At 61.3% G+C, this 47764-nt stretch carries 45 protein-coding genes; 15 read left to right on the top strand and 30 right to left on the bottom strand.

Going from position 1 to position 47764, the window contains the following annotated elements; translation table 11 throughout:
- From HV675_RS26575 to HV675_RS26565, 3 genes are all read right to left on the bottom strand, one after another.
- Window positions 1-357: ATP-binding cassette domain-containing protein (locus tag HV675_RS26575; RefSeq protein WP_175114440.1), on the bottom strand; the 357-nt coding region annotated here is incomplete at its 3' end.
- A gap of 104 nt (window positions 358-461) precedes the next feature.
- The gene (locus tag HV675_RS26570; protein WP_175114433.1) at window positions 462-2210 is read right to left on the bottom strand and encodes an ABC transporter permease; all 1749 of its coding nucleotides are present in this window, start codon (window positions 2208-2210) and stop codon (window positions 462-464) included.
- A 197-nt stretch (window positions 2211-2407) separates the two neighbouring features.
- Window positions 2408-2548, bottom strand: a complete 141-nt coding sequence (locus tag HV675_RS26565) for a hypothetical protein (protein ID WP_175114432.1) — start codon at window positions 2546-2548, stop codon at window positions 2408-2410.
- Between the two features lie 1121 nt (window positions 2549-3669).
- Between HV675_RS26565 and HV675_RS26560 the strand changes: the two genes are divergently transcribed.
- A complete protein-coding gene (locus HV675_RS26560) occupies window positions 3670-5136 on the top strand; it encodes a carbohydrate porin (protein ID WP_175114439.1) in 1467 nt (488 codons plus the stop codon).
- Between the two features lie 244 nt (window positions 5137-5380).
- On the top strand, window positions 5381-6517 hold the full coding sequence (locus HV675_RS26555) for a peptidyl-alpha-hydroxyglycine alpha-amidating lyase family protein (protein ID WP_175114431.1): 1137 nt from the start codon (window positions 5381-5383) through the stop codon (window positions 6515-6517).
- A gap of 107 nt (window positions 6518-6624) precedes the next feature.
- Here the strand turns inward: HV675_RS26555 and HV675_RS26550 are convergent, their stop codons facing one another.
- From HV675_RS26550 to HV675_RS26525, 6 genes are all read right to left on the bottom strand, one after another.
- Window positions 6625-7329, bottom strand: coding sequence for a hypothetical protein (locus HV675_RS26550; protein WP_175114430.1), 705 nt, complete (start codon window positions 7327-7329; stop codon window positions 6625-6627).
- Between the two features lie 150 nt (window positions 7330-7479).
- Entirely contained in the window at window positions 7480-8253 is a 774-nt protein-coding gene (locus tag HV675_RS26545) for an ATP-binding cassette domain-containing protein (protein WP_175114429.1), read from the bottom strand.
- Window positions 8253-9254, bottom strand: a complete 1002-nt coding sequence (locus HV675_RS26540) for an ABC transporter permease (protein ID WP_175114428.1) — start codon at window positions 9252-9254, stop codon at window positions 8253-8255. The genes HV675_RS26545 and HV675_RS26540 overlap by 1 nt, the downstream gene beginning before the upstream one ends.
- Window positions 9251-10333, bottom strand: coding sequence for a sugar ABC transporter substrate-binding protein (locus HV675_RS26535; protein ID WP_175114427.1), 1083 nt, complete (start codon window positions 10331-10333; stop codon window positions 9251-9253). Before HV675_RS26535 ends, HV675_RS26540 begins: the two co-directional genes overlap by 4 nt.
- Before the next feature lie 1080 nt (window positions 10334-11413).
- Window positions 11414-12283 carry a DMT family transporter gene (locus tag HV675_RS26530; RefSeq protein ID WP_175114426.1) on the bottom strand — a complete coding sequence of 290 codons (870 nt, stop codon included), beginning with the start codon at window positions 12281-12283 and terminating at the stop codon, window positions 11414-11416.
- A 460-nt stretch (window positions 12284-12743) separates the two neighbouring features.
- A complete protein-coding gene (locus HV675_RS26525) occupies window positions 12744-13391 on the bottom strand; it encodes a DsbA family oxidoreductase (RefSeq protein ID WP_175114425.1) in 648 nt (215 codons plus the stop codon).
- Between the two features lie 609 nt (window positions 13392-14000).
- Between HV675_RS26525 and HV675_RS26520 the strand changes: the two genes are divergently transcribed.
- From HV675_RS26520 to HV675_RS26505, 4 genes are all read left to right on the top strand, one after another.
- Window positions 14001-14870 carry a DUF427 domain-containing protein gene (locus HV675_RS26520; RefSeq protein ID WP_175114424.1) on the top strand — a complete coding sequence of 290 codons (870 nt, stop codon included), beginning with the start codon at window positions 14001-14003 and terminating at the stop codon, window positions 14868-14870.
- Window positions 14871-14967: 97 nt separating this feature from the next.
- Complete coding sequence (locus HV675_RS26515; protein ID WP_175114423.1) at window positions 14968-16731, top strand: MOSC and FAD-binding oxidoreductase domain-containing protein; 1764 nt, start codon at window positions 14968-14970, stop codon at window positions 16729-16731.
- A gap of 142 nt (window positions 16732-16873) precedes the next feature.
- Window positions 16874-17431, top strand: a complete 558-nt coding sequence (locus HV675_RS26510; protein WP_175114422.1) for a hypothetical protein — start codon at window positions 16874-16876, stop codon at window positions 17429-17431.
- A 579-nt stretch (window positions 17432-18010) separates the two neighbouring features.
- On the top strand, window positions 18011-18655 hold the full coding sequence (locus tag HV675_RS26505) for a chalcone isomerase family protein (RefSeq protein ID WP_246270558.1): 645 nt from the start codon (window positions 18011-18013) through the stop codon (window positions 18653-18655).
- Window positions 18656-18918: 263 nt separating this feature from the next.
- Here HV675_RS26505 and HV675_RS26500 read toward each other — a convergent pair whose 3' ends face one another.
- Together HV675_RS26500 and HV675_RS26495 are read right to left on the bottom strand one after the other, a co-directional pair.
- On the bottom strand, window positions 18919-19248 hold the full coding sequence (locus HV675_RS26500) for an H-NS family nucleoid-associated regulatory protein (protein WP_175114420.1): 330 nt from the start codon (window positions 19246-19248) through the stop codon (window positions 18919-18921).
- Window positions 19249-19445: 197 nt separating this feature from the next.
- Entirely contained in the window at window positions 19446-19613 is a 168-nt protein-coding gene (locus tag HV675_RS26495; protein ID WP_175114419.1) for a hypothetical protein, read from the bottom strand.
- 317 nt (window positions 19614-19930) lie between these two features.
- Here HV675_RS26495 and HV675_RS26490 point away from each other — a divergent pair, with 317 nt between their 5' ends.
- A complete protein-coding gene (locus HV675_RS26490; protein ID WP_246270557.1) occupies window positions 19931-21760 on the top strand; it encodes a CPBP family intramembrane glutamic endopeptidase in 1830 nt (609 codons plus the stop codon).
- A gap of 36 nt (window positions 21761-21796) precedes the next feature.
- Here the strand turns inward: HV675_RS26490 and HV675_RS26485 are convergent, their stop codons facing one another.
- The gene (locus HV675_RS26485) at window positions 21797-22375 is read right to left on the bottom strand and encodes an NnrU family protein (RefSeq protein WP_175114418.1); all 579 of its coding nucleotides are present in this window, start codon (window positions 22373-22375) and stop codon (window positions 21797-21799) included.
- Window positions 22376-22618: 243 nt separating this feature from the next.
- Between HV675_RS26485 and HV675_RS26480 the strand changes: the two genes are divergently transcribed.
- Window positions 22619-23170 (top strand): methylated-DNA--[protein]-cysteine S-methyltransferase, encoded by a 552-nt coding sequence (locus tag HV675_RS26480; protein ID WP_175114417.1) that lies wholly within the window; start codon window positions 22619-22621, stop codon window positions 23168-23170.
- 53 nt (window positions 23171-23223) lie between these two features.
- Here the strand turns inward: HV675_RS26480 and HV675_RS26475 are convergent, their stop codons facing one another.
- A complete protein-coding gene (locus HV675_RS26475) occupies window positions 23224-24831 on the bottom strand; it encodes a methyl-accepting chemotaxis protein (protein WP_175114416.1) in 1608 nt (535 codons plus the stop codon).
- Window positions 24832-25088: 257 nt separating this feature from the next.
- On the opposite strand from HV675_RS26475, the gene HV675_RS26470 reads away from it, so the two are divergent.
- Window positions 25089-25598 (top strand): hypothetical protein, encoded by a 510-nt coding sequence (locus tag HV675_RS26470; protein ID WP_175114415.1) that lies wholly within the window; start codon window positions 25089-25091, stop codon window positions 25596-25598.
- A 9-nt stretch (window positions 25599-25607) separates the two neighbouring features.
- On the opposite strand, the gene solA is transcribed toward HV675_RS26470, so the two are convergent.
- Window positions 25608-26771 carry an N-methyl-L-tryptophan oxidase gene (gene solA / locus HV675_RS26465; protein WP_175114414.1) on the bottom strand — a complete coding sequence of 388 codons (1164 nt, stop codon included), beginning with the start codon at window positions 26769-26771 and terminating at the stop codon, window positions 25608-25610.
- Window positions 26772-26909: 138 nt separating this feature from the next.
- On the opposite strand from solA, the gene HV675_RS26460 reads away from it, so the two are divergent.
- A complete protein-coding gene (locus HV675_RS26460) occupies window positions 26910-27311 on the top strand; it encodes a hypothetical protein (RefSeq protein WP_175114413.1) in 402 nt (133 codons plus the stop codon).
- 15 nt (window positions 27312-27326) lie between these two features.
- Here HV675_RS26460 and HV675_RS26455 read toward each other — a convergent pair whose 3' ends face one another.
- Window positions 27327-27917, bottom strand: a complete 591-nt coding sequence (locus tag HV675_RS26455; RefSeq protein ID WP_175114412.1) for a TetR/AcrR family transcriptional regulator — start codon at window positions 27915-27917, stop codon at window positions 27327-27329.
- 231 nt (window positions 27918-28148) lie between these two features.
- On the opposite strand from HV675_RS26455, the gene HV675_RS26450 reads away from it, so the two are divergent.
- Window positions 28149-29027, top strand: coding sequence for an SDR family oxidoreductase (locus tag HV675_RS26450; RefSeq protein WP_175114411.1), 879 nt, complete (start codon window positions 28149-28151; stop codon window positions 29025-29027).
- 124 nt (window positions 29028-29151) lie between these two features.
- Here HV675_RS26450 and HV675_RS26445 read toward each other — a convergent pair whose 3' ends face one another.
- The 5 genes from HV675_RS26445 to HV675_RS26425 all read right to left on the bottom strand — a co-directional run bounded on the left by HV675_RS26445 (window position 29152) and on the right by HV675_RS26425 (window position 35163).
- Window positions 29152-30477, bottom strand: coding sequence for an epoxide hydrolase family protein (locus tag HV675_RS26445; RefSeq protein WP_175114410.1), 1326 nt, complete (start codon window positions 30475-30477; stop codon window positions 29152-29154).
- A gap of 307 nt (window positions 30478-30784) precedes the next feature.
- Entirely contained in the window at window positions 30785-32161 is a 1377-nt protein-coding gene (locus HV675_RS26440) for an NAD-dependent succinate-semialdehyde dehydrogenase (RefSeq protein ID WP_175114409.1), read from the bottom strand.
- A gap of 139 nt (window positions 32162-32300) precedes the next feature.
- Window positions 32301-33590 carry an AMP-binding protein gene (locus HV675_RS26435; RefSeq protein ID WP_175114408.1) on the bottom strand — a complete coding sequence of 430 codons (1290 nt, stop codon included), beginning with the start codon at window positions 33588-33590 and terminating at the stop codon, window positions 32301-32303.
- A gap of 154 nt (window positions 33591-33744) precedes the next feature.
- On the bottom strand, window positions 33745-34383 hold the full coding sequence (locus tag HV675_RS26430; RefSeq protein ID WP_175114437.1) for a flavin reductase family protein: 639 nt from the start codon (window positions 34381-34383) through the stop codon (window positions 33745-33747).
- Window positions 34384-34743: 360 nt separating this feature from the next.
- Window positions 34744-35163, bottom strand: a complete 420-nt coding sequence (locus HV675_RS26425) for a rhodanese-like domain-containing protein (RefSeq protein WP_175114407.1) — start codon at window positions 35161-35163, stop codon at window positions 34744-34746.
- 130 nt (window positions 35164-35293) lie between these two features.
- On the opposite strand from HV675_RS26425, the gene ftrA reads away from it, so the two are divergent.
- On the top strand, window positions 35294-36280 hold the full coding sequence (gene ftrA / locus HV675_RS26420) for a transcriptional regulator FtrA (RefSeq protein WP_175114406.1): 987 nt from the start codon (window positions 35294-35296) through the stop codon (window positions 36278-36280).
- Here the strand turns inward: ftrA and hutG are convergent.
- The 10 genes from hutG to HV675_RS26370 form a co-directional block, all read right to left on the bottom strand.
- Window positions 36258-37067 (bottom strand): N-formylglutamate deformylase, encoded by an 810-nt coding sequence (hutG, locus tag HV675_RS26415; RefSeq protein ID WP_175114405.1) that lies wholly within the window; start codon window positions 37065-37067, stop codon window positions 36258-36260. The genes ftrA and hutG overlap by 23 nt on opposite strands.
- Window positions 37068-37099: 32 nt before the next feature.
- Window positions 37100-38500: a formimidoylglutamate deiminase gene (locus HV675_RS26410; protein WP_175114404.1), complete on the bottom strand. Its 1401-nt coding sequence runs from the start codon at window positions 38498-38500 to the stop codon at window positions 37100-37102.
- Window positions 38501-38567: 67 nt separating this feature from the next.
- Window positions 38568-39335, bottom strand: a complete 768-nt coding sequence (locus HV675_RS26405; protein ID WP_281364144.1) for an amino acid ABC transporter ATP-binding protein — start codon at window positions 39333-39335, stop codon at window positions 38568-38570.
- Window positions 39332-40000 carry an amino acid ABC transporter permease gene (locus tag HV675_RS26400; RefSeq protein ID WP_175114403.1) on the bottom strand — a complete coding sequence of 223 codons (669 nt, stop codon included), beginning with the start codon at window positions 39998-40000 and terminating at the stop codon, window positions 39332-39334. Before HV675_RS26400 ends, HV675_RS26405 begins: the two co-directional genes overlap by 4 nt.
- Before the next feature lie 17 nt (window positions 40001-40017).
- Entirely contained in the window at window positions 40018-40776 is a 759-nt protein-coding gene (locus tag HV675_RS26395; protein WP_175114402.1) for a transporter substrate-binding domain-containing protein, read from the bottom strand.
- 31 nt (window positions 40777-40807) lie between these two features.
- A complete protein-coding gene (locus HV675_RS26390) occupies window positions 40808-41578 on the bottom strand; it encodes an IclR family transcriptional regulator (RefSeq protein ID WP_175114435.1) in 771 nt (256 codons plus the stop codon).
- A 225-nt stretch (window positions 41579-41803) separates the two neighbouring features.
- Window positions 41804-42505, bottom strand: a complete 702-nt coding sequence (locus HV675_RS26385) for a Rossmann-like fold-containing protein (protein WP_175114401.1) — start codon at window positions 42503-42505, stop codon at window positions 41804-41806.
- A gap of 386 nt (window positions 42506-42891) precedes the next feature.
- The gene (locus tag HV675_RS26380; RefSeq protein WP_175114400.1) at window positions 42892-43542 is read right to left on the bottom strand and encodes a hypothetical protein; all 651 of its coding nucleotides are present in this window, start codon (window positions 43540-43542) and stop codon (window positions 42892-42894) included.
- Between the two features lie 521 nt (window positions 43543-44063).
- Window positions 44064-44681 carry a type VI secretion system amidase effector protein Tae4 gene (locus HV675_RS26375; protein ID WP_175114399.1) on the bottom strand — a complete coding sequence of 206 codons (618 nt, stop codon included), beginning with the start codon at window positions 44679-44681 and terminating at the stop codon, window positions 44064-44066.
- A gap of 3 nt (window positions 44682-44684) precedes the next feature.
- Window positions 44685-45098, bottom strand: coding sequence for a hypothetical protein (locus HV675_RS26370; protein WP_175114398.1), 414 nt, complete (start codon window positions 45096-45098; stop codon window positions 44685-44687).
- Between the two features lie 490 nt (window positions 45099-45588).
- Between HV675_RS26370 and HV675_RS26365 the strand changes: the two genes are divergently transcribed.
- From HV675_RS26365 to HV675_RS26355, 3 genes are all read left to right on the top strand, one after another.
- Window positions 45589-45969, top strand: a complete 381-nt coding sequence (locus tag HV675_RS26365) for a restriction endonuclease (protein WP_175114397.1) — start codon at window positions 45589-45591, stop codon at window positions 45967-45969.
- Between the two features lie 208 nt (window positions 45970-46177).
- Window positions 46178-46945, top strand: coding sequence for a Smr/MutS family protein (locus HV675_RS26360; protein ID WP_175114434.1), 768 nt, complete (start codon window positions 46178-46180; stop codon window positions 46943-46945).
- A gap of 21 nt (window positions 46946-46966) precedes the next feature.
- Complete coding sequence (locus HV675_RS26355) at window positions 46967-47587, top strand: trimeric intracellular cation channel family protein (protein ID WP_175114396.1); 621 nt, start codon at window positions 46967-46969, stop codon at window positions 47585-47587.
- The last annotated feature ends 177 nt before the right edge of the window (window positions 47588-47764 follow it).

The following is a 47764-nucleotide window of genomic DNA, read 5'->3' as shown; positions in this document are numbered from 1 at the left end:
CTCGCGGGCCGGCACGCCCTGCGCCTCGAGTCCGGCTTCGACGTTCTGCAGCACCGTGAGCCACGGAAACAGCGCGAACGTCTGGAACACCATCGCGACGCCTTCGGCCGGCCCCGCAAGCGGCTTGCCCATATACGTGACTTCGCCGTCGGTCGGCTCGATCAGCCCGGCGATGATGCGCAACAGCGTCGACTTGCCCGAGCCCGAGCGGCCCAGCAGGCCGACGATCTCGCCTTCGCGCAGCGACAGGTTCACACCGTCGAGCACCAGTTGTTCGCCCTGTGCCTTGTTGAAACCGTGGCGGACGTCTTGCACGCACAACACCTCGTCGCCGGCGTGCCGCATGTTGCCAGTCATGCCGATATTGCCGGCATGGTCGGCATTGCCGATGTTGTCGGCCCGCGGCACGTCGCGGATCGGGTCTTTCGATAGCACTTCAGGATTCGACATGGGAACCTCCGTCAATCGAGCCGCAGTCGCGACTCGGCATAGGCATACAGCGGGCGCCACAGCGCGCGGTTGAATAGCGTGACGTACAACGACATAACGGCAATACCAAGCACGATCTTTGGAAAATCGCCGGCGGCGGTGGTCTGCGCGATATACGCACCAAGACCGTGCGCGGCGACTGTCGTATCGCCCCACTGCACGAACTCGGCGACGATGCTCGCATTCCACGCGCCACCCGATGCGGTAATCGCGCCGGTCACGTAGTACGGAAAAACACCCGGCAGCATCACCCGGCGCCACCATTGCCAGCCGCGAATGCGGAAATTCCTGGCCGCTTCGCGATAGTCGTTCGGATAGGCGCTGGCGCCCGCGATCACGTTAAACAGGATGTACCACTGCGTGCCGAGCACCAGCAGCGGCGACAGCCAGATATCCGCGTTCAGATGAAAGCGCACGATGACGATCACGAATACCGGGAACAGCAGGTTCGCGGGGAACGCGGCAAGAAACTGCGCGAGCGGCTGGATCTTTTCCGCCAGCGCGGGCCGCAGTCCGATCAGCACGCCGAGCGGCACCCAGATCAGCGATGAGATCGCGATCAGCACGATCACGCGGAACAACGTGATCGAGCCAAGCGTGAACACGTGGCCGACGTCGCCCAGCGTGACGCCGGTGCGCACATAGGCGACCACGCGAAACATCGCGTACACCGCGACGACGCACACCGCGACCGACCAGACGAGATCGCCGGCGCGCTTCGTGTCGCGGCGCGCGGCGCTCGCGCCGGCCGGGCGCAACGGCGGCATGCGCAGCGGCCAGCGCGCGGTATGGGCAAACACCGCGCCGGCCGGCACGAGCCAGCGGTGAATCAGCCGCGTGCTGCGAATCATGTCGAGCAGCCACGACTGCGGCTGCCGGCCCGCGCTTGTTGTCTCCATGCGGAACTTGTCGGCCCATGCGACGAGCGGACGGAACAGCAACTGGTCGTATGCGAGTATCACGACCGTCATCGCGAGAATGGCCCAGCCGACCGCCGCGAGGTTCTTGTACGCGATGGCCTGCGCGAGATACGCGCCGACGCCGGGCAGCACGATCGTGTTGTTGCCGACCGTAATCGCTTCGGACGCGACGACGAAGAACCAGCCGCCGGACATCGACATCATCATGTTCCAGATAAGGCCCGGCATCGAGAACGGCACTTCGAGCTTCCAGAACCGCTGCCAGCCGGTCAGATGAAAGCCGCGCGAAACTTCGGAGAGGTCGCGCGGCACCGTGCGCAGCGACTGGTAGAAGCTGAACGTCATGTTCCAGGCCTGGCTCGTGAAGATCGCGAAGATCGTCGCGAGCTCCGCGCCGAGCACGCGCCCTGGGAACAGCGCAAGAAAGAAGGTGACCGTAAAGGAGATATAGCCGAGTACCGGCACCGACTGCAGGATGTCGAGGATCGGCACCAGCACCTGTCCCGCGCGCCGGCTTTTTGCGGCGAGCGTGCCATACGTCAGCGTAAAGACAAGCGATGCGGCCATCGCCGCGAGCATGCGCAGCGTGGTGCGCAGCGCGTAGTCAGGCAGATTCGCCGGGTCGAGCGAAATGGCGTGGTCCTGCAGCGTCGACATCGGCGCGAGCGTCTGATGCAGGCCGCTTGCCGCCATCGCAATCGCGCAGAAGATCAGCGGGAAAGCGACGAAGTCCCAGCGGTTCGGCATCACGCGCGAGACCGATGCATGGACAGTCGGGTTCGATTGGAATTTGAAGTTCATCGTGCACGTCACCGGACACTGTTTTTTTCATCGGGCCAATCGGTGTTCCGCCGCATCAGGCGCGGCCGCTCACGGGCCGCCTGCAAAATGTTTTTGCGGAACAAGGAAAAGCGTTCGGGGCGCGCCGCCGCCTCGAGGCGGCGGCACAGCCGCGCGCGCGACGCGCCGCGCGCGGCATGACGGACAAGCCGCCGCTATCAGCGATCGCCGGCTTTCAGGCGCCGCCAGAACGCGATCAGCCGATGCAGCAAGCTCGGCCGCGACGCGGGCATCGCGTCGAAATGGTCGTGCGACGCGAGGATGTGGGACAGTTGAGGCAACAGAAGAGCGAAGTTCATGAGGCTTCTCCAGGCGTCCATTGGACGCGACATGCCGAAGCACGCTAGCGGAGGGACGTCACCTCACTTCGCTGAGGTGGACGTCTACCGGATCGCTTCGGCCAGACACAAACGGAAAGTGAATGGGCGTATCGGGTAACTGTCACTATCGGGCATTTCGATATCCTTACTGTTGAAAACAGGATGATGGCCGGATCAGGCGCGGCATCGCAATGGCAAGCGATGCGCGCATGAAGCGGATGCGAATACGCAGCGCCGCGAACGCGAATTCGCAACGCCAGTCATCCGGACGCGCGGATGCGGCGGCGGCCGGATCGACTCACGAGGTGCACGGGATATTGCTTAGACGCGCACCGCCTGCCTGACGGCAGAACGGCGGCTGGAAGGGAAGCGCGGACGTCCTGTCGTTCAGACAGAGAAACTGTACGGAGATCGACTACTGCTGGAGTCCAATGACGGCCCCTTTTGTGAAGACTCGCGGATTTTAATCAGCGACGCATTATCGAGTCAACCTCATTCGCAAATCAGTGTCTGCCACGCCACTCAACTTTTCAAAGCTTTCGATTGCGCAGCGCCGCCGCGCTTGTGCAGCGGCCCTTAAGGCCTCTTAGGGCGTGTTCTTAAGGCCCGTCCGCAGCGTGGCGGCCGGCAAACACATTAACGAATTTTTTGCTTGCGGCATTCCGGAAACCGTGAATAAAATCCGCCCGTCTCAACGAAAGGAGTCCCTCGGTGGACACTTGCTCCCATTGTGGAAGTCCGATGCCGGCTAAAGCTGGCAATATCACTGCGAGCTAGCCGCAACAGGTCATACCTTAGCCGCTGGCCCGCGTTTCGGGGTTAGCGCGCTTCTCACGGACCGACCATGCCGGTCCGCGTTCCGCCCGCTCACTTTGTCTGGCGGTTTGCACATGAGGCATGCGCAAACTGTCGCGTCTCGATACGTCGCCTGTGCATCGCGCGCAAGCAGGACAGAGGTGTTTATGCTGGTTCGTCCCATCCTCACGCGCTGCGCGAATGCGCTGCGCTCCGCCCACCCGCCGGATACGGCTGCACATACGGCCGTGAAAACGACTGGCGTGCCGCGGCCGCACGCGCGAGCGAAACCGCGCGGGCCGGCGATGCAGCCGCCAAAGGTCGCGCGTATGGCCGACATGGCGATGCCATTGGCCTGTTCGGCCATTCTGGTTTTTTCGGCCTTTAGCACCGCGCAAGCGATCGCGCAAACGAACGACCAAGGTCCGATAACGCAAGCGGCGCCCGACTCCGGCCAGGCATCATCCCAGGCGCCGGCCGGACTGTGGAATCGCGCGACGCTATTCGGCGATATCGGCGGCCTGCGTCCGTGGCTCGACCGCTACGGCGTGACATTCGGCCTGCAGGAAACCAGCGAGTATCTGAACAACCTGTCCGGCGGCACCGCACGCGGCGGTGCGTACGGCGGGCTCACCGAGTTCAGCGTCGGTGTCGATACGCAAAAGGCGTTCGGTCTCGCGGGCGGCACGTTCAACGTGTCCGGTTTGCAGATCCACGGCACCAGTCTGAGCACACGCAATCTGCAAACGTTGCAGTTCGCGAGCGGGATCGAGGCCGACGCGACGACGCGGCTATGGGAACTCTGGTATCAGCAAGCGCTGGCGGGCGGTCGTGTCGATATCAAGGTCGGCGAGCAAAGCGTCGATCAGGAATTCATGACGAGCGAGTACGCAAGCACCTTCATGAACGCGACGTTCGGCTGGTCCGCGCTGCCGTCGACCGATTTGCCGGCAGGCGGCCCGTCGTACCCGCTCGCGTCGCCGGGCGTGCGCATACGGGCGACACCGTCGCCCGCGGTCACGGTGCTCGCGGGCGTATTCGGCGGCAATCCGGCCGGCAATGGCAGCGGCGACCCGCAGCAGCTCAACGCACACGGCACGAACTTCAGCCTGCGCGACGGCGCGCTTTTTATCGGCGAGTTGCAGTACGCATTCAATCCGCCGCCGGCGAATCCGGACGACGCGCAAAGCGCGGGCTTGCCCGGTACCTGGAAGCTCGGCTTCTGGTACGACACGCAGTCGTTCGACGATCAGGGGCTGGCGAGCAACGGCGTGTCGCTGGCGAGCCCCGCGAGCAGCGGCACGCCGCAAAGTCACCACGGCAACTGGAGCGTCTATGCGATCGCCGATCAGATGGTCTGGCGAGAAGGCGGCGGCGGTCCGCGATCGGTCGGCGTGTTCGTCCAACTGATGGGCGCGCCGGGCGACCGCAATCTGATCGACGTCGGCGCGAACGCCGGGGTGACGCTCAAGGCGCCATTCAGCGGACGCGACAACGATGTCGCGGGCCTCGCGGTTGGCTATGCGCGTATCGGTTCGCATGCGCGCGATCTCGCCAGCGCGACCGCGCAAACCACACCGGGCTTTCCGTCGCGCAGTGCGGAGACGGTAATCGAAGCGACTTACCAGTATCAGATCGCGCCATGGTGGCAATTGCAGGGCGATGCGCAGTATTTCTTCCGGCCATCGGGCGGCATACCCGATCCGGAGAATCCGGCTCAACGCATCGGCAACGAGTTTGTGATCGGCGTGAAAACGACGGTGACGTTCTAGTTTCCGTCTACCCCGTCAGCTTGCGCGCATGAGATTGAACCTGCTCAAAGAAACCGCTTCGCGACCGGTGTGGTAATCGGCTGCGACACGGCTTGGCGTCTACTTCGACAACACTGTCACGCATGGCCTATGCATGCCGCGTAAAACGCGGGACGTCCTGCTTAAGTTCTCGTTTAACAGGATTGACCAGGACAACGAAAGTTGCAACTATCGGGCGGCCATTCCTTGACGAGGGGAACGTTCGATGCGACCGCAACACACGCTGTTCTGTCCATGCTGTTCCGATCCTTCTCAACGCGGCTTCACGCGCCGGCAATTCCTGACCGCGGCGGCCGCGCTCGCCGCCGCGCCGGGATTCGCGAACGCGCAAACCGCCCCGTCGATTGCTTACGATTCAATTGCCGATCCGCTCAGGCTGCCGGAGAACGTCTACTTCGGCGAATGTTCGGGTGTCGCGGTCAATTCGCATGGTCACGTGTTCGTACTGTCGCGCGGCAATTCCATTGGGCCCGCGTATGGCGCAGCGGCCGCGCAACTGCTCGAATTCGCACCGAACGGCAAGTTCGTGCGCGAGATCGGCCACAACCTGTATGCGTGGTCGTTTGCGCATACGGTCAAGATCGACCGGCACGACAATATCTGGGTGACCGACAAGGGCTCGGATATGGTGATCAAGTTCACCCCTGAAGGGCGCGTCGCGATGGTGTTCGGACGCAAGCAGGAAGCGTCCGATGAAGATACCGCGCCGCTCAAGCATCCGAATCCGCCGCTGCCTTCGGAACCGGGGCGGTTCCGCCAGGTGACGGATGTTGCATGGGACACGTCCGATAACACGTACATCAGCGACGGCTATATCAACTCACGCGTCGCGAAGGTGGACCGCAACGGCAACTGGTTGAAGTCATGGGGCGATCGCGGCGCCGGGCCGGGCCAGTTTCATACGCCGCACAGCATCGCGGTCGACGCGAACAACCGCATCTATGTCGCGGACCGCAGCAACCGGCGCATCCAGGTGTTTGACACCGATGGCAACTTTTTGCGTCAAATCACGATTGATGTGCCGGTGCCGTCCGGTGCGCGCCCCGCGATCGGTAATATCCCAGGCGAAGCGGAAATTGCGGCCGGCACGTTTGCACCCGGGTCGCCCTGGGCCATCTGCATTTCTCCCGGCCCGAACCAGGTGCTCTACAGCGCCGACGCGTTTCCGGGACGTATCTACAAACTGACGCTCGACGGCCAGTTGCTCGGCGTGCTCGGCGAGTCAGGCAAACAGCTGAAACAGTTCGGCTGGATTCACGAGATGGCGTGTCCGTCGGAGAACGTGCTTTATGTCGCGGAGCTGCTGAACTGGCGCGTGCAGAAGCTCGCGCTGCATGCGTGAACGCATGGGCGCGCGAACAGGTGATCCGATGGTCGCGTCGGTGCCGCGCGCAATGGCGCTCATCGATGAATGAAATGTGACAACCGGCGCTTTACAGAAGACCGTGTCTATTGAGCGCCCGGTTGTCCCGGCGTGTGAGCCGGCGAGTTGATTCTGCTGGATTCGCGAACCAGCTGTTCGGTCATCGCCGCCGCAACGGGGTTCGAACCGCCGCGCGATGCGGTATCCGACACGTCGTGCATCGATACGGACTTCGACATATCGGGAGGCGGCAGCGAAGGATCGAGCTGGGCAGACTGCCTGACGAGCGCTTCCGTCATCGCCGCCGCGACCGGATTCGAACCGGCGCTCGAACGTCCGTCGTCACCCGTGCGGTCGCCACGCGCAGATCGACTGGTGTTCGTGCTGACTGGCTTCGGATTATTCGCGACGTCGACGGTACGGACCGGTTGCGGACGCACCGTCACGGTTTTCTGCTCTTTAGCCGCACTCGCCGCAGCCGCCGCGGCGGGAGCCTGCGCGAGCACATTGGGCACCGCAACCGGCCGCGGCGGCGCGGCATCGATACTGCCGGTGCTGGTTGCGGACGGCAGCGTGGATGAACCCGGCATGTCGCTCGCCACCGTTCCCGCGGCAACCTGCGGATCGCTACCCTTGCCTGTATAAAGCGGCGCCATCATTTTTACCGAGCCATCCGATGCGGCGTCACTTTTTCCTGCTGAATGGTCGCCTTGCGGGGACATGATGTAAAAAACAAACCCTAAGTCCGCCACGACCAGCGCTGCGATGAGCGTCTTTCCTACTTTCGTCATATCTGAACCTGTGGCCACAGCCATTGCCATCGATTCATTCATGATAGCCGACGTGTCCGCCCATCAAGCGCGAAATGCGGCTCGAAAAAAAACGGCAAGGGATGCCGACGATTCAGAAAACGAATGAAGGGAGCAAACGCCGCGGCGCGCTCAGGACGCCGTGCGCATCGCGCGATATTCGCGTCGCACGATATCCATCAGCTCTGCGACCGAGGTGCTCGCGGCTTCGCGTTGATAGGTCACGCGGCCGCGTTGCATCAGCATCACGCGGTCGGCAATATCGAGCGTCTGCGCATAGTTGTGCATGATCATGATGATCGACAGATCGCCCTTCGCTTTCAGGCGCAAGATCAGATCGATGATCAAGCCGGCCTCGCGCGCACCCATCGCCGCGAGCGGTTCGTCGAGCAGCAGGATTTTCGCATTCGAATGCACCGCGCGCGCCACCGCGATCGCCTGTCTTTGACCACCCGACAATTGCTCGACCGGCAGATCGACCGACGGCACATGCACGCCGATCTCGTCGAGCACCTGCGCCGCGCGCGTGCGCATTGCACGGTTGTTCAGAAACGGGAACGGACGGCGAATGATTTCCCGGTTCAGGAACATGTTGTGATAGATGCTCAGCGAATTCGCGAGTGCGAGGTCCTGATACACGCACTCGACGCCCAGCGCGCGTGCGTGATCGACCGAGCGGAGCATCGTTTCGACGCCGTCGATAAACAGCTTGCCGCTCGTCTGCTGATGAAACCCGGTGAGAATCTTGATCAGCGTCGACTTGCCCGCGCCGTTATCGCCGAGAATGCCGAGAATCTCGCCCTTCCTCAGCGTGAGCGACACGCCATCGAGCGCGGTCACCGCGCCGAAGCGTTTGACGATATCGTCGCCGCGCAGCGCGAGCGTTTCCACCGGCACGTCGGACATCACGACTCTCCTTTGCGTGCCAGCCGCGCGATATGAATATTGAAGATCATCGCGGCGAGAATCGCGGCGCCGAGAATCATATTGAACGTGAACGCGTTGATGCCGATCAGCGTGAACCCGTCGCTCAGAATGCCCAGCACAGCGGCGCCGATCAACCCGCCGATGATCGTGCCCGAGCCGCCGGCAAGCGGTGTGCCGCCGATCACGCCCGCGGCGACCGCGAGAAACATGATCTGATTGCCGCCCGCTTGCGGATCGATCGACGCAATGCGAAAGCCTTCGAGAATGCCGGTCAGGCCCGCGAGCACTGCGGCAAGAATGAAGTTGCCGAGCTTCAGACGCTTGATGCGAATCCCCGCCTCGCTCGCGCCCAGCGGATTCGCGCCCGACGCGACGGTATGCAGGCCCCAACGCGTATGCCGCAGCACCACATGCATGATGAGCGCGAGCGCCACTGCCCAGATGATTTCGCTGTAGCCCCACCCGCCCATGAATTCCGCGAAGAGCGTGTTCTCAGGCGCCGGAACCGGCGTGCCCTGCGAAATGGTCAACGTGAAGCCGTTGACGAAGAACAGCGTGCCGAGCGTCGTGACAAAGGACGGAATGCGCAGATACACCGTCACGGCGCCGTTGATAAAACCGACCACGCCCGCCGCCGCGAGTCCGGCCAGAATCGCGAGGCCGATCGGAAAACCCGCTTCGAGCGCGAAATGCATGATGAACGGCGCAAACGCAAACACCATCCCGGCGGAGAGATCGATCTCGCCGCCGATCATCAGCATGATTTCGCCGAACGCGATAATCGCGGCCGGCGCGATGAATTGCGACAGATTCTGCAGACTCGCGCTCGTCAGCAGAAAGTCGTGGTTGGCGATCTCGAAGTATGCACACAGAATGAGCGCCACGAGCAGAATGCGCAGTTCGCTCGAACGCACGAACGACCACGACTGCCGCCGTGGCCGCTCGCGAGACTTTTGCTGATCCGTCACAGAAGACGTCACCCTTTGATCGCTCCGGTGCGCGGCACGATTTGCGGCTTCGTGCTCTTGCCTTCATAACGCGTCGACGTCGTGAGGTACGGGTCGACCGATCCCTTGGTGACGAACTTCAGGCCGGAGTTGATATTGGCCGGCCCGACGAGTCCGCCGGACGCGAGGAAGACAAACGCCTCGACCACGGTATAGAAGCCTTGCACGTAAGGCTGCTGATCGATCGTGAAATCGAGGAAGCCGTCGTGAATCAGTTGCACCGTGCGCGGCAGCAGGTCGAAGCCGCCGCCGTGCACACCCTTGGCCGGCAGGCTGTTCTCCTTCATCACTTCGGCCACGCCCTGCGTGCTGCCGGCGTCGACCGCGAACATGCCTTTGAGATCCTGGTGGCCGAGGTAGAACGACTTGATCTTCGACAGTTCTTCGTTGACCGTCGCACCGGTGGCGATCGTCTGCACATCGATCTTTTTGCCGGACTTCTTGATCGCCGCCGCCGCGCCATCGAGCCGCGGCTGAATATTCAGCTGACCCGGCGTGGCGATAAAGAGCGCGACCAGACCGCTGTCGATCAGGCTCGCAATGCGCTCGCCCATCTGATAGCCGGACAGGTACAGGTCCTGGCCGATATACGCGAGGCGCGGATTGCTCGAACCCTGCGGCGCATCCGCGTTATACGCAAACACGGGAATACCGGCGTCGAGCGCCGCCTGAATCGGCTTTTCGAATGCTTTCGGATCGACGATCGGCACCGCGATCGCGTCGGCCTTGCCGGCCACCGCGGCGTTCACCGCGTTCACCATTTCACCGATATCGGCGTTGGCGGAACCGGTCCACTGATAGTCCATGCCGAGCAAAGCGGTGGAATCCTGAATGCCGTATTGCGTCGGCACGAAGAACGGGTTCGTCGTGACGTGGTTCACGAATACGATTTTCCAGCGCTTGTGATTCGGAAACGGCGCCCCTTCCGCGGCCTGGGCCGGCGTGATTGCGCCGCCTAGCAGCGCCAGCGCGGCGCCGAGCCCCGCGCCTTGCAATAATCCACGGCGCATTTCCTGCACGTCTTCCCCATCGCGTTCCGGCTTATCGGCCATGTCATCCTCCAGTCTCTTCGTTATTGAATTGCTGTGTATGACGGCGCAGGCCAGGAAAGAGCCGGAGCCGAATATCAATACGCCTTACAAACCACGTGCATGCGTGTGCTCCTGGACAACTGCGGAAGATGCTATATCACCGACTTTGGTCGATTAATCAATGTATACCCTAAAGTAGTCCGACTATTGGGACTCCACCGTGCGGCAACGCAGAATGCGGCGCGGCGGCAATCATTCCAGCGAGGTTGGGCAGCCACCGCCGCCCGACCTGGGTGAGTCCGGCTGACCCCTCGCCGACGGCGCATGGTTGTGTGCGCGCGCACTATCGCGAGGTTCAACTGCCCCGATAGATATCGCACGACAACCCGACGACACAACGGCCGCCGTCTCTGCCTCGCCCGCTTCCACTCGATCCACCCGGCTGGGTTCCAGTCGCATCGTAGTCGTAGCGGTTCATCGAAGGCTCGGTCATTGCCGGCGGCGACGCGCTCGTACTTTGCGACATTTGCGGATCGGCATTGGGCGGCGACTGCGATGTCTGCGAAGAGGCAACACCCGGCATAACGGAGAGCGTGGCGACCACCAACACTGGAGCAAAAGAAACTTTCATTTTGTTCACCTGCATTCGAAATGCAATCCACCCGAACCCAATAAGGAATTCGAAGCAAATCGCGTGAGTGGAAAGAACAGATACCGAAAGCCGTTCGTATCGACTTTAGCTACCGCTGGCCGATTGCAGGAAAAGAGCCCGTCACGGCGAGGCTCGAAAGGCGCTCCGCAGGCGGCGGAGCGCGAAAGCGCGATGAAAGACGGCGCGTGCGTGATGACTGAGCCGATTGCAATTATTGACGCACGTGCCAGACGCCGATATTGAAGTCTTATTGGGAAGCCGGTTTGTTCTTTTTCTCAAGTTATAGGCGCGGCCGCTTTGAAAATCCAGCGGCCTGTCAACTAACCGCCCTATTCGCGGTAATCGTTTAGCGTGCGAAGCACGGGCACCAGGTTGGCGCACGCAGACGGCTTTGCGAAGCCGGTCTGCGCACACCCCTTAGCTGCCGAATGAACGCCTGCTGCACCGCTTCATGCGACCTGCTTACCGGACGCCGCGAAAACGGTGGCGAGCCCGACAAGAATCGCCGCCATTCCCGCGATGCCTGGCCACGACAGCGCATGCCCGAGAAACATATAGTCCATCCCGGCGGTGACGACCGGCACCAGATAGAACAGGCTCGTGATATTGACGAGGTTGCCATGCCGGATCAGCCTGTACAACAGCAGTTGCGCGACAACTGAAATGCCCAGCGCGAGCCACAGAAGCGGCAACAGATAAGCGGCGCGCCATTCGAACGTGAAGGGTTCGAACGGCGCGCACGCGACGCACATCAGCAGTGCGATGCCGTATTGCAGCGGCAGCACATCGGCCGGCGCCTGCTGTATCCGCTTCTGCAGGATTGCGCCGAACGTGATGCAAAGCAGTGCGCCGACCGCGAATGCGGTACCGGCTGTCATCACGCCGGCGCCGGCTATGCTTCCATATAACACCAGCACCAGCCCGCACAACGCGGCCGTGAGGCCGAGTGCACGACGCAGCGAAAAACGCCGCTCGAGCATGAGCAGCGTGAGGATCGGCTGCACGCCGAGCACGACGCCCATCACGCCCGGATTGACGCCATGCGCGAGCGCCATGAAATAGCTGATCGAATAGCCGCCGACCATCAGCACACCTGCAACGCCAGCCTGAACGCGTGTGCCGCGCGCCGGCAACCACTGCCGCCGCCATGCGCCGATGCCCAGCATGACCAGCGACGCAAGCGCGAAGCGCATCACGAGAAACGCCAGCGCCGATGCATGAGCCAGCCCCGCTGACGTGAAGATTGCGCCGCTACTCCAGAGCAATACGAAAAGCGTCGTCGAGCCGTACGCGGCCCAGCTCGTTCTGGATAAAGACATGATGTTGATAACCTGTCGAAAAAAGCGAACAGGTTTCCGCGCGGATGCAAACGCATCCGTGACAATCAAAATCATTGAATGAAACGCGGAAACCGCCGGGTGGACCGAATCAGTCCTGGACGAATGCGACCGGCGGCGGAGGGCACGCAGCCGACACCGCCCCCCCGGTCATCACGACCGGGGGCGCCATCGGCGGAGCAAGCTGGATAAGCAGCGCGCGCGTGCGACCGGCAGCCTGCAAGGCTGCGGTGGTTTCGATCGACGTGCGCGTGGCCTGGAACATGGTTGAATGAGCGGATTCGATTAAGCCGGATCAACTATAACGGGGACATTGGACGGCACTTTGACATGGTGCTTTAGCGGCGTCAATCACGCGTCAACATGAAATGAAATTCGCGGTATCGGCGTGCCAGCCATACCGTCACTGCAACGGCGCGCGCGGCGTTTTGCATTTCGTGTTTTACGCTTCAGGCGCTTCGGCAAGAATCTGCCGGATCGCATCTTCGAACGCTTCGGCGGGCTGTCCGCCGCTCACGAGATAACGCTGGTTGAAGATGATCGCCGGCACCGAGTGAATGCCCAAAGCCGCGGTTTCGCGTTCGTCTGCTCGAACCTCGTCCGCATAGTCATTACCTTGCAGCACCTGGCGGGCTTCGTGCGCATCCAGTCCGACGGATTGCGCGGCTTCGATCAATACGTCGTGAGCACTGACGTCCTCGCCTTCGCCGTGATACGCGCGCATCAACGCCATCTCGAGCGGCAATTGCTGGCCCTTCGCGCCGGCCCATTGCAGCAGGCGGTGCGCATCGAAGGTGTTATAGACAAACTTGCGTTCGCCGAACGCAAAGCCGACGCTCGCACCGCGCTCGCGGATCAACGCCTGCGTCTGTGCGATCTGCCCGGGTGTGCGCCCATACTTTTTCCCGAGGTAATCGACAATCGCCTCGCCTTGCGGGCCCATTTGCGGATTCAGTTCGAATGGATGCATCACCCATTCGGCATCCACTTCGTCGCCAAGACGGGACAGCGCAAGTTGCAGCGATGCAAGGCCGACCGCGCACCATGGGCATGCGATATCGGAGATAAAGTCGATTCTTAGCGGGGTCATTGTGGTCCTGAACTGAATGAATAGGCGCCTGTTTTGCGAGCGAGCAGCGCGCCGGCCTTCGGCACAACGCATACACGACCGACATTCAGATTAACGCGAATTGATGAGGTTTGTCACATAGGCACGGTTTGGACTCACCGGTCGTGCTCTGCTTTTTTGGCTACGGCGATGGTATTGCTCGCAGGTCAAGCGTTCGTTCCGCGATGCATGTTGATCGCGAGTGACAAGCATGCACCGGTCGTTGCCGGTCCATGTCAGTCGCTTTCTTTGCTGTCCTTTGGTCTGCCGGAATCGCCGCATCGACATCGAATGTCGCGATTCGCACGAGAACGGATAAACGTCCCCCACGCATTTCGCGACGCGTCCATGCATACACACAATGCATGAACGTCAGGATTCGGCGACACTTGATCTCATTCGTTTGCCAGCGCGGCGCGCACCATTGTCTGCCGAAATCGCCGCGCGCGGCCCGGTCGCTCATACGACCCATGACGCCCGCGCATCGCTCTTAACGCCAGGCACCGCATCGCACCGCGCGAGCGGCAGTCCGGCACACATGGCACGGGCATAGCAGGCAAACACCATCGATCAACTCCAAGGAGAAATGTAATGGGACTCTCATGGCAACAAGGCCCGCTGTCGGCCGGCGCGATCGGCCGTTTTCTGCTTCCGGACCCATTGCCCAAGCGCCTGCTCTATGCCGAGCCGCTGCGCCGGCGCATGCGGGTGCACTTCGGTGGACAGTGGATTGCCGATAGCGAGAACGTCGTCCTGCTTTTCGAACCGGCCCGTTATCCGGTCGCCTACTTCCCGCAAACCGATATTGCTGCCGGTGTGCTGGAACGCCTCGAGCATACAACCCGCCATCAGGATCTCGGCGCGACCGGCTGGTTCGCGGTGCGCGCAGGCGAGCATGTCGCGCAACGCGGCGCGTGGCAGCATACCGACCTGCCCGCGCACGCGAACGAACTGAAAGATCGCATCGCGTTTGCGTGGCGAGCGATGGATGCATTCTATGAGGAAGACGAACGGATTGTCGGCCACGCGGCGGACCCGTATCACCGCATCGATATTCGTCAGACGTCGCGCCGCCTGGTGGTGCGTCATCGCGATCGTGTGATCGCCGAGACCACGCGGCCGCTCGCGCTTTACGAGTCCGGCTTCGCGCCGCGCTGGTACGTGCCGCGCACGGACGTCGACGCTGCCGCCCTCACGCCCGTCGAACACCGGACCTTCTGTCCGTACAAAGGCATCTGCCATTACTACGATATCGATGACGCGCGGCTTGCCGCGTGGAGCTATCCGGAGACCTATCCCGAAGTCAGTCGCGTCGCGAACTTCGTGTCGTTCGAGCCGGATATCGTCGCGGTCCATCTCGATGACAGGCCGTTGCATCTCGAACCCGGGCAGACGGTCATTCCGCATGGCGTCGATCGTGAACTCACGGTTCATGAAGCGCAGGACCGTAACCGGCCGTGAGCGGCCGTGAGCGGCCTTCGGCAGTAACGAGCCGCGCCGGCGACGGCACGCGGCGCGACATCGACAGTGCAGACGCGCAGTTGAGGAGAGACGAAGCATGGCTCGACTACTATCGGTGAATGTCGGCTTGCCGCGCGACATCGAGTGGCGCGGTCGCACCGTGTACACCGCGATCTGGAAACGTCCGGTGCGCGGCCGCTGCTGGGCCGGCCGCCTGAATCTCGCGGGTGACGGCCAGGGCGATCTCGGCGGCCACGGCGGCGAACAGCGCGCGGTGTTTGTCTATCAGATCGAATCGTATCGGCACTGGCAGGCGCAACTGAAGCGCGACGACTTCGAGCACGGACACTTCGGCGAAAACTTCACGATCGAAGGTTTGCCCGATTCCGACGTCTGCATCGGCGACCGCTATCGAATCGGCGACGCGGTATTCGAAGTGACGCAGCCGCGGGTGACCTGCTATCGCGTCGGCATCCGGACCAACGAACCGCGCATGCCCGCGCTGCTCACGTCGAGCGGGCGGCCGGGGTTCTATCTTCGCGTGCTCCAGGAAGGCGACGTCGGCGCCGGCGATGAAATCGTCAAGGTCGGCGAGGCCGAGGAGCGAATGAGCGTCGCCGAAATCAACGCGCTTCTGTATTCCTCGCATCATCCGCGCGACCGGCTGGAATGTGCGCTGCGCATCGGCGCGCTGTCGCCCGGATGGCGCTGGTCTTTCGAAGCGTTGCTGCGCGACGAGGCCAGCGGTGCGACGAGCGGCAACGCGGGACTCGCGCCCTCAGTCGCCGCACACCCGGTTGCGCCGGGCTTCCGCTCGCTCAGGATCGCAGCGCTCGATCGGGAGTCCGCAGACGTGTTGTCGTTGACGCTCGAAAGCGCCGACGGCGAGCCGTTGCCGATGGCGCTGCCCGGTCAGTATGTGGCGCTGCGTTTGCCTCGCGCTGACGGCGGATCGCCGTTCTTTCGCAGCTACTCGCTCTCCGGTGCGCTGTCGACGGAGCGTTACCGGATCAGCGTCAAGCTCGAACCGGACGGCGCGGCGGGCACCTGGCTGCACAAGCGGATTCGGGTCGGCGATACGCTCGATGTGAGCGCACCACGCGGCAGCTTCGTGCTGCAACCGGGTCATGCGCCGGTGGTGCTGGTAAGTGCGGGGATCGGCGCTACGCCTGTGCTGGCGATGCTGCACGCGCTGTCGGCGGCGCGCTCGGCGCGCAACATCTGGTGGCTCCATGGCGCGCGCGACAGGGCGCACCATGCGTTCGCCGACGAAGCACGGCGTCTCATGCTCGCGCTGGCGCACGGCCGCAGCTGTGTCTGTTACAGCAAGCCGGGCGCGAACGATCGCAGCGGCGCGGATTTCGACGCGGTGGGCCGTTTGTCGCGCGCGGTCCTCGATCAAGCCGGCGTACCTCGCGATGCGGATTTCTATCTATGCGGACCCAACCGCTTCATGGCGGAGATGAAAGAGACGCTCGCCGCATTCGGCGTCGCAGCCGGACGGATTCACGCGGAAATTTTCAACGGCGGCGAATCGATGACGCCAGGCATCGCCAATGTCGCGGCGCGCGCACCGCATCCGCCGGCAGACGACGCAAAGACGGGCCCGCTGGTCTCGTTCGCGCGCAGCGGCATTAGCGCGCATTGGAATGCGGCGGTCTATCCGAGCATTCTCGAACTCGCCGAAGCGTGCGATGTGCCGGTTCGCTGGTCGTGCCGCACGGGCGTCTGCCACAACTGCGAAAGCGGGCTGGTGTCGGGGCAGGTCGCGTACGGACCGGAACCGCTCGATCAACCGGCTGAAGGAAACCTGCTGGTGTGCTGCTCGCAGCCAGCCGGCGATATCGTCATCGATCTGTAGCGCGGGTTTTCTGCGTATCAGAAACCGTCAGCGAACAACTTCCCTGCGGCCATAGGATGAAAAAGCCCCGCCCATCGCCCGATGGTGCGGGTTCATCCATTACGGCCGCGCCGCGGCCGTGCCCGACACAGGGAGTCCTATCATGCCGCTCTACCCGAAGCTGCCGGCTCGCGTGAAGCCCAGCGAGCTGACGATGATCAACCCGGTCTGGATCGACATCGAGAACGATCCGCAGGAATTCGTCCCGCACCGGAGCGTGACGTTTCTGTGGGTCATGCGCGATGACGGCCACATCATCATTGGCGTCGAGGAACCGTGGAAGTACCCGGAGGCGTTCGACCCGAGCGTGAAGAAGATGCTCGACGAGATGAAAGCGCACTACGAAGCCGAGGCAAAATACTATGCGGAAGTCGGCAGCATTCGCGACGGCAGCGGCGGCCACCCGACGCTGGCAGCCTGGTTCTCGCAAACGGGCCAGGCATCGGGTCACGCAGGCTTCGCGTACATTGGCGGCGAGCTCAGATACGTAGGCGATCACTGGGTGCTGACCAATCAGTCCGGACGCTTCGGCCGCGGCGACGAACTGAAGTCGGGTGAAGTCACCGAGGAAGACGTGCGCAAGGCGATGGATGATGCAGCCGAGCGCATTCGCCAGAAGACGGGCCTCGTCGCCACCGTTGAGGTGGTGAAGAAGGGGTAGGGCCCGCGCAGGTCGCAGTAGCGCGTCAAGCAGCTGACGCCCATATTGCTTCACGCGCTGCATGTTCACGTGAGACGCTTGTCCGGCGTTCTCAGGCGAAGCTCTTTGTCGCGTCAATGCTTACGGCTTCGCACGAAAAAGACATGAATTCGAAAAGCCGGACAGCGTCTGTTTCGCGCGCAACATGTTGCAATTTCCATACATCCGGCGACGGTCCGCGCGGGTGAATCTGGCCCGCGCATGCCGGCTGCTTCGCGCCGAAAAACCGGCTGCGGCACCGTTCAAGGTCGCGCAGCGTGGCTGGGGCCGCCTCATTGACATCGTGTGCTGGCGCACATGCACAGCGCGCCATCCGTGATTTTCCCCTACAGCAGCTTACGCGCAACCGTTAAAATCCTGCATTTAGCTCTCGGCCTCGTTTGTTCGCATGGGCTCCGCCCGTCGAACGGAATGCTTCTGCCAGCCTGCCTCCGCCGCTGCGATTGCCTGTTGCGCGCGATGGACCCGAACACGGCCATCGTGTCCGCACTGGGGCGTATCGAGCGAGCCGTTCAGGCGATGACACGGAATCTCCGAATAGTGAAACCGATTTACCGCTATACCGCCGACACTTCTCTCGCCTCCAGCAGCGAACAGAAAGCCGTCGCGACCACGTCCGACCTGCCGCGGCGTGATTCATTCAGGCTCTTCACCCGGCGTGTTGCGCTCGCGACCGGATTCGCGGTCGCGTTGTGTGCGCTGTCTCCGCGTTCCGCGCTAGCCGCACAGGATTGCCACGCCGAAGTCCCGGCCGCTCAACTGTCGGGCTCGGGCGAGTATCGCTTCCTCGGCCTTCACCTCTACGATGCCCAATTGTGGAGCACGCATCTGCCGGTCAATTACGATGCGCGCTTCGCGCTGCAACTGACGTACGCGACCTCCGCCACGCGAGAGCGCCTCACGACGCTCGGCCTGAATGAAATGAAGCGTCTCGCGCCGACGCCCTTACCGGACGCACTCGTTGCGCGCTGGCGCGACGACATGCTGCGCGCTTTCGTCGATGTCGAGCCTGGGGACTGGCTATGCGGCGTGTTTTTGCCCGGAACGGGCGTGCGTTTCTATGCAAACGGTGAAGCGACCGCGACGATCGCGGACCTCGACTTTGCACGAGCGTTCTTCGGCATCTGGTTCGATCCGGAAACGCGCGCGAAGACGCTTAGATCGAAGCTGCTCGGTGGCGGCTGACCGGATGCTGGCTCGCTCGGGGTGACTTCGGGAAGGAACGGGATGGGACGGGTGACGGGGCCTCGGCCCGCCCGACCGGGTGTCATGCGCACCGTCATGCGGCAATGACGGAAGCAAAAGACTGGCGGCGCCCGTGCGGCATCGTGCAGATGGCCAACCGTAAGTGCGCGTGAGCGCCCACGATGCACGCCGATTCCGACACAACATACGACGATAAAGCTGGCGGCGCCTAACCCGCGCTTTATTAGCGCATTACTTGCGCATTAAGCGCGTGAACCGCTCGCCAACCGCGAGCCGGCAAACGGGTCCTGACTCCAGTCGACGGCCGGGCGGCGTTGCGTAGCCGGCTTCTTTGCCGCAGCCGCGACCGCGAAATGCTCCAACGTTTGTCCGGCGCTCGTGGCCTGCACGAGCCACTGCGGCATCGCGCCTTTGCCGTCCCACGTGTCGCCAAACGCGTTGCGATAGCGGACCAACTTCTGCCCCATGCGGTCTTCCGCGAGTGCGGCCGCAACGTCGGCCATCTTGATACCCACTTTCGCCATGCGGCGACGCAGATAAGCGATCATGCTTTCGCGCTTACGTTCGTCCATTTTGCAAACCCTCCAGAATCTTTGTGAATTCCGCATGTTGCGCCATCATGGAGCGGCGCTCGCTGCGATGGACAAAGTATCCGCACCGGACAGGCCGGCGTCGAGTTGCAAACATTGAAAACACTATTGCTTCCGCCATACCAGTCACGACCCTGCGCGCGATGAATGTCAAAGCCGCGACACACCGCGGCTTTACGTTAATGAATATGAAAGTTCCCGCCTATGCCGATGCTTACCGGCGGCCCGTAGTAGTAGCCCGGTGCGTAGTAGGCAGGCGCGGGGCCGTAGCCGTAGCCGTACGGCTGGGCGACCACGCAGCCGCACAGGCCGCTGATCAGTGCGAGGGAGAGGAGTAGTCGTGTCATCGGCTTGTCCCGCCAACTGGAAGAGGTGATTCAAGTCTAGTGCTCGGGCTGCACTGCCAGGTTTCGTATGCATTTACACGTGTTACCTGTTGTGACTGTTGAAACGATTCAGCCCAAGCCGTGCCCCATACGGCCGAGGCGGCGGCATCACGCTACTCGAGGCCGTCCGCGTATTACGCCCGTTATCGCATCGCATTCGACAGTGCTCATCCCGGACAGACAGGCAAAACCCTGTCTGCTCGCGCCTCAAGTTTCGTCGCCCGACTGCCGTAAAAACGATGTGCATATCCAGAACAACATCGTGAAGAGACCCAATCGTGTTCACATCCCACCGGCGGACGCACCGTCAAGCGTGGTTCGTTGCGGCACTGACCGCCTTGGCCGCATGGACCTTCTCCCAGACTTCCGCTGCCGACGACAACGCGCCCACGTACGACATCCTGATCTCCGCTGAGCGTGCATCCGGGCTGGTCTCCAACGATCAAAAAGCCGCATATGAAAAGATGCTCGGCGCATACAGCGCGGCACAGCAGCAGCGGCCCGATGATGTGACGCTGGCACTCGCGCGCTGCAATTTCATCCAGCGATTCACATGGTCGGAAGATCTCGCATGGATCGACGATGCGTCGCACGATCTCGACGCGTGTCGGGCTCAGTTGGAAAAGCAGTTCCCGTCGAACGCCGAAGCCTTGCTCTTCAACCTCGACCATCGATACGGCAAGGACGCGACAAGCTACGGCGAGCCGCTCGTCGCGCAATCGGCGGGTTGGACAAGCGCGCAGCGGGCCCGGCTGCATGCGGCGCTCTCGCGTGCGTATGCGCTGCAAAAGAACGACACACGCGCTGGCGAAGAAGCCGTGCTCGCCATCCATCTCGACCCCGCAAGCGACCGGCTGGTCGACGCGGTGCGCTATCTCGCGAAGAAGGGGAAAACACCGGAAGCGACCGCATTGCTCGCGGCGTCGCCGCTACCCAAGAACGCGTGGCAAGAGGTCGCGCGAATCAACATCGCGGTCGATGCGCTATCGCCCGCCGCCGCACGCGCCGAATTGCGTCGGGCGGAGCAGGCCAATCTGAAGATCGCCGCTTATACGCGCGCCCGCGTGCTGCAGCGCATGGGAGACTCGCTCGCCGCGCAAGCAGCTCTGTCGACCGACAAAACGCCGCTCAACAGCCAGAGCCCGGCGCTGCGGCAGTTGCGTCTCGACGTGGCGCTCGATGCGCGCGATGCAAAGGCCGCGGCCGACGTCATCGCCGACCAGTATTCGCGCACACACAACTCGATGCAACTGACCTCGGCCTATGCGCATCTGCTGTTTCTCAGTCCGCGTATGGCGCTGCGGCCCGATCTGCTACCCGTCGCGATCGGCTTTCTTCTCTATGCAGGTCTGATCGTGGGTTCGCCGGGCATGCTGATGTTCGTCGTGCATTACCGCGGTGTGGTGCGCGCGCGCAAAGGCAAACCGTCGACGCCGCTCTTCGCGCAGATCGGGCTCAGGCACGCGTGGTATGCACTCGGGTTGTTCACCGCGGTGCTCACGCTCGTCATGGCGTTTCGTTCCGGCACGGCCGTCCTCGAGCCCACGGTCGATCGGGTCGGGCAAACCGGCTGGGAACGCCGTTTCCTGATCACCTACCTTTGGAGCCTGTTCTTTTCCGCCGTCGGACTCGTGTGGGTCGCGAAGCGCATCACATGGCGCGGCTGGTGGGGACGTGGCCCGTGGAAGCGGGCCTGGCTGCTGCCGCCAGCCGCGATGCTGGGCGTCGGTATCCTGCGGCTGGCGGCGTTGATGCATGCGAACGCGTCACCGCACGTGGGCGTGTCGCTGGTGGATTCGCTCGAACACGGCGCGAAATCGATCGGCGGGCTGCCGCTTGCGATCGCGATTTTCTGCCTGATCGTGCCGGTGCTCGAAGAGCTTGTGTTTCGCGGTTGCCTGCTCGGCGGCCTATCGCGGCATCTGAGCTTCGGCTGGTCCAACCTGATCCAGGCCGGCATCTTCGCGTCCATGCATCACGACAACAGCAAGTTCGTCTATCTGTTCTTTCTGGCGCTGGTGGCGGGATGGCTGGTCAGGAAAACCAGAGGGCTCGCGATGCCCATATTGCTGCATGCGCTCAATAACGCGCTTTTCATCGCGATCTGATTTTAAGGGCCGCCGGATTGCGAGCGCGTGCGTCTTTTAGCCGAGCGGCTTCACCCCGATCAACCATCCGTGTAGAAAGAACGCGAACACGAACCACGCGATGGCGCCGGCCACTATCGCCATCACGTCGCGCGACAGCGTGCCGTCGGGATAGACAATCTGCTGGGCACGATCGCGCCGTCGCGCGGCCGCGTAATCGACGATCGCCCAGACGAGGAACGCGCCGAACAGCACCACGGCGTTCAACGTTCCGTTGGCGACCAGATGCGCGAACGCCCATAGCGCGACACCGATCACCATCGGATGCTTGAGCAGAGACTTGAAGTGATTGCCCCGCATATGCGCGGCCGGAAACAGGATAAATGCCAGCAGCGTGAAAAGCGCCGCGAGATGCGGCGCCCATACCGGCGGCGACCAGAGCACGACGGGCTCGCGCCGCGCCATCGCGTATCCCCAGATAATCAGCACCAGCCCGATGACGGACACGATCGAATACGTGCCCTTCCAGCGTTTTTCGCCGATGCGTGCGATACGGGCCTCGCGCCAGTCTTCCGCGAAGATCCGGATTGAATGCAAGCCGAGGAATATCACTAACCCCAAGATCAACACCATCATGGCAGGCCCCTTGCGTCAGTTGTCGATAAACCGACGCGATTGTCTCGCATGACGCCGGTTGTGCCAATACGGTCGTTGACTTCAGGTTCGTGGCTGATTGCGCAATGGTCCCATCGAATGACAGAGCAAGAGTCGGCGTGCTTCGCGCCGGCCGCGCAACTACAGTGTGCGGACACGGCAAGCGTTCAATAAGTGCCTCCATTGAAGCCTTCCGGATCGCCTCAACCCATGCGGATCGAGATCATGCCACTGTTTCTAAGCCATCTAACGTCACCGCTCGGCGAGATTCTGCTCGTCACCGACACGCGGCACAACATCCGCGCGCTCGATTTCGCCGATCATCGCGCGCGTCAGCGTCGCGGCCTGCGCGAGCATGACGTCAGCGTCGAATTGACTGAAGCCCCCGCGCCTGCCTCGATCGCCGACGCGATAAGCCGATATTTCGCGGGCGACCTGAATGCGCTCGATCATCTGCCGACGGCGGCCGCCGGTTCCGAACTGCAACGCCGGGTCTGGGCCGCGCTGCGCGCTATTCCGGCCGGCACCACGACCACGTACGGCAAGCTCGCGAGGGAACTGGGCCTTGACGATCCGCGTGCGGCGATCGACATCGGCGCGGCCAACGGTGCGAATCCGATTGCGATCGTTGTGCCGTGTCATCGTGTGATCGCCAGCAACGGCGAGCTCAAGGGTTATGCATGGGGACTGCATAGAAAGCGCTGGCTGCTCGAACATGAGCATGCGATGCCGCCGCAGTCCGGCGATGCGCGTACTGCGACGCTTCCGGGGTTCTGATTTCCTTGCGCCAAGGCGCGGCACGACTGTCAGCTCGCACGGTGTCGCGCCACTCAATGCGGCGCATCGCTTGCCAGCCGAAACACCCGCACCGCATCTTCCAGCCCACGCGCCTGTTCGCGCATGCTCGCCGCCGCGGCTGCGGCCTCTTCGACCAGCGCGACGTTTTGCTGGGTCATTTGATCCATCTGCCCGATCGCACGATTGACTTCGCTGATGCCGGTACTTTGCTCCTGGCTCGCGCGGGTGATCTCACTCATCAACGTCACCACGTTGGCCACCGCCGTGACGATTTCATTCATGTTCCGGCCGGCTTCGTCGACAAGTGCGCCGCCCGCGTCGACATTGCCGACCGAGTCCGCGATCAGCGCCTTGATCTCCTTCGCGGCGGTCGCGCTGCGTTGCGCGAGGCTGCGCACTTCGGCCGCCACGACCGCGAAGCCGCGCCCTTGCTCACCGGCGCGCGCGGCTTCGACGGCCGCATTCAACGCAAGGATATTGGTCTGAAACGCGATGCCGTCGATCACCCCGATGATGTCGACAATTCTTTGCGAACTGCTGCGGATCAGCGACATCGTCGCAACGACATTGTCGACCACGGTGCCGCCCTTGACCGCGAGATTCGAAGCCGATGCGACGTGATCGTTCGCACTCGCCGCGTGTTCTGCGTTGCCGCGCACGATCGACGTCAATTGATCCATCGCCGATGCCGTCTGCTCGAGCGAGCCCGCCTGCGCTTCGGTGCGCGCGGACAGGTCCGCGTTGCCCGCCGCGATTTCGCGCGCACCCAGCGCGATCGTATCGGACGCACGCCGCACGTTGCCGACCACCGACGCCAGCCCGACGCTGATGCCGTTGATCGCCTGCATCAATTGCCCGAGGTCATCGCGACGGCTCACCGGCACCTGCGCGGTCAGATCGCCGGCAGCCAGCTTCTCCGCGGCGGCCTTCGCTTCGCGCAGCGGAATGCCGAGGCTGCGCCGCGTCATCATCCATACCAGCGCGCTGACCAGCAGCGCACCTGGCAGCCCGAGGACGATCATTTCCGATTGCTGCAATGACGTGGGCGCGCTTGCCACACTTGCCGCGCTTGCCCGATCGGCGAACATCATCGACTGCAGAAGCCATCCATAGCCCGGCAGAATCACCGCCGCGGCGGCGAAGGCCAGCAGCGCGAGCTTGGTGCCGATCGACAACGTCCATACGTCGCTGACATCGAGGCCGACGTACAACGCGCCGATAATCTTGCCCGCGCTATCGCGAATCGGCTCATAGTGCGTCATGTATTGCTTGCCGAACAGCGTCGCGTAACCCGTATACGGCTGTCCGCCGCGCAACAGGCGATACGCGGGATGCGAGCGGTCGAGCAGCGTGCCCACCGCCCGCTCGCCGTTCTGCTGCTTCACCGACGTGGCGACGCGCACGAAGTCTTCGCCCCTTGCGACGAACAATGTGCCTGTCGAACGCGTCTGCGACGTAAAGCGATCGACTTCGCCGTAATTGCCGTTCAGCGGCGTGTTGCCGTTCAGCAGCCTCGGGGTCATGGTGCCGCGCATATCGACACTGTTCGATTCGTCGCGCGTAAACGGAGCGGGGAAGTATCCGGCGAGCGTGCGCGCGTGACGGCCCACCTGGACTTTAAGCGGCAACAGAGGGTTCATGGCGTGGGGTGGAGGACTGTTGTTGTTTGGGTAGTCAGCCAAATTTATTCAGACTCCTTCGCGCCACGCATTTAACAGAAGAATTCATCAATTGGCAATTGTGGTTTAAATCTACATTCGACATGCCAAATGATTGCTTTAAAAGCGTGCTGCCCAGCCGGTCGGCCTGATGCAAAGCACATCGGGATCGATCGGCAATGCGCCGGCGCGACTCAAGTAAAATAGCGCTCCGCCCTTCCCCCTCACCGGCTCACCGCATGCACACACCGATCGACTCCTCTTCCGGCGTCAACGACGCGCCCGATTCCGACGTCATCCATGAAGACCGCCTCTGGCACGACAATGGATGGACGTGCCGCGTCATCAAGAACGAAGACGACGAAGGCTGGGCCGTCGCGATGACGAAGGACGGCGAAGCGGAACCCGCGCTGGTCGGTCCATGGACGATGGGTCGGGACAAGAAAAACCCGAAACCGCTCGACGTCTCCGCATTCAATACGCTGGTGAAAACGGCTTCGGAAGTGCTGCGTCGTCACGAGCAGCAGTTGCATGCGCAACTTCACAAGCAGGTGTGGATCGACACGGCCAACGACCGCATCAGCGTGACGCTCGATATCGTCCCTGACGAAGACGACCCACATGCGGTGCTCGCGGCCGAAAACGCGGCCGGCGACTCGCTTGCCAAGGTGCGCGTTGCGCCGACATTCAAGCTGTCGGTCCGCAGCGCATCGGACTGGATCGAAAGCGGCTACGCCAAGCCGCGGTAAGGGCGTCGCTCACGCGCTTGAGCCGCGAAAGCGATCGCATCTGAAGATCGAGAGATCCACGCTGCTGGCGCCTTGCGTAACCCGCTGCGCCAACGCCTCGCCAATCGCGCTCGCGAATTTGAAGCCGTGCCCCGAGAAGCCCGTTGCGAACTGAACGTTCGGATGGGCAGGCAGCCGGTCGATGATGAAATCCGAGTCGGGCGTCATGTCGTATTCACAGACCCTGCCCGTTCGCAGATTGCCCACTGCCGGAAGATACCGTTGCAAGAAGCGCCGCAAGTCGGATAGATCGTCTGGCTCGTCGCCGAATGCGGCAGGGTTCGCATCGACAGCGACCGGCTGACCTCCATCATGGCGACCGATCTTGAAACCGCCGCCGTCGAGATCGGGAAATCCATAGAACTGGCCGACCTCCGATTCCATGATGAAGCCCGGAAAGACGTCGGGCGCAAACGCGTTGGCCGGCGATTCAAACCACGCGAAGGTCTTGCGCACGCGGGCGACCGGAACGTCCAGCCCCAAACCGGCGAGCAAAGAACGCGTCCATTTGCCTGCGCATACGATCAGATCACGGCCCGCAAACCGCTCCCCGTTGTCGGTCACGACGCTGACGCTGTGATCGCCGTGCAATTCGACGCGTGTGACTGACGTATTCGTGCGCAGCGTTGCGCCATGCGCAATCGCAAGCTTCCGATAGCCGCTAATGGCGCGTTCGCAATACAGCACGCCCGCATCGGGCTCGTAGCTGATGACATGCCCGGCGGAAAGCTGCCACGCCGGCCACCGTTTGCTGGCCTCGGGACCGTTTAGCGTTTCCAGCCGCAAACCGTGCTGGGCCGCGCTACGCTGTACTTCCTGCAGAAAGGGATCGCCAGCCAACCCGATGTTGGTGACACCGGTGCCCGCGAAAACGTTCATGCCTGTGTCCCGCTCCAGTTGCAGCCAAAGCTGCTGGGCCCGCATGGCAAGCGGCACATAGCCCGCGCCCTCGCCATACGCATGACGGATGAGACGCGTACTGCCGTGATGCGCACCGATATCGTGAGGCGGATCACCGGCGTCGAGCAGCAGCACCTTCCTGCCCGCCTGGCTCAGATAGTAACCGGCCGCCATACCCATCGAACCTGCGCCGATAATCAGCGTGTCGAAAGCGCGAACGTTCAGATTTTCCATATCGCCCTCGTGGTGCGGAGCATCCCGTCTTGCCAGCATGCGCGTACGCACATGGCCGCGGTTGTGCGCTTTTCAGACCCGTCGCTCAATATGCCACTACAATCCAGAGCACTTCAATCCGAAAAGCGTCATTGCACCATGAAACATCTCCTTGCATCGACACTCGCGGCGCTCATCGCAGCGGTAAGCACGGCGGCGATGGCTCAGACGTCCGCCAACGACGCAACGGCCGGGCAACACTGCGACATTGCGTATGTGACGGGTGTCGGCGGGTCGCCGGAGACCGTTCGGGAGTATCTGTCCACCCCCTCCCGAGACCAATATCGTTTCCTGAAAGACAACGAGATTCAGTGCCAGGTTTCCGATGAAGGTCGCGCGTCCGGCTGTACCGGCATTACCAGCCTTCGGCATGAAAAGGTCAGCGTGTACGACGACAGCGACCGCACGACCACGACCGTGGTCGCGCGCGTGGAGCTCGACCATGGAACCTATCCGGTGATGATCGTGGTGCCCAAACAGGACGTGCAGTGCGAGCAGTGAACGCCCGCACGTGAATCAGCGGATCAGCCGCGGCAATACCACCTTCTCGAAACGCTCATAGGCCTTGCCGCCCTGCTCGACCTTGCCGCGCATCACCGCGCCTTCGTAGGCCTCGATCAGGATCGCCGCCAGTTCGTCAACCTTTTGCTTGCGATCGAGCTCATTGCGCTCCTGCGCCTCGCGCAGGCACGCGGCCAACGACTTTTCCCAGCGGGCCATCAGCGCGGCAAGCTTTGTGCGCGTGTCCTCACTGCCGTTCGACAGTTCCAGCGACAGATTGCCAATCAGACACCCCAGAGCAAAGTCATGCTTGCGGTGATCGTCCGTCAACGCCCGGAAGAACTTCGCGATACGCGCAAGCGGCTTGATCCGCGCGTCGTGCAGGATCGGACCGTGACGGTCTTCGATGGACTGCCAGTAGTCTTCGAGGATTTCGGCCGCAAACACCTCTTTGCTGTCGAAGTAGTTATAGAACGACCCCTTCGGCACGCCGGCCGCGGCCGTGATGTCCTGCACGCCGGCACCATTGAAGCCGCGGTCGTGCACGACGTCACGCCCGACCGACAGCAGTCGCGAACGCACTTCGGGATTGGCTGGGCGCGGCATCTTCGTTTATCTCGCTCTGAATTCAACGATAACAAGATATCCGGTCATCTATTTATTGTCAAATGACCGGTCCCTCTGCCCCCTACCCGCGTATAGGTCAGGCAAACCGATTGCGTTTGACTTTAGATTTCATATGCAATCTAATAGGATGTCGGTCACCTTCTAAACGCAGATGACGTCGTTGCGGATCCGCTCTCTTCCCGACTCCTTACCCAGTGAAAGGAACACACCATGTCCAGGACCATCCTGATTACCGGCGCCAGCAGTGGCTTCGGCCGCGATACAGCGGAGACGCTTGCCGGTGCGGGGCACCGTGTATTTGCCACCATGCGCGATATCGCAGGACGTAACCGGCTTCCCGCGGAAGACTTGCGTGCAAAGCGCATCGAAGTCATCGAGCTGGACGTGACCAGCGATACATCCGTTGAGCACGGCGTGGCGTCGGTGCTTGAGCAGGCGGGACGGCTCGACGTGCTGGTCAACAATGCGGGGCTCGGTTCGGCCGGCATCTCCGAGTCTTTTACGGCGGACCAGCTGCGCGCGCTCTTCGACGTGAACGTATTCGGCATGCAACGGACCCTGCGTGCTGCATTGCCGGCCTTCCGGCGCCAGGGTGAAGGGTTGGTGGTCAATATCGGCTCATTCATGGGCCGCGTGACGTTTCCGTTTTTTGGTCATTACGGCGCGTCGAAATTCGCTGTCGAAGCATTGACGGACAGTTACCGTTACGAGCTATCGCAGCTGGGCGTCGACGTGGTCCTGGTGCAGCCGGGCAGCTATCCGACCAACATGTTCGCAAGCGCCCAGTTGCCCGAGGACGTCGCGCGAGCGAATGGCTATGGCGAGATCGCCGCGATCCCCGGCAAGATGGTGGAGAGATTGATGGACCTGTTTCGAAGCGAAAATGCGCCCAACCCGCATGACGTGGCTGAGGCGATTGTCCGGATCGTGGAGCAGCCGGCCGGCACGCGCGCCGCACGCGTGGTGGTGGGCGATCCGTTCGGCGCTGACGTACTCAATGAGCAGGCCGCAACGGTTCAGACGCATTTGATGGAAGGGCTCGGGTTGGCGCAACTCGCCGCTGTGCGAAAGGCTGAGGCCAACGCCTGATTGGCACTGGAGGTGCGGTCACGTTCGTGAGCCAGCCGGCAACCGAAAAGTTGTATGGAGGTACGCGTCTCGCGGCCAACGCGGACGCGAACGACACTCACCGGCGTCGTTCGCGTCGTTGACTTCAGCGCAACGACTGGAAGCTCGCGCGCACCTCATCGGTGAAGGCTTGCGGCTGTTCCCACGCCGCAAAGTGGCCGCCCTTCGGGAGGCGGTTGTAGTGGATCAGTTTCGGATACGCCTGCTCCGTCCAGCTGCGCGGTGCGGCGTAAATCTCATCCGGAAACACACTGACCGCCACCGGAATTGCGACATGCTTCGGCGCGAAGAAGTTGAGCTTGTTTTCCCAGTACAGCCGCGCCGACGACACGCCCGTATTGGTCAGCCAGTACAGCGTGATGTTGTCGAGGATGTCGTCGCGCGTCAGGCCCTCTGACCCGCCCGCGAACACGCGCGCGATCAGCGCCTGGCTCGCCGCATCGTGGTCGATCATCCATGCGGCAAGGCCGATCGGCGAATCTTCGATGCCGTACAGCGTCTGCGGGCGGTTTGCCATTTCCTGCGCATAGCCGAGGCCGTGCTTGTAGAAATAGTCGAGCTGGTCGAACGCATGCCGTTCTTCGGGTGACAGATTCGCCGGCGGCGGATTGCCGTACTTCAGCGCGTCCGCAATGTTGTCCGGCACGGTGGCCGGCATATTGGTGTGAATCGCCAGCAGTCCCGGCGGCGTAAGCAGCGCCATCTGCTCGGTGACCGCATTGCCCCAGTCGCCGCCTTGCGCCACATACCGCTTGTAGCCGAGGCGCTGCATCAGCACGACCCACGCGCGCGCAATGCGCTGCGGATCCCAGCCGGTGGCGGTCGGCTTGCCCGAAAAACCATAGCCGGGCAGCGACGGAATCACGACATCAAACGCATCCGCTGCAGTGCCGCCATGCGCCGTCGGGTTGGTCAGTGGATCGATGATCTTCAGCTGCTCGATGATCGAGCCGGGCCAGCCATGCGTGACGATGATCGGCAACGCGTTGTCATGCTTCGAGCGGACATGGATGAAATGGATGTCGAGTCCGTCGATTTCCGTTACGAACTGCGGCAACGCGTTCAGTCTCGCTTCGACCTTGCGCCAGTTGTATTCGGTGCTCCAGTAACGCGCGAGGTTCTGCATGGTCGCGAGTTGCACGCCTTGTGACGCGTCCGTGACCGTTTCTCGTTCGGGCCAGCGGGTTGCCTTGACGCGCCGGCGCAATTCGGTCAGTTGCGACTCGGGCACGTGCACGCGAAGTCGGCGAATCGCGGCTTTGTCACCGCCGGTTGACTGGGTAACTTCAGTAATCGATTGCGGGGTCTCTGCAAAAGCGAGTTTGCTTAACGCGCCGGCTGCAACCGCCGCCGCGGCTACACCGATGAAACGACGGCGTGACGGCACATCGAGAGGGGTATCGTTAGACATATTCGGCTCCTGTTAGTGGTCTTTAACTGCGAATGCTAGTTCGCAGTACGTGACACCGATTGTCTGTACGCTCATATTTGGCGTAAACACCGACAGAAGCACAACAGTTGTGAGCTGCAAGAATAACGCTGCTCGCGCGGGCATCTTTCAGGCAGAAGCACCGCCTCAGGACTCACCAGCGCACATCGTCCCGTCGACGATTCAGTTTATCGACATGTGTTTTTCATGAAACAGCCAGGAGCAGGCATGGCCTCCCCTGGCTGCAAAGACTTGCACGCGATTGCATCAAGCCGCCTCCGCGCCGATTTCAAGCGGCGTTGGCGACGCGTACCAGCTTGCGATTAAGGAACTCGCCGATACCCAACTCCGACATTTCACGCCCGAATCCGGAGTTTTTGACGCCGCCAAAAGGCAAGCCCGGCGAGTCTGCGAAGCACGAGTTGATGTACACCATGCCGACATCGAGACGGGACGCGACCTGTTTCGCGTGCTCGATATCGGTGTCGAAGATAAAGGCGCCGAGGCCATACTTGCTGTCGTTGGCCAGCTTGATCGCCTCCTCCTCGCTGTTCACCACATAGAACGACAGCACCGGCCCGAACGCCTCCTGATGGTAAAAAGGATTGTTCCGGTCGATGTCCGTGATGATCGTCGGTTCGAGATAGAAGCCTGAGCGGTCGACGCGCTTGCCGCCATGGACAATGGTTGCCCCGCCGGCCTTAGCCTCGTCGATCTGCTTGAGCAGCACGTCCAGTGCGCGTTCGCTGGATACCGGGCCGAGCACGGTCGCCTCATCGTGCGGGTCGCCCACCTTCAGCGCCGCGAATCGCGCCTTCAGCGCGGCCAGCATCTTCTCGCCGCGCTCCTTGCCCACCACGATCACGCGCTTGACGTTGACGCAGCCCTGTCCCGAATTGAATGTGCGGCCCATCACGGTTTGCTCGATCGCGAGATCGAGCGATGCGCCTTCGAGAATCAGCGCCGGGTCGCTGCCGCCGAGCTCGAGAATCACCTTCTTGAGATTGCGGCCCGCGCGTTCGGCGACGGACGTGCCTGCCCGTTCGCTGCCGGTAAGCGCCACGCCGCGCACGCGGAAGTCTTCGATCAGCTTGCCGACCTGCTCGACGCTGCAAAAGAGATTGGTATAAACACCTTCCGGCGCGCCCGCCTCCTCGAACAGGCGTGCAAACGCGAGTGCGCATTGCGGTACATTTTCCGCATGCTTCATCATCACCACGTTGCCCGCGATGATTTGCGGTGCGGCGACACGGGCCAGTTGGTAGTACGGAAAGTTCCACGGCTCGATGGCGAGAAGGACGCCAACCGGCTCAGCAACGAGGGTGGCGCCCGGCTCGCCGGGCAACGGCTGGGGTGCGAGAAATTGCTCCGCGTTCTTCGCGTAGTAGTCGAGAATCTCAGCGACGAGATCGACTTCCGCGTAACTCTGCCAAACGACCTTACCCATTTCCAGCGTCGGGTAGGTCGCGTATTCATCGCGCTTCTCACGCAGGATCTGCGCAGCGCGCGCGACGATACGCGCCCGCTCGGCTACCGATCTGTATTTCCAATCCTCGCGATAGCGCGTGTCCGCGGTCGTCAACGCGGCGAATATCTGTTCATCCGATTGCAGCGGAAATTCTTTGACTACCTTGCCGGTAGCTGGATTGATAGTGCTAAAGCTCATGATCTGCTCCTTGAAGCAACTGAACTGCTCCGTGTTCACGATAGTTTCGCGATCGATCGAAATCGATTTCGATCAAATATAGAGGCGAATTTACGAAAGTGCAAGGTGCATATTCGAGAAGCTTTCCGAAACCGTTTTTTTACAGGATCGGGCTCGACGCCGTGCGCTCGGGCGTTATATCGGAGAAGCCCCGGTCCCCGCGAAGTTGAGCGGGTGACCCAGGCACTTGCAACGTGTCACTTGTTGCTGCCGGGTAGCAGAGAGTGTTGCCGTTGGTATGGGCAAATTTGCCGGTTCTAAACCAGCCACCCATGGAGAAGCGCTCCGATGTCGCCTTGGGGTTGTGCAAATAGCCCGCCATCACGTTATAGCCGCGCACCTGCAATTCACCTCGTTGCCCATCGGGCAGTACCGCCCCGCTTTCCGGATCGACGATGCGAAACACAATGCCTTGCGAGATCAACGCGCTACCCGGCACACTGCGCGGGTGGCGGCCTTGATTCATGTCGTGCATTTCTGCCATCGCGAAACATTCGGGCGTGCCGTACATGACGGTCAGGCGCAGTTGCAACGCATCCCACGCGTGTGCGATCACACGCTTTGCGAGCCGCACCCCCTCGGGAAATCCACCGCGGCGCCAGGTTGCCAGCGAATGATTTCGCTCATTCAGCACCTCGTCGATCAACACGTCCGGACCGAACAGATGCGTCACACGATATCGCTCGATGGCTGCTGCGAAGGCATTCGCGTTAAAGGCCGGCAACAGCACGCAAGCAGCGCCCGATGCGAGCGCCGCAATTGGCGGCATAAAACCCAGCACGTCATCCAGCGCAAGCGCACATAGCATCACGTCCGTAGCACGGATGTCGTGAGCGCGTCCGAGATTGCGCGCGTGCGTGGCTATACCGCCCGCTGTGTGGACGGCGAGCTTTGGCTCATCGGTTGTGCCAGATGTCGCGAACGTGCAGAGCAAATCGGTATCGCAACCTTCCCAACGCATATACGGTTTGAGCGCATTCCATTCGAAGCCGTCGAATCGCGTCACTTCGACGATGTGCTGCAGGGTGATGGTCGCGGCCTTGATTTCTCTGGCTGCGCCGACGTGATCGAAGTCGGGAGATTTCTTTGGCACCACAAGTACGCGCGCTTTCGCGGTCTTCACGATATGCAGCGCTTCTGGCAGCTTGAATCGCACACTGACGGGAACCATCACTGCCCCCAACTGCGCCGCCGCGAAGAACAGTTGCAGCCATACAGTACTGGCAGGCAGCCATACTGCGATGATGTCGCCGCGTCCGACTCCTAGGTTGCGCATTAAAGCGGCCGCGCGTCGAGATGCAGTCCGGAGTTCGCCGCGGGTCAAGGTTTGCGTGCCGAGATGCAGGGCGGCACGATCGGCACCGCCCGCTTCAAGCAGATCGAAAACCACGGCGGCCTCCGGTCACGGCGAATACCCCTCGCGCGATAATCGCAGATGACGCCGTCTTGGCATCCGCGATGGCGTAATCGGTGGCGTCGCTATCGCCTGAGGTCATGTCGCCTTCGTCTGCGAGGTAAATGCTTCTGCCGCGTTCATTCGTCATTCAGGACATCGGGCGAAAGAGCTGGAACATTTCGCCGATCTGCACGTAGTCGGCTCGATAGCCGGCGCGCATGACCGGTTGCGCCGCTAGTATGTCGAACCGTCCATCTTTCAGGTACGCCTTATGGATATGCACGCCGACCACTTGCCCCAACACGAGCCAGTTGTCCGTCGGGCTTCCGTTCAGGTCGCGCAGATGTTCGATTTGCAGCAGCTTGCATTCGAGCGCCGCCGGAGAATCACCAACACGTGGCACTGACACATTGCGCCCTGCGATAGGCGTCAAACCCGCCAGCGCGAACTCGTCGACATCGGGCGCGACCGGCGCTGACGTACGGTTCATCTGTCCGGCAAGCGCACGCGTCGTCAGATTCCACACGAATTCACGTGTCTCTTCGATATTGCGGAGACTGTCTTTACGGCCTTCGCTGCAAAAACCGATGATCGACGGCGACGCGGCGAATGCGCCGAAAAAGCTATAGGGCGCGAGGTTTAGCTGTCCGTTCGACGCACGCGTCGATACCCAGCCGATCAGGCGCGGTGCGACGATCGCCTTGAACGGGTCGTGCGGTAAGCCGTGCCCTCGGGCGGGGTCGTAAAAGATTGCATGAGAATCGTCGGGGCCTGGTTCGATGTTCATGAGCGTTTCCAATGCTTCAATCTGTGTGGTGCGAAAACCCGACGTCGTTGCGTTGGCAACCAGTCGCTGTCGCGTGATGCCCAGGCCATGTGCGGCGTGGACTCGACTGCTCCGGCGAATTCCGTTTACGATCTCACTCGACATTGATTTGCCGAAAACGTTTTCGTTGAAACGATAACAGCATGGCCCGTCGAGTTCAAGTTCCGGTGAGATTTGTTGCGAATTCTGTGATGGCACTTTATTCTGGTCTTTTAACGATTGTTGGACAATTCGCGCAGAGACAGTCGGCGTAAAATCGAACAATCAATCGCCGCGGATTAGGCTCGATTATCATTGAATATCGAAATCGTTTTCGATCATTTATTCGGCGTTGACCGCATCAAGCTTAAAGCCCTCGTCGAGCCACCCCGTGACGCCACCCATCATGACCTTCACCGGCCGTCCCAGCTCGGACAGCCGTATCGCACCGCGCGCCGCGCCATTGCAATGCGGCCCCGCACAATACGTGACAAAGAGCGTATCGCGTGGGTAATCGACGAGCTTGGACGCGACGATCTTTCCATGCGGAAGATTGATCGCGCCCGGCACATGGCCCCTCGCAAACAGCGTCGAACTGCGAACATCGAGCAGCACGAATCCGGGCGTACCGCTGGCGAGCGCACTCGCCACATCCGAACAATCGGTTTCAAATTGCAATGACGCGTGAAAGTGCGCCCGTGCGGTGGCGCTGTCGGCGGCGGGAATGGCGGTGACGGCGTTGATCACGTTGATGGTAGACATGAGCGAAGTATCGGTAAGTGTTGGAAGAGTGACGGCCTGGCCCGTGGATCCGATTCAGGAGACCTCATTCTGGAATTGAGCGGCGCACCGGATAAGTGGCGTAATGGACAATCTCCGGTAACATCGCGCCATGGACAAACATCTCGTCGTCGCGTTGGCCTACGACCGGCTCTGTACTTTCGAATTCGGCTGCGTGACTGAACTGTTCGCGCTCGAGCGTCCGGAACTCGGTGTCGACTGGTATCGATTCGCGGTATGCGCGAGCGAGCGAGGCCCGCTTCGCGCAGCAGGCGGCGTGACGGTTTCGGCGCCGTATACGCTGACGCTGCTCGATCGCGCGAACACGATTGTCGTGCCCGGATGGCGCGATGCGGACGAATTGCCGCCTGAGCCGTTGCTAAAGAAAATTCGTGCGGCCTATGCTCGTGGCGTGCGACTCTGTTCGATCTGCTCTGGCGTGTTCGTGCTGGCAGCGGCCGGTGTGCTCGACGGCAAGACCGTCACGACTCATTGGCGCTATGCGACAAAGCTGCAGCAGCGCTATCCGCAAGTGCATGTGCAGTCTGACGCGCTGTATGTCGACGAAGGACAAATCATCACGTCGGCGGGATCGGCAGCCGGACTGGACATGCTGCTTCACCTCGTGCGGCGCGATTATGGTGGCGCGATCGCCAACCGGGTCGCGCAGCGACTGGTGGTGCCGCCGCATCGCGAAGGCGGTCAGGCGCAATTTGTGCCGCGTCCGATGCCGCAGGATGAGGGCGGACGTCTGGCGAAGTTGATGGAGTGGGTACGCCGGCATCCCGCTTTACCGCACACACTGCGCTCGCTCGCCGAGCATGCGGCGATGAGTCCACGCACGTTGCAACGGCAATTTCATGATGCTACGGGTATGGCACCGTATGAGTGGCTTGTGCGTGAACGCGTCGCCGCCGCGCGTGAATTGCTTGAAGGAAAAACGTCCTTGCCGATTGCCCGTGTCGCCGAGCTGGCGGGGTTCGGCTCAGAGGAATCGATGCGCAGGCACTTTCGGCGCATTGCGCTTACGAGTCCGGCTGCGTATCGGGAGAAGTTCGGGTATGGGTCAAGGATGATCAACGACCCACCGCATTCATAGCCAGAACAACATCAAGCGCGCCACCCACCATCTGTCGCACGACCGGCTCAACCTTGCCGGCCCGTTCCGGCATATAGCCGAATGGCGCGTCCTCGCTCATATACGTGGACTGGCACATCTCCAGTTGCACCGCATGCACTCCATCTTGCGGCGCACCAAAGTGCCGCGTAATAAATCCGCCTTTAAAGCGCCCATTCGCGATCCACGTGAACGGACCTGAGCCCGCCGCACGCGTCACCGCCTCCAGCACCGACGTATCCGCCGCGCGACCATCCTGCGTGCCGATATTCAAATCCGGCAGCTTGCCCTCAAAGAGACGCGGCAACACACTCGCAATCGAATGCGCTTCCCATAGCAGCACATTTGCATGCGCGGCACGCAAGCGCTGCAGTTCCACCCGCAATGCATCGTGGTACGGCTGCCAATACGTCGCGACGCGCTTTTCGCGTTCCGCGATATCCGGCGCTCGTCCTTCACGATAAAGCGGCTCGCCCCGAAACGTCTCCATCGGACACAACGATGTAGTGGTCTGCCCAGGATAAAGGCTTTCGTCATTCGAAGGACGGTTCAAGTCGATCACATACCGCGACACGCGCGCCCCAATCATCGTCGCACCCAGCGCTTTACCAAACGCATAAAGCCGATCCAGGTGCCAGTCCGTATCCGCGACGGTTAGCGCGATATCCGTGTACTGGTCCCGCATCGCATCGGGAATGTGCGTGCCGAGATGGGGAATCGAAATCAGCAGCGGCGCGGTGCCGCGCTCAAGAAAAAAGAGTTCACTCATGAGGTCGCCTTTGTTCAGTTAAGTGCGCGCATTCACGCGTCACTGAGAAGGTGAGCCAACGCGTTGCGATAGTCCGCATACAACCGCGTTTCATCGCGATGGCGGCGCTGATGGACGACTCGCTCGCCGCCAACGTAGACATCGCGCACCGGCGTCTCGCCATGCTCGCAAAACACGATTGAAGAGAGCCACGTATCTGGCGTCTGCTCCGCGAGATTCGGATGCAGCGGGTCCAGCACGATCCAGTCCGCGCGCGCACCGGCGACGAGTTCGCCGACCGCCCGCCCCGTCGCCCGCGCACCGCCTGCGAGCGCGCCATGAAATAGCCGGTCTGCGACGTATGCTGTTTGCCGCGACGCGAGCACATTACGTTGGCGTCTCACGAGCCGCTGCCCGTACTCAAGCAATCTGAGTTCCGCGCGCCAATCGATGCCGATATGGCTGTCCGAGCCGATACCGAATGCGCCGCCTGCTTCCAGATAATCATGCGCCGGGAAAAGGCCATCGCCAAGATTCGCTTCGGTGGTGAGGCAGAGGCCGGCCACCGCACCGCGCTTCGCTAAGGCAATCGTCTCATCCGCGTCCATATGCGTCGCGTGAACGAGACACCAGCGCGCATCGACATCGAAGCGATCGAGCAGCCATTGCACGGGCCGTGCGCCTTCCGTCGCTAAACAGGCTTCGACCTCCGCAATCTGCTCCGCGATATGAATATGCACGGGCGCACCAGCCGTTACGGCGTCAAGCCCGTCAAGCAACGCGCGCAACGACGCTTGCGAAACCGCGCGCAACGAATGCGGTGCAACACCATAGCGTAACGCGCCATGCTCAGGTCGTGCTTGCCGCACTGTATCGAGGAGCGCGAGTAATTGCTCGGGCGTGTTGATGAAGCGCCGCTGATCGTCACGCGGCGGATGCGCGCCGAACCCGCTGTATTGATACAAAACCGGCAGCATGGTCATGCCGATGCCGGTCTCGCTCGCCGCATCGACGACACGCTGCGCCAGTTCCGCCGGGTTCGCGTAACGCTGTCCATCAGCCGCATGATGCACGTAGTGAAACTCGCAGACCGATGTGTAGCCCGCTTTGAGCATCTCGACATAGAGCCAGCGCGCAATTGCGCCAAGCGCTTCGGGCGTGATGCGCGCCGCAAAGCGGTACATCAGGTCGCGCCAGCTCCAGAAACTGTCGGTCGGGTTTGCGCGATATTCGGTGAGGCCCGCCATCGCACGCTGAAACGCGTGCGAATGCAGATTCGGCATGCCCGGCACGATCGGTCCCGATGCCCTTTCGATATCGGCAGGAACATCGCGAAAGTTCGCCGCAACGTGGGTCAGCGCGCCCTGCTCGTCCCATTCGAGCAACACGTCGCGGCACCATCCTCCCGGCAGCAACGCGTGCCCGGCAAACATCGCGCGAGTGGATCGATTCATAAACTCATACTCCGCTTGCCCTATGCATCAAACCAACCAAAGTTGTGCGTGCATCGACCGAAGTCGATCATGCGCGCGACAACACCGCTTGCAAGAAGGTCCGCGTGCGCGGCTGAGATGGCGCAGAGAAGATTGTCGACGGCGGACCTGCCTCGACTATTTCCCCTCCGTCCATCACCACCACGACATCCGCCACTTCCCTTGCAAACCCCATTTCGTGCGTGACGACCAGCATCGTCATCCCTTCCGACGCCAGCAGTTTCATCACCTGCAGCACTTCGCCGACGAGTTCCGGATCGAGCGCGGATGTCGGTTCGTCGAAGAGCATCACGCGCGGCTGCATGGCGAGTGCGCGCGCGATCGCGACACGTTGCTTCTGGCCACCCGACAGGCTCGCGGGCATCGCGTGCGCCTTATGTTCGAGGCCGACCTTTTTCAGCAAGGCGAGCGCTGCCGCGTCGGCGTCCGCTTTCGACGCGCCGCGCAACATGCGGGGGCCGACCGTGATGTTGTGCAGCACCGACAAATGCGGAAACAGATTGAACGATTGGAACACCATACCGACTTCGGTGCGCAATGCGTTCAGCGCGCGTTCCTTGAGCATCGCGCCATGGTCGACGATGCGATGTCCGCAGATATCGACGGTGCCGCTCTCAGCTTGCTCGAGTCCGTTGCAGCAGCGCAGAAACGTGCTTTTGCCTGAACCGCTCGGGCCGATCACGACGACCACTTGCTGCGGCCGGATATCGAAGTCGATGCCGTTCAATACGCGATGCGTACCGAACGACTTTTCAAGTCCGCGAATGCGGACAATAGGTTCGAGCGTCTCGTTCATTGCACCATTCCCCCTGCGCGCAAGCGGCGCTCGACGCGATGAAGCAGGTAGTTGGTTGTTTGCGTCAGCACGAGATAAACGAGCGCGATAACCAGATACACCTCCAGCGAGCGATACGACACGCTGATGATCTTCTGGCCTTCGTGCATCAGGTCGTCGATGGTCAGCAACGACACCAGCGCGGAGTTCTTGATCAGCGCGATAAACTCGTTGCCGAGCGGCGGAATCATGCGCACGACCGCTTGCGGCAGGATGATCGCGCGCATCGCCTGCCCCGCCGACATGCCGATCGAGCGCGCCGCTTCCATCTGCCCGCGATCGACGGACTGGATCGCGCCGCGCACGATCTCGGACACATAAGCGGCCGAATAAAGCCCGAGCCCTAACATGCCGCACACGAAAGCCGGCAGCAGGATGTTGAACTGCGGCAAGCCGAAGAACAGCAGAAACAGTTGCACCAGCAACGGTGTGCCGCGAAAGAATACGAGGTACGCGGTGCAGAAGCCGTAGATCAGGCGGCGCTGCGGCGTGAGCCGGCCGATGCCGATCAGCAGGCCCAGCATGCAGCTCAACACCAGCGCGGCGGCCGTCACTTCGACGGTGACCAGCGCGCCGTGCGCGATGTCGGCCCAACCTGCGAACGCCGGCGTGAAGTCAAGTTGCATAGATTAGGTCCGCAAGGTTACTTCGCGGTCGTGCCGAACCACTTCTGCACGATCGCGGCGTACGTGCCGTCCGCCTTGATCTTCGCAAGCGCAGCGTTCATCTGGTCACGCAGTTGTCCCTCGTCCTTGCGTACCGCAATGCCATACTCTTCCGTGGTCAGCTCCTTGTCGAGCACACGAAAGCCCGGACGTGACCGCGCGAACTGATAGGCAGCGGGTTTTCCGGTTACGGCTGCATCGGCACGGCCGATACCGACGAGATCGAACATCTCCTGATTCTTTTCGACTTCGACGCGCTGCACTTGCGGATAGTTATCGCGCAGGAAGTTCACCGACTTCGTGCCGACCTGCACCGTGACCTTCTTGCCGTTCAGGTCAGCGGGCGTCTTGATCGGCGAATCGGCTTTCACAAGCACCGAAAGGCCGCCGGCGAAGTACGGTTGCGTGAAATCGACCACCTGGCTGCGCTCCGGCGTGATGTAGATGCCCGAGATCGCCGCATCGAAGCGATGCGCAATCAGCCCCGGAATCAGGCCTTTGAAATCGATGTCGGTCCATTGCACCTGTTTGCCCATCGCTTTGGCTAGCGCATTCATCAGGTCGATGTCGAAGCCGGTGCGCTGACCCTTGTCGGTGAACTCCATCGGCGGGAATGTCGCATCGGTCGCCACGTTCAGCACTTGCGCGTCTTGCGCGGCGGCCGTGCCCGGCGCAATGACGGAAACCATCGCGATGCTCAGGCACGCGGCCGAAAGGACTTTTTGCAGTTTCGTCATGAGTGGTTCCTCTTCCCCAGGTAGTGTGTGTTCAGGCGGCGTTGCGTTGGAATGATTCGGCTTGCAGCCGGGCGGAAATGGCTTGTGCGGTGCGTACGGTCCAATCGGCGAGTTGCTGCTCGCGACCCGCGGCGCGGGAGGACGGCGCCATCAACGTGATCGACGCGCTTGCGCCGGCGCCGCGCGCGGCGCGACGGAAGATCGGCACGCTCACGCCCCATACGCCAGGGTCGACTTCGCTGTCGCTGACTGCATAGCCGCGTGAGCGGATGCGGTCCAATTCCGCTTCTAGCGCGATGCGGCCTTGCGGGTCGCCGGTGAATTGACGGTCAAGCGTTTCGGTGCGCGTTTTGTCGGGCATGAAGGCCAATAGGGACTTCGCGGATGCGCCGGCTTTTAGCGGCACTGCGCGACCCTTTTCGAACGAGCAGCGCAACGAGTGCGTGCTGTCGACCATTTCAAGGCAGATCACCTGGTCGTTGACTGCGACGACAAGGCCGACGCTTTCTTGCGTCGTGCGTGACAGTTGAGTCATACCGTCGCGGCTGGATTCCACCAGCAACGAGTTGATGTCGAATCCGACGGCGAGCTGCAGGCTGATCGGACCGGGGGCGTAGTAGCCGGCGTCTTCCGTGACGAAGCCCCAGCGCTTCAGGAGCGCGACCTGGCGGTAGAGCGTGCTTTGAGCGAGGCCGGTGACTGCGAGCATGTCTTTGACGGACATGGCTTTGCCGTGGCCGGCTAGCGCGGTGAGCACGAGCAGCAGGCGTTCGGCTCCGGTGACGGTCGCGTCTCGGTTCACGGTGCGGGTGGAAGACTGTTTCGATGTGGGGAGAATGCCATGAGATTCCCGGCAGACAAAAATGGGATTCTCACCAGGCGGGAATGAAGTGATGGGGTTTACCCTCGAAATGGGGATCGGGGCAACGCTCTGGCGGGTCAACGCCGAGTCGGGCCGCTAGTAAAGCGACCGTGTGCTCATTGGGGCACCCGCAAATTTCCTTAGCGTCGCCGGAAAATGCAGCGATCAGTTCGGCTGCGCGACCAACATGACACGCCAATACTGCCCGGGCGCATCGTAGTCGCATGCGACGAGCTCGATCGACCAATCGCGCCGATCCAGCAAGTGATCATTCGAGCAGTTCGAGTAAGAAAATACGAGCTTCCCGCCGGGTTGGAGATACCGGGCTGCTTCGTCGAGAAAGCGTCGGCTCAGATCTCCGTTAGCACTCGCGAGCGCCAGTTCGTCAGTCGGCACCATTGGCTTGTGGACGAAAGGCTGGTTGAAGACGATGACGTCAAAGCGACGATCTTCGAATGCGGCAAACAGGTCAGAGCGGACAAACTCGGCGTCGATGCTGTTGCGCGCCGCATTGCGCCGCGCCGCCCTTACCGCGACCTCATCGATGTCCGAACCGGTCGCTTGCCAGCCCTGTCGTGCGGCATGGAGCGTGAGCGCGCCGGAGCCGCATCCGAGTTCGAGAAGCGAGCCGGTCGGGTCGTTCAACCCGCCCGCGGACCAGTTCCTGCAAAAGAACTCTGTCGAGCTACCCGGACGGGGTGGATAGACGCCTCGCGGGACCGTCAGTTCGAGACCCGCAAGGGTGAACGTTCCACCGCTGCCTATCGCGTCGAGCGTCTTTTGATAGCCGGCCGCGAATACCGCCGGATGCGGCTTCTTTGTGATAGCCGTCTCTAGCAAGGTGGTGAGCGGTGAGCGGTCGAGCATGGTTTATCCGATGCGGTTTGATCAATGGAACCTGGAATGGGGCAGTCGCGATCGGGATGTCGACCGAGGCTGTCCCGCTGACAATGGCTCATTGCGCGGCCGATCGCACATGACGACGACGGCGACGCAGGCGTCAGGAGACTGCGCAAATGGAGCGCCGTTCTGACGGGCTGAGCGTGGGTACACAGTACGTAATAGCGGAAGCGGCGATTCAGGCGAACAGGAAGAAATTGTCCGATATGCGAAGAATGCGACGGGATTGAGGTGGGACTCTTCGCCGCTGCCCTTGAGGGGCCAGGCGGTGCTGCACGTGACGATTTTTATCGGCCGCGCTATCTTCCGGCGTTTAGCTTGTCGCCGCGCTTCACGAGTTGAACGGTGGCGGTCTAGAACCAGTCAAGCTGGGCCAACGCCTCGTCGCCTAAAGGCCGTGTACGCGGATCTTGCATCGTTAGATCAGTCAGCCAGTCGTGCCATTCTTCGTCACTAATGTAGTGTCGCGTCTCTTCGCGGGATTTTCTGACAAATGCACGTTGCCGATCAGGCGTCAGGCTACGCCAGAAGCGAACCCAAATGTGATCGAACCAATACTCTTCTTCACCTTGGATCAAATGCAGGAATGGACCGTGTTCGTACATTGCGACCCAAGGGGGAGTCGGATTAAAGTGCTCTTCGGTAATCGAGCGTATCAGCTCCACATTGTTCGTCAGCACCTTCACGGATACGCCCCTGAAGCGGGACATGGTGCGAATCAGTGTATACGTTGGTGAACCCGCCGTTTCGTCCTTGAAACCTAGCCAGTGCTTTTCTACCCCTGTCGATCGCACAAGATTTAGAAATCGAGGAAACTGCGTCGACTCGACGTCAACGACGATTCCGAACGCGTTGATACCGATGCCGCTATCGAAAACCGCATCGGGATAAGCTGGCAGAGAAGCCTCTGCCAGATTCGGCGGCCCATCGGCAAACAGCTCCTGTAACTGAGCAAGCGAGTAACCGAACGTTTGCTCAAGCGACCTGATTCCTTCTCGCTCCATCCGTTTCGCCTTAATTTGATTTAGCTTCCCGGTTACCGGAAACATCTTTCTTGCCCCCGCTTCCATTGCTCAGGAATCTGGTCAACGATTTGCGACACATCGGAAGGACCGATAGCGCCGAGCACGATGCCGGTGGTCACCCAGTAGTGACTGGGCCTAGCCGCAGTTCGACACCGACGGTCAAACGCGGCGGTCCCCGTCCCGTCACACTAATCTAGGGATAAGCATCACAGCCCAATGAATTGTTACTAAGGCCGCCAGGAGCAAAAGCCACGCACACCATGTGCGAGGGGACCTGCTAAAGGTGAAGGCCGCGAATCCAAAAACTACACTTGGCCCAAAAAAGACCAGGAAAAATACAACGCCATTCCAAAGATCGATTGGACACTCCCCTATCTCCCTGCAGCCATGGGCGACACAGTGTCGAGGGAAGCGACGGCATATTTGAGCATCGAATGCGGCCGTGCACCACAGGCTTACCATTCCAAGTATCGCAAACGTGATGGCGGCGCCCACCCGTCTCATTTGATTTCCCAAAATAAGATCTGCTTTGATTTCCCAAGGTCCGACCATCCAAACGTGTATTCGGAAAGAAACGAACTACCGCCAAGCATGCGGCTTATCGTTGCGACGGCATCGAACGGACCACTAATGGTCAAACGAGAGCCGTTCCATAGATCAATGTGGCCGCCGCTTGCGTTCTCCGCACTTTCTCCGTCACGTGTCCAGTAACGGGAAAATTGGATGATTCCGGTTCGCCCTTTGACCTTGGACTCCCAATCTGCACCAGTGATGTCTTGGGCCTTCGGGAGACCGGCTAACGGTTGTAATTGCAACCATTCCCCTAGCTCGTCCGCTCGCGTCGCGGTTACTTTTCCGCCGAGTATGATCCGGCCAATACTCGGTTGCCCCGATAGCGGGCGTATCAGCTTCGAGGAGAAGGACTTCATTTCGATTCCGACACGGTGGAAAGTGACGCTCATGCGAATTGCACACTGGTTTTTATACGCCGGGTTGTCGTATGGGCTGCCCGATGGGTATGCGTCCCATAGCTCCTGAAACGTCACTGCCTCTAGCGGAACCTCCTTGATCGATCCAGGCGTCGGATTCGTTCTAACAATTGTTCTTTTGTTCGGCATCTTTCAAGCTCCCGCCTGCTTCGCGAGGGCTTCATCGCCCCAATAGATGGTGTAGTCGTCGGCTACCATCGTAGAGATCCGAGATAGCAACACCGGTCTTTCCAGCCGCCCGCCTTCCGTGCGGCCGTCTGACATCTCGATGAAATAGGGGTAACCATCTGTCGCGCCGCGTCCGGTTGCTAGCACCTGCTCGTCGTAACGAGGGACGTCATCGCTCAAGTAGTTGCCCGACGCCGCCTGGTCGACCGGCTCAGTCTGCCCGGGTTTGCCATCCAACTGCGCGGAACCCTCATCTATGAAGGTCCAGAGAGTCGCATAACGAGCGATGATTCGGGGCTGCTCTTCACAGCCGCATGCGACAAAGTCTCCGCTTACTGCCTGCATCAGGCCGCCTAGCACCGTATTGTAGGTCCGCATATTTTTCGGAGATCCCCGAACCTCCTACGATTGTTCCCATCGTCTCGCACTTCGCGCACCACGCGTTGTGTCCGATGTACGCGACATGACGTGGCCTGCCTTCGTCATCCGCAACCGTATCTCCGTATGGAGGTACCACTACATGACTATTGCCGCCGCTCGTCAGCGGATCTCCATCCACCACAGCATGAAAGATGCGTGTCATTTCCGATGTCCCGTTTTATTACGCATGGTCGGAGAACCGCGTCGCGTCGTGCGCACACCGATGGTTTCAATGGGGCTTCGCTCGCTCTTCTGATCCTGTTCCGACATGTCCGATTCCTGGTTAAGTAGAGGAAACTCGCATGCCAACTCAGCCGGTCATGCGACGGATAACGATAGTCCGTCTGGACCGCAATCCTGATGGTTTTCGATGAGGTTACGCAATGAGTAAACTCTTAAATTTAGGATATCAATTCGATCTGCATACCTCTCCGGCTAGGGAATTCCGATGACATGGCCGACAACCGCGATCATCGGCCTGGAGAGCCGACAGACCCAAGCGTCCCGCGATGGCGGGGTCGATTGCGTCGCCTTTGATCCACGCCCAATCTTCGGTGGGAAGGTCGTCATCCAGGCCAAACGCTACAAGAACACAGTCGGAGTGAGCGCGGTTCGTGATCTGTTTGGGACGATGCAAAACGAAGGCGCATCCAAAGGCATTCTGGTCACCACTAGCGGATATGGAAAGGCGGCGTTCGAATTCGCCAACGGCAAGCCGATAGAACTGCTCGCCGGCAGTAACCTGCTGTTTCTATCGCAAGAGCATGCGGGTGTTGAAGCAAAGATCGTCATGCCAGACGATTGGAAGGACGCTAGTCCTGGTGAATAGCCTCGGCGCTTGGTGGCGGGAATGGCCGCTACCAGGTGGCGCGCTGGCGCTACATGTTTTTGTCCGCGAACTGCCTCGGAAAGCGTGACGAAAGAATGACGGTTAGAATTCGCATACTTGCCGCCAAAGCTGTGGGGGTTTCCGTAACTGCGAACCTCGGGCAGCATTTTGCATTGACAAGCCGTTGCTTTCAAAACTCAACCACGCCATGCCGAAGAACCGCCCGCATCCGAGCGATCCCAAGCGTCCAGCGCAAGCTCGAGTCGCAACGCCCAGGGCCGAGCCCGCCGACCAGCCAGTCGACCCAAAGCTTGCACGCGGCACCGGCCTTGCCGATCTAGGAAAGTTGCGCGACGCGCTCAAGAACGACGCACAACGCCGCGAGCGCCAGGTAGCCCAAGCCAAAGAAGCCAAACGCGCAGCCGACGCGGACGCCGACCTCTTCCGTCGCGAACTAGGCGAGATAACCCCGCTTGGTGCAAAACCGCGAGCAACCGTGCCTCGCACTCCGCCGGCCCCGCTCCCGCTTCAAACGCGTCTCGACGAAGCAGCGGTACTCAACGAAGCCATCTCCGACGAATTCGACCCAGAGATGCTTCTCGACACCGACGAATCACTGTTCTACCACCGGCCCGGCATCAACCAGGAAGTTGTCCGCAAACTGCGCCGCGGCGCCTGGATCGTCCAGGCCCAACTCGACCTCCACGGCATGCGCCGCGAAGAAGCCCGCGAAGCGTTAGCAGAATTCATCCGCGAATCAAGCAAGCGCGGCTTACGTTGCCTGAGAGTGATCCACGGCAAAGGCCTCGGGTCAGTGGGAAAAGAACCCGTGCTAAAAGGCAAAGTGCGCGCATGGCTCGTACAGAAAGAAGAAGTGATAGCCTTCTGCCAGGCCAGACCTCACGACGGCGGTGCGGGCGCAGTCCTGGTTCTGCTACAACCCAGCGCAGCACCCACGCCACAACCCAAACCCTAAAACCCCGCTCTCAAAGCAAAAATGCACCCGCGACTCACCTTGGCTCTGTCCGTAATGGAGGCCATCGCAATCCTCGCGTACGCGATCTCCGGCTTCATCGAAGCCCGAGCCCGCCGGCTGGATCCTATTGGAACGTTTCTGGTAGCGATGGCGACCGCATTCGGCGGCGGCACAGTGCGCGACATTTTGCTGGAGCGGCGCCCGTTCTATTGGGTCGAGCACCAACCGTACGTCATAGCGCTTTTCGTCGTGTCTTTCTTCGCGCCCATGCTTTTAAAAGCCGCCTCGGGCCTTTTCTCTGAACGCGTGTTGCTAGTAGCCGACGCAATCGGCCTGGGCCTCTTCAGCGTCTCCGGCACGTCGCTAGCGCTCGACGCCCAACTCCCGTGGTTCACAGCCGCCATGATGGGCGTAACAACGGGTGTTTTCGGCGGCGTGATCCGCGACGTCCTCTGCAACGAAGTCCCGCTCATACTAAGAGACTCCCGCCCCTACGCGACCTGCGCTTTCGCCGGCTGCCTGCTCTACGTCTTTCTACACTACATCGACTTCGACACCATCTACAGCGTGCTATTCGCTACGCTGTTCATCCTGCTAGCGCGGCTCATCACCTTCAAATTCAACATCCGCCTGCCGCACTAAGGCATCCCGCAGCACCCCAAACGACAAACAGCAAATCACAAAAACCAAAGCCACAAAAAAGAATGGTGACCTTGCCCTCGTTTGACGAATCCCATAGCTGGGGGGAATTATGCGGCTTCGCCTCTTTGAGCTGCGAACCAGTTCTTTTCGAACGTCATGGGGCTGACGTAATCGAGC

Origin of the sequence: Paraburkholderia solisilvae (genome assembly GCF_902859875.1) — a bacterium.
Lineage (GTDB): Bacteria > Pseudomonadota > Gammaproteobacteria > Burkholderiales > Burkholderiaceae > Paraburkholderia > Paraburkholderia solisilvae.
This window is presented reverse-complemented; position numbering and strand designations above follow the sequence as displayed.

What these genes read in the sequence shown, in the direction of transcription:
- HV675_RS26405 (WP_281364144.1), bottom strand. Translation starts at nt 39,335, where the DNA reads ATGAACGAGACGCTCGAACCTATTGTCCGCATTCGCGGACTTGAAAAG.
- HV675_RS26460 (WP_175114413.1), top strand. Translation starts at nt 26,910, where the DNA reads ATGAAACATCTCCTTGCATCGACACTCGCGGCGCTCATCGCAGCGGTA.
- HV675_RS26550 (WP_175114430.1), bottom strand. Translation starts at nt 7,329, where the DNA reads ATGACGAAAGTAGGAAAGACGCTCATCGCAGCGCTGGTCGTGGCGGAC.
- HV675_RS26545 (WP_175114429.1), bottom strand. Translation starts at nt 8,253, where the DNA reads ATGTCCGACGTGCCGGTGGAAACGCTCGCGCTGCGCGGCGACGATATC.
- HV675_RS26510 (WP_175114422.1), top strand. Translation starts at nt 16,874, where the DNA reads ATGCCGCTCTACCCGAAGCTGCCGGCTCGCGTGAAGCCCAGCGAGCTG.
- HV675_RS26485 (WP_175114418.1), bottom strand. Translation starts at nt 22,375, where the DNA reads ATGATGGTGTTGATCTTGGGGTTAGTGATATTCCTCGGCTTGCATTCA.
- HV675_RS26355 (WP_175114396.1), top strand. Translation starts at nt 46,967, where the DNA reads ATGCACCCGCGACTCACCTTGGCTCTGTCCGTAATGGAGGCCATCGCA.
- HV675_RS26365 (WP_175114397.1), top strand. Translation starts at nt 45,589, where the DNA reads ATGACATGGCCGACAACCGCGATCATCGGCCTGGAGAGCCGACAGACC.
- HV675_RS26360 (WP_175114434.1), top strand. Translation starts at nt 46,178, where the DNA reads ATGCCGAAGAACCGCCCGCATCCGAGCGATCCCAAGCGTCCAGCGCAA.
- HV675_RS26380 (WP_175114400.1), bottom strand. Translation starts at nt 43,542, where the DNA reads ATGGAGCGAGAAGGAATCAGGTCGCTTGAGCAAACGTTCGGTTACTCG.
- hutG (WP_175114405.1), bottom strand. Translation starts at nt 37,067, where the DNA reads ATGAGTGAACTCTTTTTTCTTGAGCGCGGCACCGCGCCGCTGCTGATT.
- HV675_RS26385 (WP_175114401.1), bottom strand. Translation starts at nt 42,505, where the DNA reads ATGCTCGACCGCTCACCGCTCACCACCTTGCTAGAGACGGCTATCACA.
- HV675_RS26480 (WP_175114417.1), top strand. Translation starts at nt 22,619, where the DNA reads ATGCCACTGTTTCTAAGCCATCTAACGTCACCGCTCGGCGAGATTCTG.
- HV675_RS26395 (WP_175114402.1), bottom strand. Translation starts at nt 40,776, where the DNA reads ATGACGAAACTGCAAAAAGTCCTTTCGGCCGCGTGCCTGAGCATCGCG.
- HV675_RS26520 (WP_175114424.1), top strand. Translation starts at nt 14,001, where the DNA reads ATGGGACTCTCATGGCAACAAGGCCCGCTGTCGGCCGGCGCGATCGGC.
- solA (WP_175114414.1), bottom strand. Translation starts at nt 26,771, where the DNA reads ATGGAAAATCTGAACGTTCGCGCTTTCGACACGCTGATTATCGGCGCA.
- HV675_RS26470 (WP_175114415.1), top strand. Translation starts at nt 25,089, where the DNA reads ATGCACACACCGATCGACTCCTCTTCCGGCGTCAACGACGCGCCCGAT.
- HV675_RS26400 (WP_175114403.1), bottom strand. Translation starts at nt 40,000, where the DNA reads ATGCAACTTGACTTCACGCCGGCGTTCGCAGGTTGGGCCGACATCGCG.
- HV675_RS26530 (WP_175114426.1), bottom strand. Translation starts at nt 12,283, where the DNA reads ATGTCTTTATCCAGAACGAGCTGGGCCGCGTACGGCTCGACGACGCTT.
- HV675_RS26410 (WP_175114404.1), bottom strand. Translation starts at nt 38,500, where the DNA reads ATGAATCGATCCACTCGCGCGATGTTTGCCGGGCACGCGTTGCTGCCG.
- HV675_RS26455 (WP_175114412.1), bottom strand. Translation starts at nt 27,917, where the DNA reads ATGCCGCGCCCAGCCAATCCCGAAGTGCGTTCGCGACTGCTGTCGGTC.
- HV675_RS26500 (WP_175114420.1), bottom strand. Translation starts at nt 19,248, where the DNA reads ATGGACGAACGTAAGCGCGAAAGCATGATCGCTTATCTGCGTCGCCGC.
- HV675_RS26565 (WP_175114432.1), bottom strand. Translation starts at nt 2,548, where the DNA reads ATGAACTTCGCTCTTCTGTTGCCTCAACTGTCCCACATCCTCGCGTCG.
- HV675_RS26375 (WP_175114399.1), bottom strand. Translation starts at nt 44,681, where the DNA reads ATGCCGAACAAAAGAACAATTGTTAGAACGAATCCGACGCCTGGATCG.
- HV675_RS26440 (WP_175114409.1), bottom strand. Translation starts at nt 32,161, where the DNA reads ATGAGCTTTAGCACTATCAATCCAGCTACCGGCAAGGTAGTCAAAGAA.
- HV675_RS26525 (WP_175114425.1), bottom strand. Translation starts at nt 13,391, where the DNA reads ATGACCCCGCTAAGAATCGACTTTATCTCCGATATCGCATGCCCATGG.
- HV675_RS26450 (WP_175114411.1), top strand. Translation starts at nt 28,149, where the DNA reads ATGTCCAGGACCATCCTGATTACCGGCGCCAGCAGTGGCTTCGGCCGC.
- HV675_RS26555 (WP_175114431.1), top strand. Translation starts at nt 5,381, where the DNA reads ATGCGACCGCAACACACGCTGTTCTGTCCATGCTGTTCCGATCCTTCT.
- HV675_RS26560 (WP_175114439.1), top strand. Translation starts at nt 3,670, where the DNA reads ATGCAGCCGCCAAAGGTCGCGCGTATGGCCGACATGGCGATGCCATTG.
- HV675_RS26495 (WP_175114419.1), bottom strand. Translation starts at nt 19,613, where the DNA reads ATGACACGACTACTCCTCTCCCTCGCACTGATCAGCGGCCTGTGCGGC.
- ftrA (WP_175114406.1), top strand. Translation starts at nt 35,294, where the DNA reads ATGGACAAACATCTCGTCGTCGCGTTGGCCTACGACCGGCTCTGTACT.
- HV675_RS26535 (WP_175114427.1), bottom strand. Translation starts at nt 10,333, where the DNA reads ATGGCCGATAAGCCGGAACGCGATGGGGAAGACGTGCAGGAAATGCGC.
- HV675_RS26425 (WP_175114407.1), bottom strand. Translation starts at nt 35,163, where the DNA reads ATGTCTACCATCAACGTGATCAACGCCGTCACCGCCATTCCCGCCGCC.
- HV675_RS26445 (WP_175114410.1), bottom strand. Translation starts at nt 30,477, where the DNA reads ATGTCTAACGATACCCCTCTCGATGTGCCGTCACGCCGTCGTTTCATC.
- HV675_RS26570 (WP_175114433.1), bottom strand. Translation starts at nt 2,210, where the DNA reads ATGAACTTCAAATTCCAATCGAACCCGACTGTCCATGCATCGGTCTCG.
- HV675_RS26515 (WP_175114423.1), top strand. Translation starts at nt 14,968, where the DNA reads ATGGCTCGACTACTATCGGTGAATGTCGGCTTGCCGCGCGACATCGAG.
- HV675_RS26370 (WP_175114398.1), bottom strand. Translation starts at nt 45,098, where the DNA reads ATGCGGACCTACAATACGGTGCTAGGCGGCCTGATGCAGGCAGTAAGC.
- HV675_RS26475 (WP_175114416.1), bottom strand. Translation starts at nt 24,831, where the DNA reads ATGAACCCTCTGTTGCCGCTTAAAGTCCAGGTGGGCCGTCACGCGCGC.
- HV675_RS26430 (WP_175114437.1), bottom strand. Translation starts at nt 34,383, where the DNA reads ATGAACATCGAACCAGGCCCCGACGATTCTCATGCAATCTTTTACGAC.